This is a genomic window from Pseudoflavonifractor sp. HCP28S3_F10 (assembly GCF_052065415.1).
GTDB lineage: Bacteria > Bacillota > Clostridia > Oscillospirales > Oscillospiraceae > Pseudoflavonifractor_A.
The window spans coordinates 1-57,671 of sequence record NZ_JBQHUB010000009.1; the positions used below are offsets into that span (position 1 = coordinate 1).

The window sequence follows — 57,671 nt, forward strand, 5'->3', positions numbered from 1 at the left end:
TAGTGATTGCCCTCCCTCTGTAGAAGTTGTGTGGTAACTTCATTCTACCACGGGGAGAGAAATCACTATGGATTTTTTACTCAAGTGTCCAACTTGATTTTACAATCAACCATCTTTTAAAAACGATCACAGATTTTATGATAATTATTATAAACTTCCGGAAAGGTTGTGTAAACCCATGGTCGATCACGACATCCATGACTATATGCTGCCCGGCCGCAGGGCCCACCTGGTGGGCATCGGCGGCGTGTCCATGGCCCCGCTGGCGGAGGTGCTCCACGGCATGGGCATGGTCATCACCGGCTCTGACATGCGGGAGGGCCCCACGGTGGAGCATCTCCGCTCCCTGGGCATCCCCATCGCCATCGGCCACCGGGCTGAAAACGTGGGGGAGGCGGAGCTCATCATCCGCACCGCCGCCGTCCATGACTCCAACCCCGAGATCGTCCGGGCCCACGCCAACGGCATCCCGGTCTTTGAGCGGGCCCAGGCCTGGGGCTCCATCATGCGTTCCTACCGCAATGCCCTGTGCATCTCGGGCACTCACGGCAAGACCTCCACCACCTCCATGTGCACCCACATCGCCATGGCCGCTGCCGCCGACCCCACGGTGATGATCGGCGGCACCCTGCCCCTGCTGGGGGCGGGCCACCGGGTGGGCCACGGGGACACCATCATTCTGGAGAGCTGCGAATACTGCAACTCCTTCCTCTCCTTCTTCCCCACCATCGCTGTCATCCTCAACATCGAGGCTGACCATCTGGACTTCTTCAAGGACCTGGACGACGTGGAGCACTCTTTCCGGGCCTTTGCCGACCGGGTGCCGGAAAACGGCCTCATCATCGCCAACCGGGACGACGAGAACACCATGTTCGCCCTCCGGGGGGAGACGCGGCCCATGATGACCTTCGGTCTGGAGGAGGGCGACGTCCACGCCGCCCATCTGGAGTGGCATGACGGGCTGCCCGTCTTTGACGTGGTCTATCAGGGCAAGCCCTTCGCCCACATCGCCCTTCAGGTCCCCGGCATCCACAATGTGAAAAACGCCCTGGCGGCCGCCGCTGCCGCCATCGCCCTTCATTTCCCCGCCGCCGCGGTGGAGAAGGGGCTTTCCGGCTTCCACGGGGCGGGCCGCCGCTTCGAGCACAAGGGCGATTACCACGGCGCCGAAGTCTATGATGACTACGCCCACCACCCCGGAGAGCTCAAGGCCCTCTTCGCCGCCGCCCGCCGTCTGGGCTACCAGCGGATCATCTGTGCCTTCCAGCCCCACACCTACAGCCGCACCCACGCCCTGTTCCACGAGTTTGCCCAGGTGCTGCGGGAGCCCGATATCACCCTGCTGGCCGAGATCTTTGCCGCCCGGGAGACCAACGACATCGGCATCTCCTCCCGGGACCTGTGCCGGGAGATCCCGGGCAGCCGGTACTTCGCCACCCTGCCGGAGGTCACCGCCTGCCTGCGGGAGCTGGCCCGGCCCGGCGATCTCATTCTCACCGTGGGCGCCGGCGACATCTACACTGTAGGCGAGGCTCTGGTGTCTGAGAAAGACTGACTGTTTCCCCATACCTGCTTCCTCGCGGGCCGTCCTCCGGGCGGCCCGCGTTTTCTTTTCTCCCCGCGCTCCCTTCTTCTTGACAAACCGGCAGTTTTCCAGTAGAGTCATCCTGACAGAAGGAGGGATGAGCTTGCGTGAGAAAGAGATATTCGACCTGGTGCTGCTGCTGGGGGAGACCATGCTCTCCAGCGGCGGCGAGATTTTCCGCACCAACGAGCTGATGAGCGGCGCCGCCCGGCGGTTCGGACTGCGCCAGTGCAGCGTGTTCACCATTGCCAACGGCATCTTTCTCTCCGCCGTGGTGGAGGGGGAACACTATTCCTGCCAGGTCAGGCACATCCCCCTCCATTCCATCCATCTGGCTCAAGTGGAGGCCATGAACGACCTGTCCCGCCGCATTGCCGCCGGGGCCCTCACCCCCGAGGAAGCCCACAGGGAAGTCCTGCGGATCCGGGACATCCGGGGCGCCGGGCCGCTGGCCCAGACTCTGGCCTCCGGCGTGGGCGCCGGGTGCTTCTGCTTTCTCTTCGGCGGCTGCCTCAGGGACTGCGCCATGGCCTTTCTGGCCGGGCTGCTGCTCTACGCCTTCCTGCTGGGCGTCTGCAGCCGGTTCTCCGTGCGCAAGGTCATGTCCAACATCCTCAGCAGCGCCCTGGTCACCCTCTTCTGCTGCCTGATGTTCCGCCTGGGGGTGGGGCCCCATCTGGACAAGATGATCATCGGCTCCATCTTCCCCCTGGTCCCCGGGGTGGCCCTGACCATCGCGGTGCGCAATTTTATGGAAAACGACTACATCGCCGGTCTGGTCCGGCTGACCGACGCGGTGCTGGTGGCGGGCTGCATCGCGGTGGGAGTGGGCAGCGTGCTCACTGTGTGGAACCATGTGCTGGGAGGGATCGCCCTGTGAATCCGATGCAGCTCATATGGGAGGTACTGGCCGCGGCGGCGGGCACCGTGGCCTTCTCCGTTTTGTTTCAGGCGCCGCCCCGCCACTTTCCCTACTGCGGCCTGGTGGGGGCCATTGGCTGGCTGGTATACCGGCTGGTGGGCCTGTGGACCGCCTCTCCGGTGCTGGCCACCTTTGTGGCCACGCTGGTCCTCACCGCCTGTTCCCGCTGGTTCTCCACACTGCGGCGGACCCCCACCCTTCTCTTCCTGGTGTGCGGCATCTTCACTCTGGTCCCCGGCGCCGCCATCTACAACACCGCCTATCACATCTTCATGGATCATCCCCTCCAGGCCTCCGAGGCGGCCTCCACCACCCTGAAGCTGGCCGTGGCCATCGCCCTGGGCATCCTGGCGGCCTACTCCCTGCCCGACCGGCTCTTCGGCTGGAAGCGGAACGTGGACACCCGGGACTCTGCCCCCCTGTAATGAACAGGTCCGGAGCGCGAAACGCGCTCCGGACCTTTGTATCTATGGCATCTGTTCATACCGCTTTCGTCCCGCGGTGCTGGGGATGCCCAGCTCCTCCCGGTACTTGGCCACCGTCCTGCGGGAAATGGGGCAGCCCTCCCGCTCCATCCGCTCACACAGCTTCTGGTCAGACAGGGGCCTGGCCTTGTCCTCCCCGTCGATGAGGCGGCGCAGCAGGGCCTTGGCCCGGTCGGGGGTCGCGTCCCCCGACCCGCTCTCTCCCAGCTTGCGGGAGAAAAAGTAGGTCAGCGGATAGGTGCCCCGGTCGCACTGGAGGTATTTATCCCTCAGCGCCCGGCTCACCGTGGACTCATGGACCCCCACCCGACCGGCCACGTCGGCCAGGGTCATGGGCACCAGATGGCCGGGACCCCGGCGGAAGAACTCCTCCTGCAGCTCCAGGATGCACCGGGCGCAGGCGAGCAGGGTGCTCTGCCGCTGTTCGATGCTGTGCATCACCCATTTGGCCTGCCGCACCTTGTCGCTCAGATAGTCCTGCACCTCCTGCTCCCCGCTCTCCTTCAGCATCCGGGTATAGTACCCGCTCAGGCTCAGCGTCGGGATGCCCGTGCGGCAGGGCTGGACCTCAAAGTGGTCATACTGCCATGACACAATCAGATCGGGGGTCACATAAGAAGTCTCCTCCCGGCCGGCGAAACCCGCTCCCGGCCGGGGGTCGAGCCCCCGGATGCGGTCGCAGGCCGCACGCACAGCGGCGGCGTCAGCGCGCAGGGTACGGGCGATCAGGCCGTACTGATTCCGGGCCAGGGGCTCCAGGCACTCCTGCACCACCCGCAGCGCCAGATTGTCCCGGGGATATTTCCGCCGCAGCTGGATGCACAGGCACTCGTTCAGGCCCCGTGCCCCCACCCCCGCCGGGTCCAGGGACTGGAGGACCTCCAGCGCCCGCTCCATCACCGGCAGGGGCAGGCGGGCAGCCTCCGCCAGCGCAGGCAGATCCTCGTCCAGCCATCCGCTGCGGTCCAGGCTCTCGGCCAAAAAGACCGCCCCCTCCCGCACCCCGCTCTCCAGCTTCAGGCCCCGGAGCTGGAACAGGAGATGGCCGTACAGGCTACGCTCCTCATCCTCCACCACTCCCAGGTCAGCCAGGGGGGCGTCCTCGTCGTCCTGCTGATAATAGGCATGGTTCTGCCGGTCGCTGCTCTGGAGCCATTCCAGCTTCCGCCTGAGGTCCGCGAATTCCTCCCGGCTGTGCTCTTTGTGGTCCTCCGCCTCCAGCACCGGGTTCTCCTGGAGGGTCTTTTCCACAAATTCGGCCAGCTCCTGAGCCCCCATCTGCAGGATCTCCATGGACTGGATCATCATGGGAGAGAGGACCTGGGCCTGTTTTTGTACGACCTTCAGTTCCATCCGAATCACCTTACCGAATGCTTCTCCGCCGCCGAGAAGGCGGCTGGCCAAGTGAAGCTATTGTACCGCGGGCACAAGTTTCACTAAGCTCCCCACCGCTGGCGCGGCGGCTCGCTAAGTGAAGCTATTGCACCACAGGCACAAGTTTCACTAAGCTCCCCACCGCTGGCGCGGCGGCTCGCTAAGTGAAGCTATTGTACCACAAGGGCTGTTTTATTTCAATCGCCGCCTGAACTTGGCATATCCCTTGCTCTGTGATGTGATACTAAAACCTGTTAAAAAGCTTGAAAAGCTTTTTACAGCGCGAAGCGCGTCAGGTTTTTATGAGACGCCGCCACAAGGTACGGTATGCGCAGAGCGCAGGGAGGATTGAGAGATGAAGCGTTCACTAAGGGACTGGCGGGACGTGGGGGACGGGGAGTGTGCCGTCCAGCCTGGGTTCCATCCGTTCGGCCTCTGTCCAGTTTATGGGACAGGGTGTGACCGGGAGAAATGCGAACACTGGAAGCATGACATACCGACAGGAGGGAGCCACTACATGACCAGGGAGGAAAGGCGAACAGCCCGCTTTCAGGAGGGAGCCAGGGCCATGACAGCGGACGAGCGGGAGGCCATGAGAGCCGCCCTGGACGCCGCCATGGAGCTGAAAGACCCGCTCGAGAGGTGGAGCATCCTGGACGCCATTGAGGGCGTGGGAGCCGCGGCGGGCCGCTCAGAACAGCGCCGCAGGAGCGATGCCGCCACGGACAGGAAGCGCCGCCAGCTGGTGGGAGCCAGGATACCTTCAGACATGGCCGAGCGTTGCCGGGACTGCGCCGCTCGAACAGGCGTTTCATTGTACCGCTGGGTATACGATGCCCTGGTCAAGGCCATGGAGGAAACACAATAGCTTGTGGTTATCCTGGTGGCCTGGTACAATATGGAGGGCACGTGCGGCGGGCATGACGGCCCGCCCGCCGCAGGGGAAGCGCCCGAGCCCTTAGGGGCCTCCTACCGGTAGCCTGGCAAAGTAAGCCTCGCGCACTCCCATTGTACCGCCCCGTCAAGGGTTTCACGAGCGGGCTTGCGCCCGCCCTTGACTGGGGCGGTGCATGGGAGATGCCCCGAGGCTTCGGGAGCCAGATACAAGGAGGACTTGAACATGATTTCAGCCAACATCCCCAACAGCGTCCGAAAGGCCGTGTACCGCCGCGACGGGTACCGGTGTGCCCTCTGCGACAGCCCCAAGTACATCCAGATTCACCACGCCGTGCCGCGCTCCAGGGGCGGCGGCAACACGCCACACAACCTAATCTGCCTCTGCGCCGATTGTCACGCCGCCTGCCACGGCATAGACCTGCGCAACACAGGAGCGGACGGCACAGACCTGAAGATGGAAATGGAACTGGACGTGGTGAGCTACCTGGCAGACCTCTACGCCGAACAGGGGGAGACCTGGGATCCCTGGGAGAAGCGGTAGAAGGAGCGGGGCCTCCTGCGGGAGGCCCCGATTTCCAATAGATTTCCGGATGAACTACAACAAAACAAGGTATTTTGCTGGGTTTGCTTGCGCAAACCGCATCAAAATATGATGTTTTGTTGAGTTCATGGGGTGGTTTGGGGGGCACTGGCCCTCCCCGGCGGCCGCCCGTTGGGCCGCTCGGGGCCGGGCTTCCTGGCCCTGTAGTGTGTGCCTCGGGGCTTACGCCGTGGCGCACAGCGCCCCGGCCTGCCGGAAAAAGCCGGCTTTTGCTTTTTATAGCGCGAAGCGCGTCAGGTTTTTATGAGACGCCGTGACGCACGTATGTGCGGCACGAGCGTGCACAGCACGCGGGATTTCAAATAAAGCATTTTATTTGAAATCAGTATGAGGACAAAAAAACCGCGCCGCGGGACATCCCGCGGCGCGGTGCTGTGTTTCTCAGGCCCTGCGGCTGTTCCGGCTCAGTTTCACACAGGTCATGATGACGCCGAAGAGGAACCAGTAGATGAACATGTTCCGGGGGTAGAACCAGGTGTACTCGGCCACGCCGATGACCAGGATGCCGCAGAAGGCGCCCAGCGCGGCGGCCAGGATATGCCGCACCTGACGGTCCATGGTCTGATAATAGGCCTTCACGCCGCTCTTGAGTCCATGGAGCAGCACCGCCAGATAGGAGATCAGGCCCAGGATGCCGGTCTCGCCCCACATCTGGAGATAGTTATTGTGGGTGTGAATGGGGAAGCTGCCGTCGAACATGGCGGGGTAAGCCCGGAAGGTCCGCTGCATTACGTCGGTGCCCAGGCCCACGCCCCGGTACCAGTAGTCCTTCATCAGGGTAGCCGAGGCGTCGTAGATGGCGAAGCGGTAGCTGGTGGAGGAATCCTTCATATTGCCGATGGTGAGGATGCGGTTATAGATGGTCTCAGGCAGGAAGGGGATGGCGCACACGCCGGCCACCGCCATCACGGGGATCAGGCGCCAGTTCTCCAGCGCGATGAACACCATCACCGCCAGCGCCAGGCCGATCCAGCCGGAGCGGGAGTAGGTAAAACCGATGGCTGCCACACAGGGGATGAGGGCCGCAGCCGACCACAGCCTGCCGCGCCACCCCTTCGCCCCCAGGAAGAGGGCAAAGTCCAGGGGGATGAGCATCACCAGTAGCTCGGCAAAGTTATTGGGGTTGTCAAAGAAGGAATAGACCCGGCCGGGCATGCCGTAGTTGAGGGTCATATCCTGCTGGGAAGCCACCACCTCCACCCCTACGTAGCTCTGATAACAGCCGTAGAGGGCGGCCACCGTGATGCCGCACACCGCCAGCGCGATGACCAGGCGGAGCTGCTCCACCTTCTGCACCGAGCTCACCACCAGCAGCACCAGCAGGAAGGCCGTGGCGTGGAAGAGGAAGAACCGCAGGGACAGGCGGCTGGACAGGCTGGTGACAAAGGCGCCGCCGATGCACATCAGGTAAAAGACCATGTAGGGGCCCAGCAGTCCGGCCTCCAGCCGGAGCCTGGGCCGTGCGGCGCTGCCCAGGACGAAGAGAATGGTCAGCCCCACCGCGCCCATCAGGCCGTAGAGATTGTTCCACATACTGTGGGGCGCCACCAGCATGACCAGCAGGAAGAGCCCCAGGAACAGGAAGCTGGCTCCGCCCACGGCGGAGACCAGACGGAAGGCGATACTGCCGTCCCAGATCCGTTTTCCCGCCCGGTAGAGCCATCTGGCCAGGGCGCAGGGCAGATTGAGCACCAGCGTGAAGAGGGTGCGGACCAGGCTGTCCGGCCAGCTTTTGACCAGCCGTCCCTCCCGCCAGACGAACTGGCACAGGGCGCTGCCCTGGACCCACCGGACCACGGCCCGGCCCATCCGGTCCAGTGCCCGGCCCAGATTGCTCCCGCTCCAGGCGCCGGCGAGGACGCACCAGAGCCGCAGGAAGAAGCCTGCGAAGATACTGTTTTCCGCGATCGACATGGGCCGCTCCTATCTGTTCATGGCCGCCTGATAGGCGGCGAAGGTCTTGTCCATCCACTTGTGGATCTCAAACTTCTCGTCGATGGTACGCAGAGCCCCCTGACGGCAAGACTCCAGCAGTTCCTTATCCTCCATCAGGCGCTTCATGGCGTCCGACATGGAGACCGGGTCGTCGTACTTCACCAGCAGTCCGCAGCCGGCCTCGTCGTTGACGATGTCCCGGTTGCCGCCCATGTCGGTGGCAATGACGGGCAGACCGGCGGCCATGGCCTCGATGATGAGGTAGGACAGGGCCTCGTGCTCCGAGGAGTTGACGTACAGGTCGGAGCCCTTGTAGAGGTTCTTGATGTCCTTGCGGAAGCCGATGAACTTCACGCAGTCCTCCAGGCCCAGTTCTTTGACCTGGGCCTTGGCCGGCTCCAGCAGGGGGCCGTCCCCCGCCAGCACCAGGGTGAAGGGCACGCCGGTGATGGTGGTCAGCCGCTTCACCGAGTCGATGAGGTACTTGTGTCCCTTGTCCCCGGCAAAGCGGGAGGCGCAGAGCATCACGAAACGGTCATCGCTCAGCCCCAGCTCCTGCCGCAGGGTGGATTCCGACCGGTCCCCCGCCCACACCGCCGGGTCCACCGAGTTGAAGATGACCTGGATGCGCTCGCCCGACCAGCCGTTCCGGATGAGCTGTTCCCTGCCCCGGTTGCACACGGCGATCATCTGGTCCTGCCGCTTGTCCATCCAGCGGTTGGAGAGCCGGGTCACCGCGTCGTTGGCCATGACGAAGTGGTTGGTATAGATTACCCGGATGTGGGGATTGTATTTCTTGGCCAGCAGGGCGGTATAGTGCTCCCGCAGGTAGTGGCAGTGGACCAGGTCGATGTCCCACTCCTTACAGAGGGCGGCCAGCTCCCTGGCAGCCCTGAAGTCGAAGCGGCGGCGCATCTCGATCCGGCGGCAGGGCACGCCCAGCGCCTCCAGCCGCTCCACCAGCAGTCCCCCCTCGTTGTAGGCAAAGTGGGCCTCCACCTTTGTGTGGTTCAGGTAGCGGACCAGCGTCTCCACATACCGCTCGGTGCCGGCTTTCCCGGCGAAATTCAGCAAATAGAGGACCTTCATCATGGGAAGGATGCCTCCCTTTCTCTCTTGTACTCAGGCACAGAGCCTTATTCTTTATTGTACCGTCAAAGCCCCGGTTTGTCCACTGTTTCTTCCTGTCCCGTCTGCCGGAAAAAGCGGGTGGCGCGTCCGCGTCCCCTGTGATACAATGGAGAAAACCGCTCAAATACCATTTAAGGAGGAATCTCTATGCCCACTCCCCACATCGAAGCGCCCGAGGGCGCCTACGCCAAGACCGTCCTCATGCCCGGCGATCCCCTGCGGGCCAAATTCATCGCCGAGACCTTTCTCACCGATCCCGTTCAGGTCAACGGCGTACGCGGCATGCTGGGCTACACCGGCGCATACAAGGGCGTGCCTGTGTCGGTCCAGGGCAGCGGCATGGGCTGCCCCTCCATGGGCATCTACTCCTATGAGCTCTTCCACTTCTACGGCGTGGAGAACATCATCCGGGTGGGCACCACCGGCTCCATCCAGGAGGGGCTGTGCATCGGCGACCTGGTCATCGCCCTAGGGGCCTGCGGCAACTCCCACTTTGCCGGCCAGTACCAGCTCCCCGGCCTCTTCGCCCCCACCGCCTCCTTCCCGCTGGTAAAGACCGCCGAGGCCATCGCCGCTGAGCGGGGGCTGCGCTGCGCGGTGGGCAACGTGTGCAGCAACGACACCTTCTATGACGACATCTCCCCGGTGGAGGCCTGGCGCAAGATGGGTGTACTGGCCTTTGAGATGGAGTCCACCGCCCTGTACTGCAACGCCGCCCGGGCGGGGAAGAACGCCATGACCCTGCTCACCGTGTCTGACGAGCTGCTCACCCACCGCGAGACCTCCTCCCAGGAGCGGCAGACCGCCTTCACCGCCATGATGGAGGTGGCGCTGGAGACCGCGGCCCGTCTGGCGTAAGGAAGTCCGCCCATGATCCAGATTAACAGTCTTTCCCTGCCGGTGGGCGGTACGCCCGAGCAGCTCAAAAAGCGGGCGGCCCGGGTGCTGGGCGTTCCCCCGGGGGACATCGGTGAGCTGCGGCTGATCCGCCAGTCCATCGACGCCCGGAAGAAAAACGACGTCCACCTGGTCTGCTCGGTGCAGGTCAGCGTCCCCCGGGAGGACCGGGTGCTGGCCCGGTGCCGGTCCAGGCAGGTGTCAAAGGTGGAGCGGAAGCCCTACCGCTTCCCCCCGGTGCGCCGGGCCTCCTCCCTCCGCCCGGTGGTGGTGGGCATGGGCCCCGCCGGGCTCTTCGCCGCCCTCACGCTGGCCCGGAACGGCATCCCCGTCACCGTGCTGGAGCGGGGCCGGGATGTGGACGAGCGGGCGCAGGACGTGGAGCATTTCTGGCGCACCGGCGCCCTCTCCCGCACCTCCAATGTGCAGTTCGGCGAGGGGGGCGCAGGCACCTTCTCCGACGGGAAGCTCACCACCGGCACCCATGACAGCCGCATCCCCGCCGTGCTGGACGCGCTGGTGGAGTTCGGCGCCCCCGCCGACGTGGCCTGGAGCCACAAGCCCCACATCGGCACCGACATCCTCCGCCAGGTGGTGAAAAACCTCCGGCTGGAGCTCATCCGCCTGGGGTGCGACGTGCGCTTTGAGAACAGGCTCACCGCCATCCACACCCGAAAGGGCAGGGTCTGCGGTATTACCGTCATGACCGAGACCGGCCCCTATGAGCTGCCCTGCGACACGGTGATCCTGGCCCCCGGCCACTCGGCCCGGGACACCTTCGCCATGCTCCGCGAGATGGGCCTGCCCATGGAACGGAAAAATTTTGCCATCGGCGTGCGTATTGAACACAAACAGGCCGACATCAGCGCCGCCCAGTTCGGCGATGTGTGGGACAAGCTGCCCCCGGCGGACTACAAGCTCTCCTGCCATCTGCCCTCGGGCCGCTCGGCCTACACCTTCTGCGTCTGTCCCGGCGGGCAGGTGGTGGCCGCCGCCTCGGACTACGGCCAGGTGGTCACCAACGGCATGAGCTGCCGCGCCCGGGACGGGGAGAACATCAACGGCGGCTTCCTGGTGGGCGTAGGGCCGGAGGATTTCCCGGGAGATGACCCGCTGGCCGGCGTGCGCTTTCAGGAGCAGTGGGAGCGGGCCGCCTGGGACTTGGGCACCGGCGGTCTTGCTCCGCTCTTTCAGGAGGAGACCCCCATCTTTCACGCCCCCTCCCAGACCGTGGGGGACTTTCTGGCGGGGCAGCCCTCCCAGGGGCCGGGGAAGGTGCTCCCCACCTACCGGCCCGGCGTCACCTGGACCGACCTCTCCCGCTGCCTGCCCGATTATGTGGCCGGCGCCCTGCGGGAGGCTCTCCCCCTCTTCGACCGCAAGGTAAGGGGCTTCGCCAGCCCCGACGCCGTCCTCACCGGCGTGGAGACCCGCTCCTCCTCCCCCGTGCGCATCCTGCGGGGGGAGGATCTGCAATCCACCGGCCTCCGGGGCCTCTACCCCTGCGGCGAGGGGGCGGGCTACGCCGGCGGCATCGTGTCTGCCGCCGTGGACGGGGTCCGGGTGGCCGAGGCGGTGGCCACGGCGGAGTAAGTTCCTTCCCCTCTTTCTCAACCAAAAACGTCCGGAGCGCCAGTGGCGCTCCGGACGTTCTTATTCTGTTCCGGCTCCGGCTCAGATCCGGGCCACGCCGCTCTCCCGGGCGGCCTGGGCCACCGCGGCGGCCACCGCGTCCTTCACTCTGGGGTCGAAGGCGGCGGGCAGGATGTACTCGGCGCTGAGCTCCTCATCAGACACCAATCCGGCCAGGGCCCTGGCGGCGGCCACCTTCATGGCGTCGTTGATATCGCTGGCCCGCACGTCCAGCGCCCCCCGGAAGATGCCGGGGAAGGCCAGCACGTTGTTGACCTGGTTGGGATAGTCGCTGCGGCCGGTGGCCACCACGGCGGCGCCGCCGGCTCTGGCCTCGTCGGGGAATATCTCGGGGGTGGGGTTGGCGCAGGCGAAGATGATGGCGTCCTTTGCCATGGTCTGCACCATCTCCTTCGTCAGGGTGCCGGGGGCGGACACGCCGATGAACACATCGGCCCCACGGATGACCTCCGCCAGGGTCCCCTTCTCCCGGTGGGCGTTGGTGATCTTCGCCATCTCGGCCTTGATGGGGTTCAGGCCCTCCCGGCCCTCGTAGATGGCGCCAGCGCGGTCGGTCATGACCACGTTCTTCAGGCCCATGCTGATGAGCAGCCTGATGATGGCGATGCCGGCGGCCCCCGCGCCGGAGGTGACGATCTTCACGTCCTCGATCTTCTTGCCCACCAGCTTCAGGGCGTTGAGCAGTCCGGCCAGGGTGATGACGGCGGTGCCGTGCTGGTCGTCGTGGAAGATGGGGATGTCGCACTTCTCCTTCAGCTTCCGCTCGATCTCAAAGCAGCGGGGGGCGGAGATATCCTCCAGATTCACGCCGCCGAAGGAACCGGCCATCAGGGCCACCGCGTTCACGATCTCGTCCACGTCGTGGCTGCGCACGCACAGGGGGATGGCATCCACGCCGCCGAAGGCCTTGAAGAGCACGCACTTGCCCTCCATCACCGGCATGCCGGCCTCGGGGCCGATGTCGCCCAGGCCCAGCACGGCGGTACCGTCGGTGACCACGGCCACCGTGTTCCACCGGCGGGTCAGTTCATAGCTCTTGTTCACATCCTTCTGGATCTCCAGGCAGGGCTGGGCCACGCCGGGGGTATAGGCCAGAGAGAGGGCCTCCTTGCTGTCCACCGCCGCCCGGGGGGTGACCTCCAGCTTGCCCTTCCACTCATAGTGAAGACGAAGCGATTCCTTTGCGTAATCCATGTTGATAGCCTCCTTGCTGTATGACGGGCTCTGATCGCCGCCGCGCCTGCTCCGCCGCAGCGCAGCGGGTGGTGCGGATATATTATAGCGGAGCTTTTCCTCTTTTTCCACTCTTTCCGCGCATCTGAAAAACAATTTGACATTGGGGCTGTTTCGTGCTACTCTGATATCGATTTTATTCGATATGAGGTGATCCCATGCCCTCCCCCTACCGGGAACAGGTCAGGGTCTTCCGGGCCTTCTGTGATGAGAACCGCCTGCAGATCCTCCAGCTCCTTCGCAGCGGCGAAAAATGCGCCTGCGTCCTGCTGGAGGACCTGCACATCAGCCAGTCCACCCTCTCCCACCACATGCAGATCCTCTGCGACTCCGGCATGGTGGAAGCCCGCCGGGAGGGCAAATGGACCCACTACTCCATCAGCGAGGCGGGCAGCCGCCGGGCGGCCCAGCTGCTGGTGGAACTGCTCAGTCCCACCGGCGGCCTCTCCTGCGCCTGCGGGACAGGCTGCGAAAATGACGAAAAGGAGCGTGTCTGAATGGACTCCAAACGCATCAAGCTCTATGTACTCACCGGCTTTCTGGGCGCGGGCAAGACCTCATTGCTGCTTCACCTGCTGGACGCCATGGAGGGCCGGAAGATCGGCATTATCCAGAACGAATTCGGCAAGCTGGGCATCGACGGGGACATTCTCCGCCGGGACGGCATCGCCATGACCGAGATCGGCCGGGGCTCTATCTTCTGCTCCTGCCTGAAGCTCACCTTTGTCCAGGCTTTGGCCGAGCTGAGTAAGCAGGATCTGGAATACGTGTTCGTGGAGAGCTCCGGCCTGGCCGATCCCTCCAATATCGAGGAGATCCTCGGCGCCGTGGCCGTTCTGGCCGGGGAGGTGTATGAGCTTCGCGGGGTGATCTGCCTGGTGGACGCCCTCCACTTCCCGGAGCAGCTCTCCGACGTGGAGACGGTGGACCGCCAGCTGGCCCACTGCCACCTGGCCGCGGTGAACAAGACCGACCTGGTAAGCCCCGATCAGCTCCGGCAGGTACTGGAGGCCGTGGAGAAGGTCAATCCCGTCTGCGCGGTGGCGACCTGTGTGGACGGCGATATCGGCACCGCCTTTCTGGACCAGGACCTGATGGCCCGCCAATGGGCACCCTGTGAGGACTCCCTCAACCGGCCGGACAACAAGCCCAAGAGCATCTCCCTGTGGTTCCAGGGGGAGCTGCCCCGGCCCCGGCTGGACGCCTTCCTCGCTGCCGTGCTTCCCTCCTGCTACCGCATCAAGGGCTTCTTCCATCTGGAAGAGGGCTGGCGGCAGGTGGACGTGGTGGAGGAGCTGGTGGACTACCGGCCCTGTCCGCCCCATGAGGAGTCCCAGCTGGTCTTTCTCTCCAAGATCGGCCCCCAGGTCATCCGGGTGGTCGACCAGGCTTGGCGGGACACGGTGGGCCTTCCCATGAAACTGAAGAATTGAGGTGCATCCATGGATATCAAAGTCATCGGCAGCGGCTGCCCGGATTGCAGCCGCCTTTATGAGAACACCTGCCGGGCCGTGGAGCGGCTGGGTCTGGAGGCCCGCGTGGAGAAGGTACAGGATCTGATGGATATCGTCCGCCTGGGCGTGATGAGCGCCCCCTCCCTGATGGTGGACGGCGTGCTGGTCCTCAGCGGCCGGGTGGCGGGCGTGGACCAGATCGCCGCCCTGCTCTCCGCCGCCCGGGACTGAAGGTGACCGCCATGTCCGATATCATTGAGATCCGGGACCTGAACGCTCCCGGGCTGGAGGTCTTTACCCATCTGACCGAGGCCCAGCTCCGCAACCGTCTGGAGCCGGAGAAGGGCGTGTTCATCGCCGAGAGCCCCAAGGTCATCCAGCGTGCCCTGGACGCCGGATGCGTCCCCATTTCCCTGCTGATGGAGCGCCGGCACATCGAAGGCCAGGCCCGGGAGATCATCGCCCGCTGCGGCGGCGTGCCCGTCTACACCGGGGACCGGGAGCTGCTCTCCACGCTCACCGGCTACCAGCTGACCCGGGGCGTGCTGTGCGCCATGCGCCGTCCCCCGCAGCCCGGCATGGCGGAGCTGTGCGCCGGGGCCCGCCGGGTGGCCGTGCTGGAGGGCATCGTGGACTCCACCAATCTGGGTGCCATCTTCCGCTCGGCGGCAGCTCTGGGAATGGACGCCGTACTGCTCACCCCCACCTGCTGCGACCCTCTGTGCCGCCGGGCGGTACGGGTGAGTATGGGCACGGTCTTCCAGGTGCCCTGGACCCGCATCGGCAGAGAGAGCGGCGACTGGCCCCACCCCGGTCTGGAGCAGCTGCAGGCCCTGGGCTTCCAGACCGCCGCCATGGCCCTGAACGACACCTCCGTCAGCATTGAGGACCCCCGCCTGGCCGGGACGGACAAGCTGGCCATCGTGCTGGGCACCGAGGGGGACGGCCTCTCCCCCCACACCATTGCCGCCTGCGACTACACGGTGCGCATCCCCATGTCCCACCAGGTGGACTCCCTCAATGTGGCCGCCGCCAGCGCGGTTGCCTTCTGGCAGCTCCGGGTACGGTAGCACCCGGCTTTTCCAGACATATCAAGACCTCCCGTCCCTATGGGACGGGAGGTCTTTTTTCTCGTTACAGGGCCTTTCTCAGGTATTCCGCCGGGATGGCCTCCCACCGTCTTTCATGACGCTTCCTACCAGACCAGCGGGATCATCCGGTATTTGACCTTTTCCTTGTAAGCCCGGTATCCGGGCAGGCCGTTCTCCAGCACCTGCTCTTCATTTCTGATCCGCCTGGCCAGTATGGCCGGGACAAACAGGAAAGGGATCACGGCGACTCCGGACCCCAGTACCAGAGGCATGGAGAGAAACAGAAGCGCCACAGCGGCGTACATGGGGTGCCGCACGACACCGTACAGTCCGGTGTCGATGACTTTCTGGTCCTTCTGGATCTCCACCGTACGGGAGAGGTAGGCATTTTCCCGCATGACTTCAAGATACAGCCCATAGGCGGCGCAGAACAGCACCACGCCAACCGCCACGGCGGGAAGAGGCAGCGCCGTCCAGCCAAAGCGGAAGTCCAGCCCCGCCAGCACAAATCCGGCGATAAACACAAGCGCGGACAGTCCGATCACCTTTTTCTGCTCCGGCTCACTCTCTCTGCTGTTCAGCCGCTTCCGCAGCAGATCGGGGGCCTTCACATACAGCACCGTCCCCACGACAGGCATGGGGATAAAGAGCAGCGCCAGCAGCCGCCACGCCCCCGGATAGTGCCAGGTGCCTGCCGGCAGGAAGAGCAGCAGCCCCATGGCCGCCAGACCCGACAGCAGCTTGAGCCCCGCCTGCGTCATCAGTTTCATACGACTATCCTTTCCATCTCTCCCCATGTCGGGGCGTCAAACGCTTTATGTTCCAATTTTCCCCCTGCTCTGCGCAGCCGCCATCACGGCCCTGTATATCCATTCCTCCCGATCGGCTGTTTTTCGCTTTTACAGACAGCTCTTATTCACTTAACACACTTTCGGCGATCTCCCGAAAGGCCTTCCCCTTTTCCCCGGGCGTACTGCACAGGGCCTCCGCCCGGGCCATGATCTCCCGCAGGGTCTCCAGATCCTGCTGAAGGAACAGCTCGCAGAGATACCGTTTCATCCTGCCGTTGTTGTATTGCTCCAGGGCCACGGTAAGCAAGTCGGCCCTGGCCTCGTATTCCCGCAGCCAGAGGTCAAATCCCCTCTCCGCCACCGCCCGGCAGGTACGCTCCTTGGCATGGCCCGTGTTCAGATCGCTGAAGTCCCCCATCCTGCCCAGCTTCACACAGGGAAATTCCCCGCACAGGCCGCAGTGATCCAGTCCCTTTTCCCGGATACAGCGGTGGACCTTGCAGGGCTCGGTGTAGTAACCGTCGTGAGAACAGCCGGGACACCGGCTCTTTCCCCCGGTCCGGTACCGGCTGCACAGGGCGCAGGGCATCCCACAGTATCCATAGGCGTATTCGCTCATGGTCCCTCCTTCAGCGCTTGCGCTCGGAAAAGGCCCATGCCTCCCGCAGCCAGCCCATCAGTTCACCGTCGATCTGCCCCGTCTCGGATATCAGCACATGGTGGGTCCAGCGGTTGGGATAAGGCTCCACTGCCACGGCCACCCGGGGCGAATCCAGCCGGCAGGGCAGCCCGATGGTTACCACGATACAGTGCTCCGGCCAATTTTTCTTCCTCCGCACCGGCAGGGATGCGGCGGCAAAGAGATGCCTGCCGTAAAAGCTGATCTGGCTCTTCTGCACCTTGACGGTCCCGTCCGGAAATTCTGCCTCCATCCGCCGGAACAGCGCCTCGTACAGCGACAGTTCCAAAGGCTTGCCTTCAAAATAAAACAGCATGTCGGCATAATAGTGCTCCGAAGTATTCACGGCCGGTCCTCCCTTCAATGGATATCTTCATTATACCATACCGGCCGAAAGTGAGAAAGCCGGTATCGCTGTTTTCCCGGCTCCCTCACTTGCCATTTCTTATTAGAACATCCGCCGGCGCAAATAGAATGAGGTCAAAGCGCGCCTGGGCGGATCGAACTTTTTTACACAGTCTTTTTCTGATATGGAAAGTGCCTGATCCTATTCCCATTGAAAAAACCGGATGGCCAACCCCGTACACAGGATCATCACGCCGGTCATGACCGCCGCAGGCAGCAGCACATTTCCCGCGGAGATACCCAGGAAGGCGTTTTTCATCAGAGTGATGCCCTGAGTCAGGGGGAACAGGCTGACGGCCTTCTGCATCATCCGGGGCATCACCTCCACCGGCAGTGTGGTTCCGGAGAAGATCAGCATCGGAAAATAAAGAATAGAGGCGATGACTCCGGCCTGTCTGGAATTTTTTGCAAGGCCGCCCACCAGCATGCCGATGCTGAGGGTGGACAGCATGGTGATGAGCCAGCTTCCGAGAAAGGCCCAGACAGAGCCGTGGATCCTGACCTTCCAGAACAGGGCAGCCGTGATCCCGAGCGTCGCAAGGGATGCCGCACAGTACAGGATGTAGACCGTCAGCTCCGCGCCCAGCAGCAGCGCGGGGCTGACAGGCGTGACGCGGAACCGTTTGAGGATCTTGCGCTCCCGGTAGTCGGAGACCACCAGCGGCAGCCCCATCAGGCCGCCGGCGCACATGGAAACGGCGCAGGCCGCGCCGAAGGACTGCTCTATAAACGTGTAAGGCGCGCCGTCATAGGCCGGTTTGGCACCGTAAATGATACCAAGGATGACCAGAATGGCCAGCGGCATCAGCAGTGCGAAAATGATCATGTTCATATCCCGGATGCTCAGCTTCATTTCGTTCTTCAGAAGTATGAAAAACCGCCTCATGCTTGCTCTCCCTCCTCGTCCGACAGCATCAGATAGGCGTCCTCAAATTTTTCACAGCCGCATTTGCGCTTGGCTTCCTCCACCGTGCCGCAAAAGACTGCGCTGCCTTTTTTCAGAATGCATATCTCATCGCAGAGGGCCTCCACCTCATCCATGAAATGGGAGGTGAGGAAAATGGTCAGCCCCTGTTTTTTCAGCTCCGTGAGGGTCTTCCAGACACTGCGCCGGGCTCTGGCGTCCAGGCCGGTGGTCAGCTCGTCCAGAAAGACCAGCTCCGGGTCTGGGATCAGCGCCAGAACGATAAAAAGCCTCTGGCGCTCCCCGCCGGAGAGGCTTTTTACAGTATTTTTCAGCTTGTCTCCAATGCCGAAGCGGCTACAGAGTTCTTTCCAGTCCGCCGGATCCCGATACAGGCAGGCTGTCTCCTCACACAGCTCGAACACCTTGATCTCCTGCTGATAATCTCCCTTCTGAAACTGCACGCCGATCTTCTCAAACAGTTCCCGGCGCTGCCGCTTTGGGTCCTGCCCCAGCAGGCGGACCGCTCCGCTGTCCGCGGTTTTTGTGCCAAGCATACATTCGATGGCGGTGCTCTTCCCTGCTCCGTTGGCCCCCAGCAGGCCAAACACTGTCCCCGCCTTTACGGACAGGTCCAGACGATTCAAAACCGTTCTGCCGCTGTAGGACTTGGTAAGCCCTCTGACACAGATTGCATCGCTCATTTTTCGATCCTCCTTACCGCCCGCAGTTCGATGTAGCCGCGCTGGCCCCGGGGCTCCAGCTGGATGCGGGGATTCCCGTCATCCCACCGGTACCCGATCACCGTGGGGTCATAACCGTCCATGGCGTGCTGCACCGCCTGAATGGCCTGGCAGTAATCCTCCTCCCGGAAGGGCTGCCCCTGGAACATCAGATACTCCGCCTCCGGCAGCCGGATGACGTCAAAGCCCTCCGGAACGGCGCCCAGGTAATCCGTTTCCACCTCCACCCCCTGTACATAGGTGGAGGTACCCGGCTTCTTGTACCGCTGGGGCAGCCACATGCACACCGGCTCGCCGCAGAGAGAGTGCATACTCATGAGAATGCCCCACACATCGCAGCTCACTTCCTCGCAATACGGAAAATAATTCTCCGCATGGACGGCCCGTTTGATGATGCACAGGCGCTCCGGCTTGCGGATGACCTGGACAAAGACTGTCTGCAGATCCGGCATATCCATCCGCTCTTTTCTGAGTTCTCTGTATTTCGCGCCGTATGGGATGAAAAGCGGGATGGGGACCGGGTCTTTCGCATAATCGCCGGGATTGCGTCCGAACTCCCGGAAAAACGCTCTGGTAAAGGTATCCACATTGGAAAAGCCCAGGTCAAGGGCTGCGTCGATCACGCGGCTTTTCCCCTCCCGCAGCCGCATTGCCGCCCGGGAGAGCCGCAGCTTGCGGATATATTCCGTGGGCGTCAGATCCAGATAGGCCCGGAACAGGCGGTAGGAATACCAGGGGGAAAACAGCGATACCTGCGCAAGGTCAGATAAATTGATGTCCCCGGCCAGATTCCGCTCGATATAGTCCTGCATCCGCTGGACGGCCAGTGTCTGCTCTTTCATGCCTTTCACCCCCATTGCAGAATATATTTTACTGCGTTTCCGCACGTTCCTCTCGACTTTTCTTGCCAAATGAGATAAATCAGGACACGCCGCTTTCTTTGGCGGCGTGTCCTCGCTCCTACCTTGCCCGATCCTGAAAAGGCCTTGCATCCAGCCGTTCCCGGCAGCCCATCTTTTTGGCCATGCGCCCCCTTGCCAGTTCTCGATTTCTTTCCTTTTTAGCCTGGCAAGATCTCTGCCCGGTTCCGCCGTAAACCATCCGACCGTTTTGGAACTTGATATCCAACTTCGGATCCAACCGCTCATCATGATCCCCAGGATCTTTAAAGGGTGTTTATTATGCCGGCAACAGCGCTGAAACATTGAGCGCTGTCCGGTTTTTGGGACACGCAGAGTGTTAAACTGACTAAAAACAGAGGATCCTGACCCTTTCAACGCAGCGCAGGACAAGTTTGCTGCGCGGACCACATTGCGATTGATTCGCGCGGAATATGCCCATTATGCGAGGTGCGATAACCAGGCGGCGTTCCATGATGCCTTTGACAAACATAAGATCTATTACGTCCGCCATTAAAAAAGTTGTATATATTGCTAAATTGTGTTATGATTATAAAAAAGATATTTGTTCAATTTCTCCTGACAGATACGAACAGCTCATCCGATATAACAGATTTAAATCCAGTGATTGTACTCCGGCAAACTGCAGGGCGAACGACGACCGTAAGACAGATAACAAGATACGAGTGGAGATGAGGCTGTATGATGAGATTTCCGGCACATATACGCATTCAAAAAGATGGTACGCAGGACATCCAAACCGTTGGGGAACACTGCCGCGGTACCGCGCGCTGTGCTGCGGAATGCCTGTCTGATATCGGCTTGTCCCATGCGGCTTATCTGGCCGGGCTGCTGCACGATCTGGGCAAAGCCACGCCGCAGTTCCGGGCATACATTGAACGTGCTGCCAATGGTGAATCCGTCCGGCGCGGGGCAGTAGTACATACCTTTGCGGGGGCGCGGCTGCTGCTGGAGCAGCACCACGGACCGGAGCCGGTTTCTTACGATGACATCACATGCGAACTTCTGGCGTTTGCAATCGGCGCCCACCATGGATTATTTGACTGCGTGGGAGAGGCCCGCACTTCCGGCTTCCAGCACAGGCTTTTATCCCATGACAGCGAATATCATGAATCCGTGCAAAACTTTCTGAACAGCTGCGCCGGCCAGGATGAAATCGATTCGTTATTCCGGGCGGCCTGCCTGGAGCTGACAGCAGTTTTTGAAAAGATCCAGGACCGGCTGTGTTCAGACGCCGCGCTCGCCCGGCAGGAGCTCCCCTTCTATGTGGGGCTTATGGCACGGCTGCTGCTGTCAGCGGTGATCCAGGGCGACCGCCGGGATACCGCAGAATTTATGACCGGAGTTGCCCGGCCCCCGTTCCCGGAAGACAGACGCCCGATGTGGAAAGCTTGCCTGCAGCGTATGGAGCGAAAACTGGAACGTTTCCCATCCGAGACGGGCATCCAAAAAGCCCGGAGGCAGATCTCAGACCAGTGCCGGCTTTTTGCGGAGCAGCCCGGCGGCATCTACCGTCTGAATGTGCCCACCGGCGCGGGCAAGACGTTGAGTTCTCTGCGCTATGCCCTGGCCCATGCCGCACAGTGGAACAAATCCCGTATTATCTTCACCGCGCCGCTGCTGACGATTCTGGAACAGAACGCCCAGGTCATCCGGGACTATGTGGGTGACGGCAGTATGATTCTGGAACACCACTCCAACCTGGTCCGCACACAGGAAGATCCAGAGGAGTTGGATCTTCAGGAGCTTCTGGCCGAGGACTGGAGCGCACCGATCATCATTACCACGCTGGTTCAGCTGCTGAACACCCTGTTCAGCGGAAAGACCACCTCCATCCGCCGGTTTCAGTCCCTGGCAGACAGCGTCATCATCCTGGACGAAGTCCAGACCGTGCCCACGAAAATGCTGACACTTTTCAATCTGGCGGTGAACTTCCTGACGGAGATCTGCGGAGCGACCGTGGTACTTTGCTCCGCCACACAGCCCTGTCTGGAAAAAGCTGCACATCCGCTGGCATCCGTTCCAAAGGATATCGTCCCCTATGACCGCGAACTGTGGAGCGCATTCTGCAGAACGCAGATCCGGAACGCCGGAAATCTGCGGCTGGAGGATCTCCCGGCCTTTGCGCTGGAAACTCTGGAAAAAGCAAACAGCCTGTTAATTGTATGCAATAAGAAGGATGAGGCGGCGTATCTCTATCAGAAGTTGTCCGGATGCGGCTTCCGCTGCTGCCATCTGTCCGCCGCCATGTGTACAGCCCACCGCCGGGCTGCCCTTGCCGGACTTCAGGCCGCACTGGCCGCGGGTGAAAAGACGGTCTGCGTGTCCACACAAGTGATCGAGGCGGGCGTGGATATCTCCTTTGAGCGGGTAATCCGGCTTTCCGCAGGAATGGACAGTGTGGTACAGGCTGCCGGGCGCTGCAACCGCAACGGCGAGCAGACCGGACCTGCGCCGGTCTGCCTGGTGCAGTGCCAAAATGAGAACCTGGCAAGGCTTCCGGACATTCAGCGCGGAAAGGACGCCACGGGTGAACTGCTGGCGCAGTACCGCCAGCGGCCGGAGCGGTTCCGGAACGATCTGTCCTCCGACGAGGCCATCGGCTACTACTATCGCCGGCTTTACCAGGAGATGCCGGAAGGATTTCAGGATTACAGGATCCAGGACAAGCACTATACGATTTTTTCCCTTCTGGCCGATAATACCTATTTCTCGGATGACCGGGCGGAGGCCCATGGGACCTATTTTTTGAATCAGGCCTTTCAACTGGCCGGCAAATTGTTTCAGGTGTATGACGAAGACAGCATCGACGTCATCGTTCCATATGGAGAAGGCCGGACGGTGATCGCCGATCTGGGTTCCGACCGGGCCGCGCGGGACCTGGCATACCGGAAGAGCTGCCTGGACCGGGCCAAGCCGTACACCGTTTCCCTGTATCAATACCAGCGGCAGCAGTTGGAGCGGGATCACGGCCTGCTGCCCACCCGGGACGGCGATGACAGCGTCCGGGTCCTGGCGGAAGGGTTTTATGACGAGAAGACCGGTCTCTCACTCAACGGGACTGCGGCACAATTTTGGGAGGTGTAAGCGTGAAGAATACGAGATATCCAAACATCGTGGAATTTCAAGTGACTGGGGACTATGCCCTGTTTTCCGATCCCATTCTGCGTCTCGGCGGAGAAAAGTGCACCTATCAGGCGCCGACCTATGAGGCTCTGAAGGGCATCCTATCTTCCATATATTGGAAGCCTACTATCATATGGTACATCGATAAAGTCCGGGTGATGAACCCCATCCAAACAGAGGTCAAGGGCATCCGGCCCGTCAAGTACCACGGGGGCAACGACCTGGCGTATTATACCTATCTCAAGGACTGCCGCTACCAGGTGTGGGCCCATTTTGAGTGGAACGAAAACCGCCCGGAGCTGGCCGGGGACCGCAATGAGAACAAACACCATGAGATTGCCAAAAAGATGATCCGCAAAGGCGGCCGCCGGGATGTTTTCCTGGGGACCCGGGAGTGCCAGGGCTATGTGGAGCCCTGTGCGTTCGGCGAGGGTCCGGGCCACTACGACTCCATTCCGGAACTGAGCTTCGGCCTGATGTATCACGGCATCACCTATGCAGATGAGGCGTACTCCGCAGAAACGGCAGGCAAAATGACGGCGAATTTCTGGAACCCGGTCATGCGGAAAGGGATCATCACATTCCCAAGCCCGGAGGAATGTCCGCTGCACAAGACGCTGGGCGAGATGGCGATCAAGCCCTTTGGAGAGCAGCTGGACAACTTCAACGGCCTGCGGGAATTCGGGGAGGTGAACTGAATGGGGCTGCTGCAGAAGGCCTGCGAGACCTACGACTGCCATGCCCGCTATGCAGGGCTGCTGCGGGAGGGTCATGAGACCCTGGCGCCCATCTCCCACATCCTCACCTCCGCGCAGATCGAGATCACACTGGATCAGGACGGGCACTTCGTGAGTGCCCGGGCGGTGGATAAAACGGAGCCAAAAATCGTGATCCCGGTTACGGAGGAGTCCGGCGGGCGCACCTCTGCCCCCTGTGCCCACCCATTGTGTGAGCAGCTTGGATATCTGGCGGACTATGACGAAAAAAAGCACCCCCTGTATGTGGAGCAACTGGCGGATTGGGCGGACTCGCCTTACGGACACCCCAAGCTCCGCCCCATCCTGACCTATGTCAAGGGAGGGACGATTCTGATGGATCTGGCCCGAAGCGGCGTGATCCAACCGGATGAAAAAGGACGCCCGAAAGACGAAAAAGCGCTGGTACGGTGGCGTGTCGTCGGTCTGAACGAGGAGGACAGCCGCTGCTGGACGGACCAAAGCCTGTTCAGCGCATTTATCGACTATTACAGGGCAAAAACAGAGCAGCAGGCGCAGGCGCTGTGCATGATCGACGGAAAACCAGCCAGGCCCGCCAGCCAGCACCCCAAGGGGATTATCCCCCTGTGCGGCGGCAACGCCAAGCTGATCTCCTCCAATGACAGCAGCGGTTTTACCTACCGGGGCCGTTTTTCAGAGGACTGGCAGGGAGCCACCGTCAGCTATGAGGCATCCCAGAAAGCCCACAACGCGCTGCGCTGGCTGGCGGCGGAGCAGGGTACACAGGTGGTGTACGGCGGCAGGGCCTTTTTGTGCTGGAATCCTCAGGGGAAAAAGGTGTGCGGCGTGACCGGGCCTTTCCGGATCACCGCAGAGCCTGTTACAGAGCCCACGGAATATCAGGAGGACCTGCGAAAGACGCTGCTGGGCTACAAGGCGGAACTCCCGGACTCTGCGGGCGTGGTGATTTCTGCCTTTGACGCCGCCACCACGGGGCGCCTGTCCCTGACCTATTACAATGAGTTGATGGGTTCCGATTTCCTGCAAAGGCTGTATGGCTGGGACGCATCCTGCTGCTGGCCGAACCGAAGGGGCGAGATCTGGTCGCCCTCGCTCCTGCAGATTGTCAACTGCGCCTTTGGCACCCAACAGGGGCAATTTCTGAAAACAGATGACCGGGTGCTGAAACAGCAGATGCAGCGGCTGGTATCGTGCCGGGTGGACCGGGCCAAACTGCCCGCCGATCTCAAGCAGGCGCTGGTGCAGAGAGCCTCCAGCCCGCTGGCCTATGAGCCGGCTGTGCGGGAAAAGATCCTGTTCACCGCGTGTGCCGTCTTAAGAAAGTATTATTTTGACCGAAACAAGGAGGAATGGAATATGGAACTGGATCCCGGCAGGCATGACCGCAGCTATCAGTTCGGACGGCTGCTGGCTGTTCTGGAAAAGGTGGAGCGGGACACCTACGACAGCGACGAGGGGCGGGAACCCAATGCCATCCGGCAGCAGTCGGTGTTCTGCCAGCGGCCCATGTACGCGGCGGCCAACATCGAAAAGCAGCTGGAACGGGCCTATTTCCCCCGCCTGCGGCCGGGCACGCGGGCGTTTTACAAAAACGCCATCAGTCAGATCATGGAAGAGATCCACAAATTCCCGGACAGCCAGTGGAACCAGCCCCTGGCAGATACGTATCTGATGGGTTACTATCTCCAGCGCGGCGCGCTGTATGCACCCAAGGAAAAACATACCGAGGAGGACAATGAATATGAGCACATTGCAGAATAAGATCGATTTTGTGGCGCTGGTCTCGGTCAGCATGGCCAATGCCAACGGCGACCCCCTCAACGGGAATCGTCCCCGGACGGATTATAACGGTTTCGGCGAGATCTCCGATGTGTGTATCAAGCGGAAAATCCGCAATCGGATGCAGGATCTGGGCCATAAGGTCTTTGTCCAGTCTGAGGACCGGTGTGACGACGGCTGCGGCAGCCTGAGTGAACGGGCCGCCGCTGTCCTGAAAGGCGTCAAGAACCGGGAGGAATATGCCCAAAAAGCCTGTGAGACATGGATGGATGTGCGCACCTTCGGACAGGTGTTCGCCTTCAAGGGCAAGGATGCCGGCGGCGTCTCCGTAGGTGTGCGCGGTCCGGTGTCCATCCATCAGGCGGTCAGCGTTTCGCCCATTGAAGTGCAGTCCCTTCAGATTACCAAAAGCGTCAACGGTGAGCCGGGCGAAAAACGTTCCTCCGACACCATGGGCATGAAGCATTTTGTCCAGTTTGGCCTGTATGAGCTCAAGGGCTCTATCAATGTGCAGCTGGCAGAAAAGACGGGCTTTACAGAGGAGGACGCGCAGGTCGTCAAGGAGTGCCTGCGGACCCTGTTCGTCAACGACGCCTCCGCTGCCCGCCCGGATGGCTCCATGGAGGTGGTCACGCTCTACTGGTGGCGCCACAATTGCAAGGAAGGGCAGTACTCCTCGGCCAGGGTACACCGCTCGGTAAAGATCGCTCTGAAAGATCCGGAGCTGATCCCATCTTCCGTCGGCGACTATGTCATCACACTGGATGAACTGCCCGGTCTGGAGCCGGAAGTGATCGATGGATTATAAGGAGGAGGACTACCTCCAGCTTTCCGGGCTTCAGCATTTCAAGTTCTGCCGCCGGCAGTGGGCGCTGATCCATATCGAAAACCAGTGGGCAGAAAACGGGAGAACCGCAGACGGCGCGATCATGCATGAAAAAGCCCATGACGCGGAGTGGAAGGAGCGGCGGGGCGATCTGCTGATCACCCGGGACATGCACGTCTTTTCTCCCGCGCTGGGCATTTCCGGCGCCTGTGATGTGGTGGAATTCCGCAGGTCGGAAACCGGAGTGTCCCTCCATGGGCAGGAGGGCCTGTACCAGCCCTTCCCCGTGGAGTACAAGCGCGGTTCGCCCCGCGGCGACACTGTCAATGCTCTGCAGCTCTGTGCCCAGGCCATGTGTCTGGAGGAGATGCTGTGCTGTGACATCCCGGAGGGGGCTCTGTATTACGGGGAGACTCGCCGCCGGGAAACGGTAAAGCTGACCCGGGAACTCCGACAGGAGGTTCGGGATTGCCTCCTGGAAATGCATGCGCTGTACGAAAGGGGCCATACCCCCAGGGTCAAGCCCACAAAAGCCTGCAGTGCCTGTTCTCTGAAAGAACTTTGCCTGCCCAGGCTCCTGCGCTGCGGTTCTGCCCGCGACTATGTGAAGGCGAGATTGGAGGAATTATGAGGCATTTGCTGAACACCCTTTTTGTGACCTCAGAGGATGCCTATTTGACTCTGGACGGCGAAAACGTGGTGGTCAACCGGGACAAACAGGAGATAGGACGTTTTCCTCTGCACAACCTCTCCGGTATCATCTCTTTCTCTTATGCCGGCGCATCTCCGGCTCTGATGGGCGCCTGTGCCACGCGGGGCATAGGTCTGGCCTTCTGTACGCCGCGAGGACGTTTCCTGGCGCGCACTGCTGGCCCCAGCAGCGGGAATGTGCTCCTGCGGCGGATGCAGTACCGTGCGGCGGACGATCCCATCCAGAGCTGTCAAATCGCAAAATATATGATATTGGGGAAATTGTATAACACCCGTTGGAGTATCGAGCGCACCCGCAGAGACCACGCCCCCCGGATCGACGTGGAAAAGTTCCGGGCTTCATCAGAGACCATCAGGGGGCTGTTCTCTCAAGTTGCAGAGGTGTCCTCCCTGGAATCTCTGAGGGGCCTGGAGGGCGTCGGCGCGGCGGCATATTTTGAGGTGTTCGACGATATGATCCTCCGGGAAAAGGCGTCCTTTTACTTTCATGGCAGAAATCGAAGACCGCCGCTGGACAATGTCAATGCCATGCTGTCCTTCGCCTATAGCCTTCTGGCCAATGACTGTGCCTCGGCGCTGGAGAGCGTGGGACTGGATGCTTATGTGGGATTTCTCCATCGGGATCGTCCCGGGAGGACCTCTCTGGCTTTGGACCTGATGGAGGAACTGCGCCCCTGCATGGCGGACCGTTTTGTTCTGACGCTGATCAACAATCGTGTTTTAGTGCCCGAAGATTTTGACACAGCGGAAAGCGGTGCGGTCCGTATGTCAGATGATGCGAGGAGAAAATTCCTGAAGAGCTGGCAGGAGCGCAAACAGGAGGTCATCACCCACCCTTACTTGGGAGAAAAGCTGCCGTGGGGACTGGTGCCGTATATGCAGGCATTGCTGTTGGCACGGTATCTCCGGGGAGACCTGGACGCATATCCGCCCTTTTTGTGGAAATGAGGTACACAAGGTGCTGGTACTGATTACCTATGATGTAAACACGGAAGATGCCGCAGGGCGCAAACGACTGCGGCAGATTGCAAAACAGTGCGTTAATTATGGCCAGCGTGTCCAAAATTCTGTGTTTGAATGTGTTGTCGATGAGGCACAGGCTAAAATGCTGCAGCATAAGCTCTGCGCGATCATGGATGAAAAACGGGACAGTCTGCGGTTCTATTATTTGGGAAATCACTATCAAACAAAAGTGGAGCACTTTGGAGCGAAAGCGGCCTACGAGGCAGAAGGCGTACTGATCATTTAAAGGTGCGAAGAGGAAGTGAACAGGAATTCCCCGGTCTGTTCGCACTGTGTTTCCGCCTTGGAAATTTATGCTTTTTAAAGACACATCCCTTTTTTGTAAGAGCTGAATGCTATTCATCGTTTCTTTTGTCATTTTTGTCTAATATAAAACGTGCTATTTTGTATATGTTTGCTGTCCCACCCCGCACGGGGTGGGTGGATTGAAATTCATATCCGTCCAAAACGGCCTGGATTTCCTCGTCGTCCCACCCCGCACGGGGTGGGTGGATTGAAATCAGAGGTGTCCCACAGGTCGACCGCCGCACGCTTGGTCCCACCCCGCACGGGGTGGGTGGATTGAAATAATGATCTGGGGGAGCACCGCCACGATGGCGGCAGTCCCACCCCGCACGGGGTGGGTGGATTGAAATACCAGGCCAACAAACTCCCGGAAAGCCTCCAGGCACGTCCCACCCCGCACGGGGTGGGTGGATTGAAATCTTCTTTGTCGTGATTGTAGATACGCCCCTTTGCCGTCCCACCCCGCACGGGGTGGGTGGATTGAAATACATGCTCCAAAGGGCCGCAACGGAACACGCCGACGTCCCACCCCGCACGGGGTGGGTGGATTGAAATACGGTCAAAACTGTCTGTAACAAGCTGATAGGTGTCCCACCCCGCACGGGGTGGGTGGATTGAAATACCGATTCCTGCAAAGACGGTTGACGGGGAATGAAGTCCCACCCCGCACGGGGTGGGTGGATTGAAATCGTGTAACAAGCAAGGATGACAAGGCAACTCCAAGTCCCACCCCGCACGGGGTGGGTGGATTGAAATGTTGGAGGCCTCAATGCCCAGCGCCGCCATGGCAGTCCCACCCCGCACGGGGTGGGTGGATTGAAATACTTTCATTGGCCCACCACCGCCACATGGGGCAGGGTCCCACCCCGCACGGGGTGGGTGGATTGAAATGCAGATGTTTGGTGGGTAGGAGACTACTCCGACGTCCCACCCCGCACGGGGTGGGTGGATTGAAATATTCTCGACCATACTTGATAAAGAGGTGTATGAGTCCCACCCCGCACGGGGTGGGTGGATTGAAATATCGAAGGTGTAGGAGTAATCAAACCCACCGGCAGTCCCACCCCGCACGGGGTGGGTGGATTGAAATTCGGCAACGGCAGCGTCCGGCACCTGATAGGCTATGTCCCACCCCGCACGGGGTGGGTGGATTGAAATTCCCGCGCCGCCCGCGCCGATATGGGCCGCGAAGGGTCCCACCCCGCACGGGGTGGGTGGATTGAAATCTCGGCGTTGAGGAGGTTGACCAGCTTGCAGGCGGTCCCACCCCGCACGGGGTGGGTGGATTGAAATTCCCCCAAACGGTGTTGCAATCACCGCGCCCCCGTCGTCCCACCCCGCACGGGGTGGGTGGATTGAAATCCCTTGTCACAGGTAGACCGCTTGGAAGGAAAACAGTCCCACCCCGCACGGGGTGGGTGGATTGAAATCTCATAGTCTCCACGGCATACAGGGCAACCGCTCCGTCCCACCCCGCACGGGGTGGGTGGATTGAAATTCTTTGTATGTGTAACTCATTTTTGCACCTTTTTGTCCCACCCCGCACGGGGTGGGTGGATTGAAATAATGCAAGCCCGCGCCGCAGAAAAACAGGGCGTGTCCCACCCCGCACGGGGTGGGTGGATTGAAATCTGTATTGCTCTTCGGTTAGCAGCCCGGACGTGAGTCCCACCCCGCACGGGGTGGGTGGATTGAAATATTTTTGCCACGGCGCTTGATGGACTCCAGGTAGGTCCCACCCCGCACGGGGTGGGTGGATTGAAATACAAACGCGCTGCCTCAGTTTGTAAGCACGGCTGGTCCCACCCCGCACGGGGTGGGTGGATTGAAATGTATCAGCTCCCCCGGTGTCTGGATTGTCATAGGGTCCCACCCCGCACGGGGTGGGTGGATTGAAATTGTAAAATCGAGAATACGCATAGACGGAACGCCCTGTCCCACCCCGCACGGGGTGGGTGGATTGAAATTTGCATTTGGAGTAGAATCCGAAAATAGCACAGGCGTCCCACCCCGCACGGGGTGGGTGGATTGAAATTTTTACCTGGAGACCATCAAGCGCAAGGGCAAAAACGTCCCACCCCGCACGGGGTGGGTGGATTGAAATGACCCGGACGTGGAGACCGGGCAGACCGCCAGAGGCGGTCCCACCCCGCACGGGGTGGGTGGATTGAAATATGGTGGCGGTATGGGATGCGCCTTCATAAAAACGTCCCACCCCGCACGGGGTGGGTGGATTGAAATACGGCTGTAACCGTCACGCATACTACGGTGCATAGTCCCACCCCGCACGGGGTGGGTGGATTGAAATTTGATGTCCGTATGGCCGATGTATGTCAATGCCGCGTCCCACCCCGCACGGGGTGGGTGGATTGAAATTTTTGTGAAGCGTAGAATATCCGATGCCGAGATAGTCCCACCCCGCACGGGGTGGGTGGATTGAAATTCCTCCTCCGCGATGAGGGCGGTGCCGTCCAGCGTCCCACCCCGCACGGGGTGGGTGGATTGAAATTCGCCCCGCCCCGCCGGGCTGGGGGTGGGGCGTTGCGTCCCACCCCGCACGGGGTGGGTGGATTGAAATTTTTTCAAACTCATACCGCTCCTTTCATACGCAGGTCCCACCCCGCACGGGGTGGGTGGATTGAAATCTCGGGTGCCACCTTGGTGCGGAGGAACTCACCGGGTCCCACCCCGCACGGGGTGGGTGGATTGAAATCGCTCCGCCGTGACCAACATGCTGGACCAGGCCCCCGTCCCACCCCGCACGGGGTGGGTGGATTGAAATGACCTGGACTGGAGACGCAAATACTCCTCCGCCGGTCCCACCCCGCACGGGGTGGGTGGATTGAAATGCCAATGTGCAGGCCCTTATCAGGGCCATGGAAAGTCCCACCCCGCACGGGGTGGGTGGATTGAAATGTTCCGCTGGACGCCATGCGGGCAAAAGAGCTGGGTCCCACCCCGCACGGGGTGGGTGGATTGAAATTCTCCGTCACGCATAGCACACAGATGCTCGACCTCGAGTCCCACCCCGCACGGGGTGGGTGGATTGAAATACCCCGCATGCTGGCAGACCGCCGTTACCGGAATGGTCCCACCCCGCACGGGGTGGGTGGATTGAAATCACATGCCGCCGTTGATGATATGGACATTACACTGTCCCACCCCGCACGGGGTGGGTGGATTGAAATTGCCCCAATAGGATGATGTCCACACTTTCAGTCAAGGTCCCACCCCGCACGGGGTGGGTGGATTGAAATCGGATCAGCGAGTTTCTGGAGCTGACGCCGGCATCGTCCCACCCCGCACGGGGTGGGTGGATTGAAATAATCAGAAAGTGCTTGCGACTCCGCCAACCAACGTCCCACCCCGCACGGGGTGGGTGGATTGAAATCTGGTGGCATCCACCGCAACAGACAGCCTTAAGATCGTCCCACCCCGCACGGGGTGGGTGGATTGAAATAACAAGCATCATCCCGCTGCGCTGTATTGTGATGTCCCACCCCGCACGGGGTGGGTGGATTGAAATTGCAGCTCGATATTGGAGTAGAAATTTGCCTCGGTCCCACCCCGCACGGGGTGGGTGGATTGAAATCCCCTTGCCTTATTTGACTGATCCCGTGTACCGAACGTCCCACCCCGCACGGGGTGGGTGGATTGAAATCAAGATGCGGTTTTCAGGCCGCCAACTGTGCCCGTCCCACCCCGCACGGGGTGGGTGGATTGAAATATCCTGGATGTCTTTTTTACCAGTTAACGGAAGTGTCCCACCCCGCACGGGGTGGGTGGATTGAAATTTTTGCCTTTTTGCCATGCGCCTACCCTCCATGGGCGTCCCACCCCGCACGGGGTGGGTGGATTGAAATCTCCACCTCCATTGACTCCGGCTCTGCTGGCTCAGGTCCCACCCCGCACGGGGTGGGTGGATTGAAATGCGTTGCAGCGTGGTTTACGGCCCGGCGCGTGAGTCCCACCCCGCACGGGGTGGGTGGATTGAAATGTTAGTGTATCTCAACTATATCCGTGCAGACGGGGTCCCACCCCGCACGGGGTGGGTGGATTGAAATAAATCTATCGGTGGGCTGCGGCCCTCGCGGGCGGTCCCACCCCGCACGGGGTGGGTGGATTGAAATCTCCGGCTGAGCTACCAGCCGGGGGAATTGTTGTAGTCCCACCCCGCACGGGGTGGGTGGATTGAAATGTGAGGGGGTTGGCGCGCGCTGGCCCTCCCCGGCGTCCCACCCCGCACGGGGTGGGTGGATTGAAATCTTTTTGTACCCTCATCTGCTGGGTGTGTATCGCTGTCCCACCCCGCACGGGGTGGGTGGATTGAAATCCTCCTGGACGCCAATGTATGGACGCCGGACGCAGTCCCACCCCGCACGGGGTGGGTGGATTGAAATACCGACCGGGTGGAGCACACGGGGGAGGCCGCCCGTCCCACCCCGCACGGGGTGGGTGGATTGAAATATACCGTAGCTGGAGGTACTGCCGGATGCCTTGGGTCCCACCCCGCACGGGGTGGGTGGATTGAAATCCGATGACGGATGAGCAGCGGTCTATGGTGGAGGGTCCCACCCCGCACGGGGTGGGTGGATTGAAATCGCATGGGTACCGGCGTAGAGCAGCGTACCGCAGTGTCCCACCCCGCACGGGGTGGGTGGATTGAAATTATCTGGAGGACGTGGAGCGGGTTGGCAAGTCGCGTCCCACCCCGCACGGGGTGGGTGGATTGAAATCTATGGCGTGGAGCGCGGCTCCATCCGCAGCAGCGTCCCACCCCGCACCGGGTGGGTGGATTGAAATGTCGTGACCACGATGACAGTATCCGGATGGCGCAGCCCCACCCCGCACGGGTGGGGCCGGGGCGGTCTCTCTCCTGTCCTCTGTAAAGAATATGTTTCTTTGGTATCTTTTCGGTAAGCAAAACTACGTTTCACTGGATGTATATTTAGACCAGCAAACGGAATTTTCGGATTGTTGGCGGTTGCACCACCAGCAATCAAGATATCCCATTTGTCAAATACGCCACTTTCGTCCCCTTGTAATATATCGACCAACTTGTGGATATCGAATTCTTACTTGCCGCGCAATAAAAAACTCAGGTCCTTTTTCATTTCACTGAATTCTTCGATGATACGGGACAAATTGTTTTCGATTCCCTGTACTTGTACTTCTGATATGGTTCCGTGATTGTATGCGATCAAGCGCTCTGCAATGATATTGTATGACCAGCTGTCAGTGTAACGGTCCTGATGATGGACGGCAAAACCGATCGGAAGTTTTTCTTGCTGCATTCCAATGCTTACTGCCATTGGTGCAATACCAAGATAGTCGGCCGCAATTTTACATGTAATTTTCTTCATGGCGCGGATCTCATCGTCAGTGGACTTACCCAAGGTAGTTCACCTTCTTTCTCCAAAATATCATTTTCATTATATCAGCTTCTTTGTTATGTTACAGATGTTTTATTTTTAAAATGGAAACCCGCAGTGCCAGCACTGACACCGCGGGTTTTGTTCGGCAATTTGCCGATTTTAAGTATTATTTTCGGTTTTATATCTAAAAATCTTCGAGATATGTTTGCACCGAGATGGATGCACACAGGTCCGACGCCGTCTATACAAAAGAGGAGACGCTGGAGATGATCCGCCGGGCCGTGGAATCGGTGACATGGTGTTTTGTCTCAATACAGAATCAGGAGTCACAAGTTTATTTCACACGACGTTTCTTCAAGGTTCAGGTGTTGCTGCAAGAACAGTTTAGCAAAAAAATGTGCTCTTTCCCGTATATCCAAGAGGTAGGAAAAGAACGCAAAACAGCGTGGATTTCCACGCTTAGAGACAGAAGAAGGAGGGATACGCCATGCAGGTGAAACTCACCATACAGGAACGGTTGAAGGATTTACGAGTGGAACGGGGCCTGACGCTGGAACAGCTTGCGGAGCAGACCGTGCTTTCCAAGTCCGCCCTCGGCAAATATGAGGCAGACGATTTCAAGGACATCAGCCCGTTCAGCATCGTCACACTGGCGAAGTTCTACGGCGTGTCCACGGACTATCTGCTGGGCATGACGGAAATAAAAAATCACCCGGACACAGAGCTGGACGCTCTGTATCTGAGTGATGATGCCATAGAAGTATTACAGGCGGGAAAACTCAATCACCGTCTGCTTTCTGAAATGCTTTGCCACAAAGCTTTCCAGCGTATGATGCTGGACGCTGAGATTTATGTGGATAGGATCGCGGATATGCGGATCAACGATATGAACGCCATGCTGGAAGCGGTGCGGAAGATGGCCTTGATGAAGCAGGACGGGCAGGACGATCTTTCCACCCGGACATTGGAGCTGGCCCAGGTACGGGAGGATGATTATTTCGGTCATGTGCTTGCCGATGATCTGAAAGCGATCCTCCGTGACATTCGTGAGGAGCACAGCACCGATACCACAACGGCAGATACGCCCTCCATTGCGGAGGAAGTGCAGGCCCAGTTGAAGGATGCCATGAATTTTGAGGGCAGCGACGCCGAGAAACAGGCAAGGATCTACCTTGCGACATTCGGCATTGACTACGATGCCATTACCAAGGAGCAGTTTGTCAATATCATTGATGCTTTGAAGCTGTCCAAGTACATGAAAAGCCCAACCAACCAGCGAGGCAAGGCGAAGCCATACCAGCCGCATGGAAAAGGGAAACGGAAACGCAAATAAGCAGAAAAGCACGCCATACCCAGCCTTTGAAGCTGAATATGGCGTGTATTTTCGTTGACCAACCCTGTCTGACAGATGCTCATTTCGTGTTGTTGGGCTAACACTGTTTTACGAACACCCGGCTATGAGCGCGCTCTGACTTTTGTAAAAAAGTCGGAGCAAGCGATATAAAGCTTGCTCCGACGTGTCAGGCGGCCTCATTCCGGATATTTTCGTTTTTTACCCGAACCGGAATCCAGCGAAGCGAATCCGGTTCGGAAGCGAGGAGCAGCAGAATGAGCGCACGATGAGTTTTTGATGCGGAGCATAAAAAACTCGTCGCAAGCGATATGGCGCTTGCGACGAGCTGGCGGAGGCGGTGGGATTCGAACCCACGGACGGTTGCCCGTCACTTGATTTCGAGTCAAGCTCGTTATGACCACTTCGATACACCTCCGTGTATCACTATTCAATTTTCACAGGCGTATCACATGATTTCAAATCAGGGCATACCACTGCCAGTACAGCACCTGCGGAAAAACCGGATAGACGCTCTCCCCCGGAGATACTATAATAGCATACCTTATTTTTGGTACCTTGTCAATATTGCAGGCTGGATGGAAATGCGTTATAATGAAAACAATTGAAGATGGAAACCCGATTTTGACATACGGCAGCACAGATGCCGATCACAAGAGAGGTTCAAAATGAAGGAACTGAGACAGCGTATTCTGGACGAGGCCCAGGTGGGAGAAGGCGATATCATCCATGTGGACATGTTTCTCAACCACTGTATGGATGTGGAGCTGCTGGAGCATGTGGGACGGGAGCTGGCCCGCCGCTTCAAGGGTGAGAAGATCACAAAGGTCCTGACCGTGGAGAGCTCCGGCATCGCCATCGCCTGTTTTGTAGGCCTTGCCCTCCATGTGCCGGTCATCTACGCCAAGAAGTTCCAGACCGGATACATCGACCCGCAGGTCTACTCCGCCGAGACCCACTCTTTTTCCATGGACAAATCCTACACCATCCGCGTGTCGAAAAAGTACCTTGACGAGGATGACTCAGTACTGATCATTGATGATATCCTGGCCAACGGCCAGTCGGTCCTGGCCCTGCTGGAGCTGGTCTCCAAGGCGGGCAGCGAGGTGGCCGGCGTGGGCGTGGCCATTGAGAAGGCCATGCGGGACGGCGGCAAGGTCCTGCGCCGCATGGGCGTCCGGGTGGAGGCACTGGAAACGGTGGAGCGGGTGGAAAACGGCCGTATCATCCTGGCTGACTGATCCTTTCGGCCGTCCCCTTTTTCAAGCAGAATGGAACAGCTCCTCCGGCCTATGGCCGGAGGAGCTTATATTTTTTCGTTATCTGACCTTCAGCTGGCCGAACAGCTCCCCAATAGAGGCCGAAATGACCAGGTCGGCCTGGCGGTCGTAAGGCGTCTGGGTCTTATTCACCAGGACCAGCTTTTTTCCCTGGTAATAGTTGATGAGCCCAGCCGCCGGATACACTGCCAGCGAGGTGCCGCCGATGATGAGCATGTCCGCCCGGGCGATGGCCTTCACCGCCCCCTCCAGCACCGTGCTGTCCAGGCTCTCCTCATAGAGCACTACATCCGGCTTCACGGTGCCGCCGCACACCCGGCAGCGGGGCACGCCGTCGCTGTGGAGCATAAAATCCAGATCATAGGCCCGGTGGCATTTCATACAGTAGTTGCGGTGAACCGAACCATGGAGCTCAAATACCTTCCTGCTCCCCGCCGCCTGGTGGAGCCCGTCAATGTTCTGGGTCACCACCGCCTTCAGCTTGCCTGAACGCTCCAGCTCGGCCAGCTTCCGGTGGGCCGCGTTGGGCTTCGCGTCAGGGAACAGCATCTTGTCCCGGTAAAACCGGAAAAACTCCTCCGGCTCCGTCTCAAAAAAACTGTGGCTGAGGATGGTCTCCGGCGGATACCGGTAATGCTGGTTGTAAAGCCCGTCCACACTTCGGAAATCCGGGATTCCGCTCTCAGTACTCACACCGGCGCCGCCAAAAAAGACGATGTTGGGACTTCCATCCACCAATGCCTGAAGCTCTTCCAATCCGCCGTCTGCCGCCATCTTGCACGCGCTCCTTCCATCCGTTGTGTCCGCCGTTTTCATACCGGGCCCCATGGGGCCGACACTAAAATTCTAGCATAGTGTTCCGGGTTTCGCAAGTGCCTGTCCCGGCGGGCTTCTGCCCGGGCAAAAAAATCCCTCCTGCCCCGTGGGGCAGGAGGGATTTTCATACATGGGAAGCGGAATTTTACTTGCCCACGATCTCGGCGGTATCCCGGGCGATCATGAGCTCCTCGTTGGTGGGGATGAGCAGGACCTTCACCTTGGAATCGGCGGCGGAGATGACGGCCTCCTTGCCGCGGATGTTGTTGGCGTCGGCGTCCATCTTCACGCCCATGAACTCCAGGCCGGAGGCGATGGCAAGGCGCTGGTCGGCAGAATTCTCGCCCACGCCGGCAGTGAAGACGATGGCATCCACCCCGCCCATGGCGGCGGCATAGGCGCCGATGAGCTTCTTCACGCCGTAGTTGAAGGCGTCCACAGCCAGGCCGGCCCGGTCGTTGCCCTTTGCGGCGGCCTCGCTCAGGTCACGGAAGTCGGAGGACACGCCGGAAATACCCAGCACGCCGGACTTTTTGTTCAGAACGTTCAGCATTTCCTTGATGTCCATGCCGTACTTGTTCATCAGGTACTCCATGATACCGGCGTCCAGGTCGCCGGAGCGGGTGCCCATGGGCAGGCCGGCCAGGGGGGTGAAGCCCATGGAGGTGTCCACGCTCTTGCCGCCGTCCACAGCGGTGACGGAGGAGCCATTGCCCAGGTGACAGGTGATGATCTTCAGGTTCTCGATGGGCTTGCCCAGCATGTCGGCGGCGCGACCGGAGACATACTTGTGAGAAGTGCCGTGGAAGCCGTAGCGGCGGACCTTGTCGTTCTCATAGTACTCGTAGGGCAGGGCATAGATGTAGCTCTTGGCGGGCATGCTCTGATGGAAGGCGGTGTCGAACACAGCCACCATGGGCACGCCGGGCATCACGTTCTGGCAGGCCTTGATGCCGGTGAGGTTGGCGGGGTTGTGCAGGGGGGCCAGGGGGATGCAGTCCTCGATGGCCTTCATCACGTCGTCGGTGATGAGGACGGACTTGTTGAACGCCTCGCCGCCATGGACCACGCGGTGGCCCACCGCGTCGATCTCGCTCATGCTCTTGATGACGCCGTGCTCGGCGCTGGTCAGGGCGTCCAGAACGGCCTGGATGGCCTCGGCGTGGGTGGGCATGGGGATCTCAAAGACGTGCTTGGCGCCGGTGGCGGGGATCTTGTGGGTCAGACGGCCGTCGATGCCGATACGCTCACACAGACCCTGGGCCAGGACCTCCTCCGTGGCGGGGTCCAGCAGCTGATACTTGAGGGAGGAGCTTCCGGCGTTGATAACAAGAACCTTCATGACACATAACTCTCCTTTATTTTGGTTTGCCCGGCTTGTGAGCCGGCCGAAGGTATAGTAAAATAGGGGGAACATACCCGTTCAACTTATTGTAGCTTATTTTGGGCGAAAGGACAACCCGCTTTCCGCCCCTTCGGGTGATTTTTTTCCTGTCTGGAGGTCTGATCCATGTCCACCGTCGGCGTCATCGCGGAATACGATCCCTTCCACACCGGCCATGCCTGGCACCTGGCCGAGACCCGCCGCCTGCTGGGGGCGGATACCGCCGTGGTGTGCGTCATGAGCGGCAACTGGACGCAGCGGGGGACCTGCGCCCTCACCGACAAATGGACCCGGGCCTCCCTGGCCCTCTCCGGAGGAGCCGACCTGGTGCTGGAACTGCCCACGGTGTGGGCGGTCTCCTCGGCCGAGTCCTTCGCCCGGGGGGCCGCAGGCCTGCTGGAGGCCGCCGGCGTGGTAGATGTACTCTCTTTCGGCAGCGAATGCGGCGACGCGGACAAGCTCCGGCGCCTGGCCGCCTGTCTGGACAGCCCCGCCTGTCAAGCGGAGCTGTCCCGCTTCCCGGACCGGGGGATGCCCTTTGCCGCCTGCCGCCAGGAGGTGGTGCGCAGGCTTCTGGGAGAGGAACTGGCCGCTCTCCTCTCCTCCCCCAACAACAACCTGGGGGTGGAGTACATCCGGGCCCTCAGCGCCCTGAAGAGCCCCATCCGGCCCATGACCATCCCCCGCCGGGGTGCGGGACACAACGCCCCCGGGGCCCGGGACGGCTTTGCCTCGGCCACCCACATCCGGGCCCTGCTGCGCGCAGGGGACTGGGCAACGGCGGAAGGTCTGCTGCCCCCGGGCTCGGCAGAGGTATTGCGTCAAGCTCCGCTGGCTGACCTGGGCCGCTGTGAGCGGGCGGTGCTGGCCCGCCTGCGCACTATGACCGCCGGCGACTGGGCTGCCCTGCCCGATGCGGGGGCGGCGGAGGGCCTGCCCGACCGGCTGGTGCGGGCAGCCCGGCAGGCCGGGAGCCTGAACGAATTTTACGAGGCCGCCAAAACCAGGCGCTACGCCCATGCCCGGCTGCGGCGGCTGGTGCTGTGGGCCTTTCTGGGGCTGACCGGGGCTGACCGTCCCGCGTACCCCCCCTATCTGCGGGTGCTGGGTTTTAATGGCCGGGGCCGGGAGGTACTGCGGGAGATGAAGGAAAAGTCCGTCCTCCCCATCCTCACCAAGCCCGCCCACGCCAGAAGCCTGCCCGAAGAAGGACGGCGGTTATTCGAACTGGAGGCACAGTGCACCGACCTGTACGCCCTCACCCTTCCCCACCCGGAGCGCTGCGGCCGGGAATGGCGCGAGAGCCCCGTGTTTCGCCCCTGATCCGATGCAAGCCAAAAGGTCCGCCCCGGAAGGAGCGGACCTTTTGCTTGATGCAGGCAGGAAGCCGGGCGGCGTGTGTTACGCCTCGGCGGCCACGGTGGGGGCCATGGCCAGCTCCACGGCCTCGTCCTCAGACTCGTCAACGCCCTTGCGGAAGCGCTTGAACACGATCGAACCCACAAAGCCGGCTGCCGCACCGCCCAGGGCACCCAACACCAGGGCCAGGATAACGGTCATCGGAGGGTTGAAGGCGAAGGGGGCCAGCAGGCCGGGGATAGGAGACGCGGTGCCGGGGGCGTTGTTCACGATGCCCAGCGCCGCCGCCGCGATACCGGCCAAGCCGCCGCCGAAAAAGTTAGAGCCATAGATGGGGATGGGATTGCGGGTGATGATGTGGGCCTGGGTCAGGGGCTCCAGCATAACCGCAATGACATTGCTGCGCTCACCCAGACGGAGCCGGGCAAAGATGATACCGTTGGTAAAGGAGCCGCCGAAGCATGCGATGGCGGCAATGCCCATGGGCAGGCCGGTGAGGCCCAGCATGGCGGTAAGGGCCATGGAGCTCAGGGGCGACGTGCAGATCATCTTGATGATGCCGCCCAGCAGGAAGCCCATCAGCAGCGGGGACTGGTTGGTGGCGGCGGTGATGGTGTTGCCGATATAGCCCATAGCAGCGGTAACAGCGGGGTCCACCGCGAAAGCGATGGCCCGGGCCACAGGGGCCAGCAGCAGGGCACCCAGGATGGTGTCCAGTCCGTCGGGAAGATACTTCTCCACCAGGGGAGCAAGGAAGCCCACCAGATAGCCGGCCACAAAGCCGGGCAGGATACCGTAGCCGCCCACGGCCACGCCGGCCACCACAGCGAACACCGGGTTGGCTCCCATGCCGATGGGCACCAGGATGGCGGCGGCTACGCCGCCCATGCTTCCGGCCACCGAGCCGGCCTCGCCCAGAAACGCAAAGCCCATCAGGTCACCGGAAATATATTTGTGGACCGCCTCCACCAGGAAGGTGGCTACTGCCGCATTGGCCAGGCCGGACATGGCCAGAGAGCCCTTGGGTGCTTTCATGCTGAAGAGAGAGAAGCCGGCCAGCGTCAGCAGGAGCAGGCCCATCCCCAGAAGGATCGTCGTCATAATCTCTTGCACCTCCATGAATCCGTTGGTCTATTGATGATATCGATCTGTTGTACTTAGTTTATAGACAGGTTTCACAAAACTACAGGAAGTAACAGAAAGGAACTCGTAAAAATTGCCTCGAATCACAATTTTGTATGATTTGTAGTATAACCAATCAGTTTGTTTTGTACACTTTACCATGCGTATTTTCAATATGTACTCTTTATGGGATATTTTGTCTCTTTTAATTGCAGCAAAAAAGTACCTCCGCTCCGGCGGAGGTACTTTTTTGCTCTTGTTCTCTTTGGTCCTTTTTCGTCACCGTCCGCCGCACAGGGCGGCCAGGGCATAAAGGAACCGCTTGACCGAGACACGGCCATGTACGTCGCTCCTGCCCCGGATGCAGTCCATCTCCCGCCGGACCTGCTCAAAATTGTAGAGGGTCCCGGCGTACTCGGTAAAGGTATCGTTGGCATAGTCCTCGATGCCCAGGCTGGCCAGGTTGGCCATGCCCGCCATGGCCGCCCGGCGGATGCGCTGCTCCATGGCCTTGGGAGAATCGCTGAACCGGTCACAGAGCTGGGCCACCGTGTACTGCTCCCCCTGGTCCCCCTGGGAGATGAGGTACTCCACCACCTGGATGATGTCCCGGCAGGCCGGGTCACCGCTGATCCCCAGCCGGTGGAGCACACCGCTCAGGGCGCTGGACGATCCGCCCCCTGTGCTCCCCGGGGCGGGGGGCTCTCCGGCGGGCCGGTCTTCCGTCTGCCGCCCGCTGCCCCCCTGGATGAGGGAGCGCATCTGGTCCATCGTGCGGTCCATGGTGAGCAGCCTTCCTACCTTGGTGATGACGCTGCCCACTTCCACGCTGTTAATGGGCTTGCTGATAAAGAAGTCCACCCCGGCGGCGTAGGCCTCGGCCACCATGTCCTTGGAGGTCACCTGGGAGAGCATCACAAAGCGCAGCTCGGGATAACGCTCCCTGGCCCGGCGCACAAATTCGATGCCGTCCATCCCCGGCATCAGCAGGTCCACCAGTACGATGTCGGGGCGCATATAGCGCAGGTCCTCCAGCGCATCCAGCCCGCTGGCCGCGCTGCCTGAAATACTGCCGTAGCCGCCGTCCTCGATGATCATGCTCAGCACATTGAGGACCGCCGGGTCATCATCGATCAGATAAAACTGCATCCTGAGTTCCCTCCAGTTCCCGGGCCGGGATACGGACAGTGAATACCGTCCCGCCTGCCTGTGAATCCACTTCCACTGAGCCGCCCAGCTTCTCCTCTGTCAGGCCCTTTACGATGGTCAGCCCCAGGCCGCGGTTGATCTCACCGGTCTCGTAATTGATCTTGCTGGAAAAGCCGGGGGTAAATATCTTTTCGATCCGGGAGGCGGGAATGCCGCCGCAGTCATCCTCCACCCGGAATACGAAACAGTCCCCTTCCCGCTGCCCGGTCAGGGAGATATGGGCCGTGCTCCCGGTCCCTGCCGCCTCCACCGCGTTGTTGAGCAGGTTGCGGAAGATGGACATGAGGTAATGGTGCTGCCCGGTGACAATGGAGTCAGCGCACTTCCCGGTAAAGACCACCTTCTTCCCCGCCTCCCGGGCAGAGCGCAGGGTGCTCCGCTCCAGGATATGAAACAGCTCCCGCAATTCCATGCCGTCCCGGGCCTGGTCGCTGTCCAGCGCCTCGGAGATGCCCCGCATGATGAGGAAATACTCCTTCTTCACCTCGTGGATGTCCTTGGCGATGGTGAGGGCCGTACCGGTCACCTCCGGGTCTGCCCCGGACCCCCGGAGCTGGCTGTAGAGGTGATAGGCGGCGTTCATGGTCTGCTCGATGAGGGCGGTGCCCTTGTCCATCCAGGCCACCTCGCTCTTCAGGGCCGCGGTCATCAGCAGCAGGCGCTGGTAGCGCTCGCTGTCCTCCCGCCGCAGGACCTGGAACCCATAATAGTCCAGCACCCGGATGGCGCCCCAGGCCAGCAGGGTCCGGCCCAGGCCCACCGCCGCCAGCTGGAGCAGGATGCCGGGGGCGAACACCCCCGTCCCCATGCGCAGCAGCAGCTCGCAGAAATTTGCCGCAGCGTCGATGAGGATCAGGGGCAGGAAATTTGCCGCCCGGATGGGCCTGCGCCCCGCCCCCCGGCCAAACCGGGCAAAAAGCAGCCCATAGACCAGGTAGAACAGCATCTCGGGACCATGGGCCCGCCAGCAGCCCGCCGCGGTGCCCTCGCTCACCCACTGTACCGCCGTACGAAGCACGAATACGCCGGGCGCCGCCAGCAGAGCGGTGGGCAGCACGGGAAATTCCGGCCACAGGAAGGTCAGCACCGGCAGCAGCACCACCGCCACCGAGATCTTGAAGTCCGCTGTCAGCAGGCTGATGGAGATCTGGGAGGCCAGCGCCACCAGCAGCGCGCCCAACAGGGCCGGGTGTCTGCGCCATCTCTGCCAGGTCCCGCTTCCCATTCCGCTCCCTCCCCTCCGGTTCTCTGTTCTTCCATCATACTCTATTTTAGTCCTTTTGTACACGCTTCTTTTGAAAACTTTCGATGTTTTTGGGCCTTTTTATCGAAAACCCGCCGCAGAGCAAGTCCGCGGCGGGTTTTCAGGTTCATTTCTGCAACAGCTCCGGCCCGTCACTGAATATGCACATGGTCGTTGATGTGGTCCTTGCAGTAGCAGTAGTAGCCGTTGCACTTGGAGCAATAGCGGAACTCCATGTCGGGATAGTCGGTGTCGGTCTTGCCGCACACGGCGCACTTGTGGATATATCCCTTGCGCTGCTGGGCCTCCCGGGTGGCCTTTTTGAAGTTGACGGTCTGCTGGGACCTCTGGTATTTGGCCTGCCGCTGGGCCCGTCCCACATGGGAGCGGATGTCAGACCAGAAGAAGAGCACATAGTTGAGGATGGCCACCACAGGCAGCAGCACGCCGGGGAGGTACAGGCTCAGCAGGCTGGACAGCACCCCCCACGCGAAGAGGGCCGCGTCCACCCAGGCCAGCCACTTGGCCTTCACCGGGATGAGGAAGAAGAGCAGGAACTGGGCGTCCGGGAAGAGGGTGGCGTAGGCGAAGAAGAGGGACAGGTTCACATAGTCCATGCTTGCGGTGGACAGATAGGCCTGGGTACCGGCAGGCATGGCCGCCGACAAAAGCAAATAGCTGACCAGGCCAACGATGATATTCAGCGCCACGCCCATGCCGTAGAACACCGTGAACTTTACAGAACCCCAATACCGCTCCAGCGTGGTGCCGATGGCCCAGTAGAAATACAATGCCAGCAGCAGGGCCACCGGCCTGGTGTACATGGGCACGAACACGAAGGTGACCAGCCGCCAGATCTGTCCGTGGAAGATATAATAGGGGTTAAAGCTGAGCAGGCCGCTCAGCGACATCCCGCCGCCGCTGAACATGTCCAGCAGATAGACCAGGGCGTTGCCCGCCACGATGATGGTCATCAGATTGGGTATGCCCAGTTTGGGGTGCCGATAGCAAAAGCGGTCCAGCCAGGAATCAATGGAACGCAAATCATTCCCTCCCAACATCAGTTTGTCCAAAGATACGGCTTGTGCCGGCAGAGCCTATCCTATCAGGGCAGGGCAAAAAAATCCAGAACATTTTGTAAATTTTCGCCCCGAACTATTTGAGTACTTTCCGAATGGCCTGTTTCATCTCCGGGGTCAGGACTTTGGCCGCCGCCCGGTAGGGCAGCGGGGGCAGAGCCATGAACCGCTCCTCCGCCGCGGCGAAGGACCGGGCGCGGAAGGTGGAGAAAAACGCCTCACGCTTCGGATTTGCCTTCAGGGGAGATTCCAGGCGCGGATTCCCCTTTACCGCCTCAGCCAGGGGACGCTCTATCTCTCCCATCTCTCCCGACAGGCTCTCAAAGATCTCCTGTCCCCGGGGGCTGTTGACCATGACCATGGATAGCCCCTTCTCCCGAGGGGTGGGCAGCTCCAGCTTGGGATCCAGGCCCCAGAAGTCGGCCAGAGTGAAGTCGGCAGGGCGGCAGGTATTGGTGTAGGCACACCGGGCGCAGGAGGGCCGCAGGAAGAGCTGCATGCCGAAGCCCCGGCCGTAGGTGGTGCGGTTGAACTCCTCCGACCACACGGAGCCGTCCTCAAAGGTAACGGTGAAGCAGGGCTTCTGCCAGCCGTGGGACTTGTCCTTGAAGCGCACACCGGTCACCCCCTTGCCGTGCTTTTGCTCCAGGGACTCCACATAAGCCCGGAACACTGCCGGCGAGGGCACTCCGTGGCACACCAGGTCACAGGTGGTCAGGTTGTCATAGGGCCTGCCCAAAAAGCGGTACAGGCCGTCGATCTGGCAGGGCACGCCGGAGAAGAGCACCGGCACCCCCCGGTCCAGCAGCTCCTTGGCCTGCTTCAGAGTATCCCCCAGGTCGCTCTGGACGTATTTGGAGCCCCGCATGGGGGCAAGCTCCTCTTCGGTCCGTGCGCAGACATGCCGGGCGCTCCGCCCGTCCTCCAGCACCGCGCCGAACACCGCGCCTCCCTGCTCCAGGGTGCGCCGGGCCAGCAGGGTAAAGAAACCGCCGGAGGAGCTCTTCTCCCGCACGCCGTCATCCAGGCACCACACGGCGTGGACCCTGTCCGGGCTATGGTCCCGCCGGGGGGAGAGGGTCACATGGGGGCACACCCGCTCGCATTTGCGGCAGAGGATACACTGATCCGAGATCATCGGACGCAGGAATCCCTCGTGGTCGCGCTCCATGGCGATGGCCCCGGTGGGGCAGGCGGCCGCGCAGGCGGCGCAGCCGGTACAGTCGGCCCGGCCGCACAGGACGGGACGGGCCGCGTCCTCCTTCTCCTCCTCCGGTGCGGCGGGGAGGGGCGTTCCCTCAATGGCGGCGCGCAGATAGGCCAGAGAATCGGCCCTGGCCTCCGCCAGCCGGGCATGGACAGCCTCATAGTCCATGGGGGCCTCCACATCCGCGGTGGTATCCAGCCCGATGACCCGGTCGGCACAGCCCAGCCGGGAGAGCAGGCTGTAGATCCGGGAGAAGGTGGGCTCGGAACGCTCCCTGGGGGACATGGAGGTAAAGAAGGGCCGGTCGAACTGGAGGGAGAACACCGCGCCGTGGAAGGAGTTGGTCACCACGCAGGCGGCGTGCCGGAACAGGCCCAAAAACTCCCGAGGGCCCGCGTCGAAAATCAGGTCCCGGGCGCCGGGGATCTTCCGCCGTGCCCCGGCCAGCTGCACGATGGGCCAGCCCGTCCGCTCCGAGAGGGCCTGGGCGTAGGGTGCTGCCTCCCCCGGGTCGGAGACGAAGTAGCACAGGATGTAGGGCTCCTTATACTTGGGGGCCGCGGCCAGCTCCCCCCACTGCGCCCCGGTGAGGAGGAGGGTGGGGTCCAGCACCACCCGGGCGTCCCGGCCGGTGGTCTCCTTCACCAGCACCTGGCCCCGTTTCTCCCGCACGGAGAGGGCGTCGAACCCGGCCAGATAGTCCCGGAACTGCTTGTCATAGGGGGCGGGCAGAGTGGGCGTGCCCAGGCTGGGGCCGTAGGCTATCTTTCGGCCCTCCCGGACAAAGTCCAGCAGGAAGGCGGGCTCGAACTGCCGGTCGGCAAAGATGAAGGGATTCCAGATCTGATCGCTGCCCGCCACATACACATCGTAGGCCGGCGGGTCCCGCCGCAGCTCTTCAAAAGAGGTGTAGCGCCGGGGGCTGAGCTTCATCTCCTCCTCCACGAAGGAATTGAACCGGTCATACCGGGTCTTGAAAGCCCGGTAGTGGAGGGCGGTATGGGTGTCCGACGCCAGCGCCCGCACCGAGGCCGATTTTTTGAACAGCTCGTTGGTCCGGGTGGTGTGGGGCAGGCGGAAGTCGATGATCTCGCACTCTGTCCCCAGCCCCTGGATGGCCTGCATGGTGGCATAGGCCTGGAGCTGTGCCCCGTAGTGGTGGGCGAAATGGAAGGTGATAAGGCCGGCTTTTGTCATAGAAAGGGTCACTCCCCTGTTAAATCTGCATATACGTGGTTATGTTACCATGGAGCAAAGCGAAATGGTATCATATGTCATCCCTTGGCGGTTCCGGCGCAAGCCGGGAGCCAATGGGGACATAAAGCAGGTATGATAGCCGCTTTGCGGCTATTATATCATAGCCCCCCGGGCCGTTCAAGGCGGGAGGGCCTTCCATTCCGGGGTTGACAAAATGAGACCCGCTTCGTATAATAGGTAGAAAGTGATGAAGGGAAAAAAGGTACGGCTGTCCTGCTCAGAGAACCGGTGGTTGGTGCGAACCGGCGCGAGGGCCCCGTGCGGATACTGGTCCCGGAGCTGTCCGCCTGAAGCACAGTAGGGCGGACCGTCTGGCCCCGTTAGCGGCTGTGGCCTTGTTGGAGGCCGTGAGCGTCCCCCGGCGACGGCGGACGGAACCAGGGTGGTACCGCGTATCAGTATTTACGCCCCTGACCTAACGCAAGTGGGTCAGGGGGTTTCTTTTTCCCTGACCGATCAAAACAGGAGGAAGCAGCAATGAGCAAAGGTTTTGAAAAGTACATTCCCTTCGTCCCCCTCAAAATGGAGCGCCGCCAGTGGCCCGACCGGGAGATCAAAAAGGCCCCCATCTGGTGCTCCGTGGACCTGCGGGACGGCAACCAGGCCCTGGTGGACCCCATGAACCTCCAGGAGAAGCTGGAATATTTCCACACCCTGGTGGACATCGGCGTCAAGGAGATCGAGATTGGATTCCCCTCCGCCTCCGAGACCGAGTATGAGATCTGCCGGGAGCTCATCGACGGCGGCCACATCCCCGATGACGTGACTATCCAGGTGCTGGTCCAGGCCCGGCCCCACCTGATCCAGAAGACCTTCGAGGCCATCAAGGGCGCCAAGCACGTGATCCTCCACTTCTACAATTCCACCTCCACCCTCCAGCGCAAGGTGGTGTTCCACTCCGACATGGCGGGCATCACCAAGATCGCCACCGACGCCGCCAAGCTCATCCGTGAGCTCTCCCAGCCCATGATCGAGGCGGGCATGGACCTGCGGTACGAGTACTCCCCCGAGTCCTTCATGGGCACCGAGATGGACTACGCCGTGGAGATCTGCCAGGCCGTCATCGAGGCCATCCACGCCACGCCGGAGAAGAAGATCATCCTCAATCTCCCCACCACGGTGGAAAACTGCATGCCCAACTACTTTGCCGACGAGATTGAGTACTTCATCTCCAAGCTCCCCAGCCGGGACTGTGCCATCATCTCCCTCCACCCCCACAACGACCGGGGCTGCGGCGTGGCCACCGCCGAGATGGGCCTGCTGGCCGGCGCCGAGCGCATCGAGGCCACTCTCTTCGGCAACGGCGAGCGCACCGGCAACGTGGACATTGTCACCCTGGCGCTGAACATGCACACCCAGGGCGTGGACCCAGAGCTGGACTTCTCCAACATCAACAGGATCAAGGACATGTTTGAGCGCTGCACCAAGATGAAAGTGGGCGAGCGGCAGCCCTATGCCGGCGAGCTGGTGTTCACCGCCTTCTCCGGCTCCCATCAGGACGCCATCAACAAGGGCACCCAGTACATGGAGGAGAGCGGCACCGACAAGTGGGAGATCCCCTACCTGCCCATCGACCCCGCCGACGTGGGCCGTCAGTACGAGCCCATCATCCGCATCAACTCCCAGTCGGGCAAGGGCGGCGCCGCCTACGTGATGCAGCACTCCTTCGGCTTCGAGCTGCCCAAGGCCATGCACCCTGAGTTTGGCCACATCGTCCAGGTGGAGACCGACCGGGTGGGCACCGAGCTCAAGCCCCAGCGGGTGTACGAGCTCTTCAAGGAGAACTATATCGACGCCACCCAGCCCTATCAGATGCTGCGCCACTCCTTCGCCGAGTTCACCGACGAGGAGGGCCACTCCCACGTCACCTTTGCCGGCACCCTGCGCCACACCGACACCGTTTTCCAGGTCCAGGGCAGCGGCAACGGCCCCATCGACGCTTTCTTCAACGCCATCCACGGCCAGAAGATGGACCGTTTCACCTTTGTGGACTACAAGGAGCACGCCATCAAGCAGGGCTCCGACTCCCAGGCTGTGGCCTACATCCATCTCAAGGATGAGGAGGGCCGGGACTGGTTCGGCGTGGGCATGAGCCACAACATCAACCTGGCCCCCCTGAAGGGCATCCTCTCCGCCATCAACCGCAACGTGGCCTTCCGCCACGGCAAAAAAATCTAAACAGCAAATCTTACGGCCGGACAGCGGGATTTTTCTCCCTGTCCGGCCTTGTATTTCATGCCGCCATCGGGTATGATTTTAGAGATAACACCAATGAGAACGAGGCGAACACCATGAATTACCTGCTGGACAGTCACACCCACACCGTGGCCAGCGGCCACGCCTACGCCACCCTGCTGGAGATGGCCCGCGCCGCCGCCGACCAGAGACTGGAGCTGCTCTGCGTCACCGACCATGCCCCGGCCATGGAACACACCACCTGCCGGGATTACTTCGCCAACACCCACATCATCGACCGGGAGCTCTTCGGCGTACAGATGATGATCGGTACGGAGCTCAACCTGCTGGACTGCGAGGGGACCGTGGACCTGGATGACGGCCTTCTGCGCAAGCTGGACATGGCCATTGTCAGCCTGCACACCAAATGCATCCCGCCCCACGGCAGCGCAGAGGGCTATACCAACGGCCTCATCACCGCCATGAAGAACCCCTTCGTCAACATCATCGGCCACCCGGACGACGGCCGCTATCCCCTGGATTACCCCGCTCTGGTCCGCGCCGCCGGGGAGAACGGCGTGCTGCTGGAGGTCAACAACAGCTCCCTGGCCCCCGGCTCCTTCCGGGTGAACGCCCCCGTCCACTGCGCCGAGATGCTCCGCCAGTGCAAGTCCCAGGGCGTGGCCGTGGTGGTGGGCAGCGACGCACACTTTGTCTCCTCCGTGGGCCGCCACCAGTACGCCGAGGCCCTGCTCAAGGAGCTGGACTTCCCCGAGGAGCTCATCATGAACCGGGATCCCGCCGCCTTCCGGGCCTTTATAAACCGCCGTCGTGACCGCCGGTAAACCGTAAAAATTACAAATTGCAACAAAATGGGAAGAGGGATTGTCCCCCTTCCTTTTTTGTTGTAAAATAGCGTTAACATAATGAAGGAGGCTCCCTTTCATGCATCTGCGCCGCCTTGCCCGCATTTTATCGGGTACTCTCGCTGTTTTGCTGCTGCTCCTCCTCCCCGCTCAGGCCCTCTCGGTCCAGGAGGCCCGGGAGCTGCTGGAGGAATACTACATTGATCCCGTTCCCCAGGATGTGCTGGACCAGGGTACCGTCCAGGCCATGCTGGACAAGCTGGGCGATCCCTATACCCAGTATTTTACCCCGGAGCAGTATGCGGAATTTCTCGCCTCCATGGAGGATACCGACATCGTAGGCATCGGCGTGGTCTCCCTGCAGGGAAGCGGCGGCCTTACCATTACCTCGGTGCTGCCCGGTTCCCCGGCGGAGTACGCCGGACTGCAGGCAGGGGACGTCATCACGGCGGTGGACGGCCGTTCTGCCGCGGGGGTGGACTCCAGCCTGGTCTCCTCCTGGATCCAGGGCGAGGAGGGCACCTCCGTCCAGGTGACCTACCTGCGGGACGGAGACAGGCGCACCATCACGCTGGAGCGGGCCGCCATCACCATTCCGTCCACCTCTTTCCAGATGTTGGACGGCCATATCGGTTATCTGGAATGCACTACCTTTGGTCCCGACACCCTGGGCCATTTTCAGGACGCGGTCAGCGGCTATGACAGTGCCGCCGACCACTGGATCGTGGACCTCCGCGGCAACGGCGGCGGTCTGACTCAGGCCGCCGTCCAGTCGGTGGGAGTCTTCGCAGGTAAGGGCGTCATGGGCTATCTGCGCAGCGGCAGCGGAAGCTGCAGCGCTTTTGGCCAGGACGAGGAAGCGCTCTCCATCAATCCGGTCATCGTCCTCTCCGACGGCTATACCGCCAGCTCATCCGAGCTCTTCTCCGCCTGCGTCCGGGACCTGGACGCAGGGATCGTCATCGGCGGGCGCACTTTCGGCAAGGGCGTGGCCCAGACCCTGCTGGACCAGGAGACACTGCCCGACTATTTTCCTGACGGCGACGCCATAAAGATCACCTCTTTCCGTTATTTCGCTCCCGGCGGAGCCACCACCAACACCGTGGGCATAATTCCTCATCTCCTGGTGCCCTCAGATTTGGCCCGGCAGGTAGCGGAGCTTCTCTCAGCCACCGCTCCCGGCGGGGACACCTCGGGCTATTACCGTCTGGATCTGGTGTGGCGCTGGTACATCGACAAGGATACGGTCCGGCAGCCGGAGTACCGGGAAGCCTTTGAAGCGCTTCTCTCCGCCATTCCGTCCACTGCCAGGCTGTGGACCGGCACCGGCGGTCCCACCGGCTGGCGGAGCACAGACGCCGCCTCTGTGGCCGCCGAGAACGGCGTATCCTGGCTGGACCGCTCCTTTACTGACACGGAAGACAGCCCGTACGCCCAGGCCATCGACCTGCTGGGCACCTACGGCGTCCTCTCCGGCACCGGCGATGGCCGTTTTGACCCGGAGGGCTCTCTGACCCGGGCCCAGCTCTGCGCGCTGCTGGCCCAGGCCCTCAACTGCAATGTGCCTGACGGTCCCAGCGCCTTTACCGACGTGTCCATGGACGCCTGGTATGGCCCCGCTGTCAACGCCCTGGCCGGTATGGGGCTGGTCTCCGGCCTGGGGGATGGCCGCTTCGCACCCGACGCTCCGGTGACTCATGAGCAATATATCTCCATCATGGGCCGCCTGGCCCGATACCTCAGCCTGAATTTCCACGAGGCATACGCCCAGATGCCCGACGGCGCTTCTGATACCGAAGCGCTGGCCCCCTGGGCCTCCTGGGCCAGGGGGGATACGTGGCTGCTGGCCCTGAGCCAGCGGGGTTATCTGGGCAACACCCTCAGCCTGCTGTGGGATGATCTGGGCGAGATCGCCCCCCAGTCAGTCACCACCCGGGAGGAGGCCGCCGCCCTGCTCTATCAGGTGCTCTCCTATACCGGTATATTTCCCATCTGACTGTGCTCCGTGCAAAAAATGTCCTCCGCGGTATGATCGCGGAGGACATTTTCCTTTTGATCAAAGCGGGATCACTCCGCCGTCACCAGGCGGACCAGCACCTCCACCATCTTCTCCAACGCGAAGGTGGGGATATATTCATGGACGCCGTGGAAATTCACGCCGCCGGTGCACAGGTTGGGACAGGGCAGGCCCATGTAAGACAGCCGGGCGCCATCGGTACCGCCCCGGATAGGCACCTCCAGCGCCGTGACGCCGCAGGCCTCCATGGCCGCCCGGGCCTTGTGGACCAGATACATATGGGGCTCGATCTTCTCCCGCATGTTGTAGTACTGGTCCCGCAGCTCCAGCTCCACCGTACCGGCGCCGTACACCCGGTTCAGGTAATCCGCCGTCCGCTCCATAAATGCCTTGCGCGCCTCGAACTTCTCCCGGTCATGGTCCCGGATGATGTAGCTCAACTCGGCAAGGGTCTCGTCGCCGGACATGTGCGCCAGGTGATAAAAACCCTCGTACCCCTCGGTATGGGCCGGGGTCTCGGCGGGAGGCAGCATGGAGACGAACTCATGGGCGATGAGCAGGGCGTTTTTCATCTTGTTCTTGGCCGAACCGGGATGGATGTTGACGCCGTGAATGCGGACCTTCGCCCCGGCGGCGTTGAAATTTTCATACTCCAGCTCACCCAGCTCCCCGCCGTCCACCGTGTAGGCCACCGCCGCGCCGAAGCCCTCCACGTCGAAATGGTCCGCCCCGGCGCCCACCTCCTCGTCAGGGGTGATCGCCACGGCAATGCGGCCGTGAGGGATCTCGGGATGGGCGGTCAGATACTCCACCGCCGTAAAGATTTCGGCCACGCCTGCCTTGTCGTCGGCCCCCAGCAGGGTGGTGCCGTCGGTAACGATCAGGTCCCGGCCCACATACCGCTCCAGGCTTTCAAAGTCGGCGGCCTTCATGACGATATTCTTCTCCCGGTTGAGCACAATGTCCCCGCCCTGGTAATGGACGACCTGCGGCTTTATATTGGCGCCCGGCGCGTCCGGAGAGGTATCCATGTGGGCCACCAGCCCCATGCAGGGGACGCCCTCGCATCCCGGTGTGGCGGGCAGCCAGCCGTAGACATATCCGTTCTCATCCATATGGGCATTCTGCAGTCCCATCTGGGACAGCTCGGCGGCCAGAGCCGCACCCAATACCTTCTGCTTTTCCGTGGTGGGGACGGTGGTCCCGTTTTCATCCGATTGGGTATCATAGGATACGTAGTTCAGGAAACGATCCACAACGTTCATCGCTCCGCACTTCCTTTCCGGGCCGATTCACAACAGATGTACACCCGCTTGTCTATTGACGGGACCGTTTCTTCCCGTTAAACTAAACTTAAGCACATCTGCACGGCTTTTGATATGCCCTATTGTAACACAATGGAAGTGATATTGCTATGACAACCTTGCGGGAGTTCACGTTTCCCTCCAGCGACGGGGTCCATCAGGTCCACGCCGCGGAGTGGATGCCGGAGAAAGCGCCCAGGGCGGTAGTCCAGCTGGTCCACGGTATTTCGGAATACAGCGGCCGGTACGACGCCTTCGCCCGCTTTCTCAATTATCATGGTTTCGCCGTCTGCGGCCACGACCACCTGGGCCATGGCCGCACCGTTTCCGGGCCCGGGGAATTCGGCTTTCTGGGCCAGCGGGACGGATGGGATCATCTGACCCTGGATGTCCGGGCCCTGCGGGAATTGGAGGGTGCGCGTTTTCCCGGCATTCCCTATTTTATTCTGGGCCATTCCATGGGCTCCTTCGTCACCCGCACGTATCTCATCCGCTGGCCCGGCACGGTGGATGGCGCCATCCTCTCCGGCACCGGGCAGGAACCGCCCCTGCTGGTGGGCTTCGCCAAGCTGGCCTGCTCGGTGCTCTGCGCTCTGCGGGGACCCAACTCCCGCAGCCGCTTCATCACCTCCCTCTCTCTGGGGGCCTACAACCGTCAGTTCCGGCCCAACCGGACGCCCAACGACTGGATCAGCCGCGACCAGGCCATAGTGGATGCCTACAACGCCGATCCCCTGTGTCAATTTGTCCCCACTGTGGGCATGTTCCGGGACATGATGCAGGGTCTCCGGTTCATCTCCGACCGGGCTAACCTGTCCCGGATGGATCCCAACACCCCTGTCTACCTGTTCTCCGGCGACCGGGACCCGGTGGGAAGCTGCGGCCGCGGAGTGGAAAAGGTGGCCGGCTTTTTCCGGGAGGCCGGCACCACAGACCTCACTGTGAAGCTCTACCCCGGCGGGCGGCATGAGATGCTCAACGAGGTGGAGCGGGAGCAGGTCTTTGCCGATGTGCTCTCCTGGCTGGAGGGACACATGCCCCGCTGAGCGCAGACTACCCATAAAACAGGATCTTGTTGTATATTGTTCGGGGAAGTTGGCTATGCTATCCTCAGAATCCGATTTTGAGGAGGTCTCCTGATATGATCATCGACAAGATCGCCCTGGTTCTGGCCATCATCGGCGGCATCAACTGGGGCAGTATCGGCGTATTCGGCTTCGACTTCGTGGCCTTCCTGTTCGGCGGCCCCACCGCAGCCTTCAGCCGGATCGTCTACGCCCTGGTGGGCATCTCCGCCCTGTGGTGCATTTCCCTTCTGTTTCGGGACACCGCAGCCGCGGGGGAACACACCTGAAGCCCATTTTCTGTGGATATCTGTAAAAAGGCGGGGACCGGCGTCCCCGTCTTTTGCTGTCTCCGGAGCAAAAAAGCGCTCTCTTGACACTCCGGCCACGCCGGGGTATACTTTTACTGCAGAAATAAACCCCCCGGGGGTATTTTCTCAAAGAAAAGAATTGATAAGGAGCGTCTGTTATGACGAAAAAACTGATCATCGAGGGCATGATGTGCTCTCACTGCACCGGCCGGGTACAGAAGGCCCTTTCCGCCCTTGATGGCGTCTCCGCCGTGGAGATGGATCTGGAAGAAAAGTCCGCCGACGTCACCCTCTCCGCCGACGTGTCCGACGACGTGCTCACCGCCGCCGTCACCAGGGCCGGGTACAAGGTCCTGTCCTGCGCCGGCGCCGGTGTACCCCCCAACCCGCGGCCGCCCGCGGGCGCCCCCGCTTTTTGCGCCCCTGGTGGTATCATTCTCCCCTTTCTGATTGACTTTTTTCCCGGATGATACTATACTATTTTTAAGGATATCAAAAAATTTTTTTGAAAGAGGTGCGCATCATGTCCTCTCTGCTCATCCGGAACGCCCGCTATGTTGTCTCCTGCGACGACAATGATACCCTCTACGAGCGCTGCAACATTCTCATCCGCGACAATGTCATCGCCTGCATCGGACCCGACCTGTTTCCGGCTGACGAGGTCATCGACGCCTCCTCCATGGTGGTCTATCCCGGCCTCATCAACACCCACCACCATCTTTATCAGATCTTCTCCCGCAACCTGCCTGAAGTACAGAAAATGGAGCTCTTCCCCTGGCTCACCGCCCTCTATGAGGTGTGGAAGGGGCTGGACGAGGAGGCGGTAGAGTGCTCCTCCCTCACCGGCCTGGGAGAGATGCTCAAGACCGGCACCACCACCTGCTTTGACCATCACTACGTATTCCCCCGGGACGGCGGCGACCTGATCTCCGCCCAGTTCCGTGCGGCGGAGCAGGTGGGAATGCGTTTTGTGGCCTCCCGGGGCTCCATGGACCTGTCCAAAAAGGACGGCGGCCTGCCTCCCGACAGCGTGGTGCAGACCATCGACGCCATTCTGGCCGACTCGGAGCGGCTGGTCCGTACCTGGCACGACCCCTCTCCCCTGTCCATGCGCCAGGTGGTCCTTGCCCCCTGCTCCCCCTTCTCGGTCACCGGCGACCTGATGCGGGAGAGCGCCAGGCTGGCCCGCAGCCTGGGGGTCCGGCTCCACACCCACGTGGCCGAAACCCGGGACGAGGAGCGCTTCACCGTGGAGAAGTTCGGCATGCGGCCGGTAGCCTACATGCAGTCCCTGGGCTGGACGGGCGAGGACGTGTGGTACGCCCACGGCATCCACTTCAACGACGACGAGCTGCGCATTCTGGCCGAGACGGCCACCGGCGTGGCCCACTGTCCGGCCTCCAATATGAAGCTCGCCTCCGGCGTGTGCCGGGTACCTGACATGCTGCGTCTGGGGGTCCTCGTGGGCCTGGCGGTGGACGGTTCGGCCTCCAACGACGGCTCCAGCCTGCTGGAGGAGATGCGGGTGTGCTACCTGCTCCACCGGCTCACCTCCAGCGCCGCCGCCCCCACCGGCTACGACGTGCTCAAGCTGGCCACCCGGGGCTCCGCCCGGCTGCTGGGCCGGGACGATATCGGCCAGCTGGCTCCCGGCAAGGCCGCCGACCTCTTCCTCATTGATCTCAACCGGCTCTCCCTGGTGGGCGCCCAGTTCGATCCCCGCTCCATGCTGGCCACCGTGGGCTTCAAGGGGGATGTGGACTACACCATCGTCAACGGCGTCCCCGTGGTCCGGCAGGGCCGGCTGACCGCCGTGGACGAGGACGAGATCGTCTCCCGCTCCAACGCCGTGGTCCGCCGTTACCTGAACCGCTAGATCCTTCCCGCACCGCCCGTTTTTCTTGGAAAACGGGCGGTGTTTTTGTCTAAATTGTATCTTGTATTGTAAGGGTACTGTGCTAGAATAATGATCTATTGACAGCTCTGGAGGAATATTCATGGAGGAGACCGCACAGCTCAAGCCCCTTTTTACCCGTGAAGCCCTGGTCCGGCTCATCATTCCCCTGGTGGTGGAACAGTTTCTGCTGATGAGCGTGGGCATGATGGACACCGTCATGGTCACTTCCGCCGGACAGGCCGCCGTTTCCGGCGTCTCCCTGGTGGATAACATGAATCTGCTCATCATCATGATTTTTTCCGCCCTGTCCACCGGCGGCGCCGTGGTCTGCTCCCAGTATCTGGGCCGGCAGGAGGTGGAAAACGCCCGCACCGCCGCCAAGCAGCTGCTCTATGTGGTATTCTCCCTGGCCACTGTGCTGATGGTGCTGGCGCTGGTGTTCCGGCGGCACCTTCTCTCCCTGCTCTTCGGCCAGATCGAGCCCGACGTGATGGACAGCGCCCTGATGTATTTTCTGGCCACCTCCCTGGCCTACCCCTTCATCTCCCTTTACAACGCCGGTGCGGCTCTCTTCCGTTCCATGGGCAACAGCAAAGTGTCCATGTTCAATTCCCTGATCGTGAACATCGTCAACGTAGTGGTCAACGCCGTGCTTATCTACGGCTTCGGGATGGGAGCCTTGGGCGCGGGCATCGGCACCTTGGTCTCCCGCATCGTCGCCGCCGTTATCATCCTCTGTCTCCTTCAGCACCACAACAACGTGCTCCGCGTGGAGGGACTCCTTCAGCTCCGGTTCCGGCGGGACATGGTCAGGCGTATCCTCACCATCGGCATCCCCAACGGGCTGGAAAACGGCCTTTTTCAGGCAGGCAAGCTGGTGGTGCTCAGCCTTATTACCCTGTTCGGCACTGACGCCGTAGCCGCCAACGCCATCGCCAACAGCATCGCCAGCGTTGTCAATGTGCCGGGCCAGGCCATCGGCCTGGCCATGATCACAGTGGTGGGGCAGTGCATGGGCGCCCGGCGGCCCGACCAGGCGGTGCACTACGCCAAGCGGCTGGTGGGGCTGGTCTACCTCTCGCTGGGCAGCCTGTCCCTGCTCATGTTTTTCTTTGCCGCCCCCCTGTGTTCCATCTTCCAGCTCACTCCCAGGGCTGCCGCCATGGCT

Annotated in this window: 48 protein-coding genes, 1 tRNA gene, 1 CRISPR repeat array and 1 other annotated feature (1 of these 51 running past the window's edge); of the genes, 29 read left to right on the plus strand and 20 right to left on the minus strand. The window is 61.2% G+C overall.

Features of this window, described 5'->3' with window-relative positions:
• The first annotated feature begins 178 nt into the window (after positions 1-178).
• The 3 genes from murC (at position 179) to ACTNBZ_RS05700 (ending at position 2,932) form a co-directional block, all read left to right on the plus strand.
• Entirely contained in the window at positions 179-1,555 is a 1,377-nt protein-coding gene (gene murC / locus ACTNBZ_RS05690) for a UDP-N-acetylmuramate--L-alanine ligase (protein WP_441208709.1), read from the plus strand.
• 133 nt (positions 1,556-1,688) lie between these two features.
• A complete protein-coding gene (locus ACTNBZ_RS05695; protein ID WP_441208710.1) occupies positions 1,689-2,465 on the plus strand; it encodes a threonine/serine exporter family protein in 777 nt (258 codons plus the stop codon).
• Between the two features lie 5 nt (positions 2,466-2,470).
• On the plus strand, positions 2,471-2,932 hold the full coding sequence (locus ACTNBZ_RS05700) for a threonine/serine exporter family protein (protein WP_441208772.1): 462 nt from the start codon (positions 2,471-2,473) through the stop codon (positions 2,930-2,932).
• A 42-nt stretch (positions 2,933-2,974) separates the two neighbouring features.
• On the opposite strand, the gene rpoN is transcribed toward ACTNBZ_RS05700, so the two are convergent.
• Positions 2,975-4,345, minus strand: a complete 1,371-nt coding sequence (gene rpoN, locus ACTNBZ_RS05705) for an RNA polymerase factor sigma-54 (protein WP_441208711.1) — start codon at positions 4,343-4,345, stop codon at positions 2,975-2,977.
• A 538-nt stretch (positions 4,346-4,883) separates the two neighbouring features.
• Between rpoN and ACTNBZ_RS05710 the strand changes: the two genes are divergently transcribed.
• Positions 4,884-5,234: a hypothetical protein gene (locus tag ACTNBZ_RS05710; RefSeq protein WP_441208712.1), complete on the plus strand. Its 351-nt coding sequence runs from the start codon at positions 4,884-4,886 to the stop codon at positions 5,232-5,234.
• A gap of 252 nt (positions 5,235-5,486) precedes the next feature.
• Positions 5,487-5,804: an HNH endonuclease gene (locus ACTNBZ_RS05715; protein ID WP_441208713.1), complete on the plus strand. Its 318-nt coding sequence runs from the start codon at positions 5,487-5,489 to the stop codon at positions 5,802-5,804.
• A gap of 441 nt (positions 5,805-6,245) precedes the next feature.
• Here ACTNBZ_RS05715 and ACTNBZ_RS05720 read toward each other — a convergent pair whose 3' ends face one another.
• Complete coding sequence (locus tag ACTNBZ_RS05720; RefSeq protein ID WP_441208714.1) at positions 6,246-7,778, minus strand: O-antigen ligase family protein; 1,533 nt, start codon at positions 7,776-7,778, stop codon at positions 6,246-6,248.
• A gap of 9 nt (positions 7,779-7,787) precedes the next feature.
• Positions 7,788-8,891 (minus strand): glycosyltransferase family 4 protein, encoded by a 1,104-nt coding sequence (locus ACTNBZ_RS05725; RefSeq protein WP_441208715.1) that lies wholly within the window; start codon positions 8,889-8,891, stop codon positions 7,788-7,790.
• A gap of 186 nt (positions 8,892-9,077) precedes the next feature.
• On the opposite strand from ACTNBZ_RS05725, the gene deoD reads away from it, so the two are divergent.
• A complete protein-coding gene (gene deoD, locus ACTNBZ_RS05730; RefSeq protein WP_441208716.1) occupies positions 9,078-9,788 on the plus strand; it encodes a purine-nucleoside phosphorylase in 711 nt (236 codons plus the stop codon).
• 12 nt (positions 9,789-9,800) lie between these two features.
• Positions 9,801-11,420: an NAD(P)/FAD-dependent oxidoreductase gene (locus tag ACTNBZ_RS05735; protein ID WP_441208717.1), complete on the plus strand. Its 1,620-nt coding sequence runs from the start codon at positions 9,801-9,803 to the stop codon at positions 11,418-11,420.
• A gap of 81 nt (positions 11,421-11,501) precedes the next feature.
• Here ACTNBZ_RS05735 and ACTNBZ_RS05740 read toward each other — a convergent pair whose 3' ends face one another.
• Positions 11,502-12,674 carry an NAD(P)-dependent malic enzyme gene (locus ACTNBZ_RS05740; protein WP_441208718.1) on the minus strand — a complete coding sequence of 391 codons (1,173 nt, stop codon included), beginning with the start codon at positions 12,672-12,674 and terminating at the stop codon, positions 11,502-11,504.
• Between the two features lie 197 nt (positions 12,675-12,871).
• Between ACTNBZ_RS05740 and ACTNBZ_RS05745 the strand changes: the two genes are divergently transcribed.
• From ACTNBZ_RS05745 to ACTNBZ_RS05760, 4 genes are read left to right on the plus strand one after another with little or no spacing between them, the layout of a single operon-like run.
• A complete protein-coding gene (locus ACTNBZ_RS05745) occupies positions 12,872-13,210 on the plus strand; it encodes an ArsR/SmtB family transcription factor (RefSeq protein WP_441208719.1) in 339 nt (112 codons plus the stop codon).
• Positions 13,211-14,146 carry a CobW family GTP-binding protein gene (locus ACTNBZ_RS05750; RefSeq protein WP_441208720.1) on the plus strand — a complete coding sequence of 312 codons (936 nt, stop codon included), beginning with the start codon at positions 13,211-13,213 and terminating at the stop codon, positions 14,144-14,146. It begins immediately after the preceding gene.
• A 9-nt stretch (positions 14,147-14,155) separates the two neighbouring features.
• Positions 14,156-14,398 (plus strand): thioredoxin family protein, encoded by a 243-nt coding sequence (locus ACTNBZ_RS05755; RefSeq protein ID WP_441208721.1) that lies wholly within the window; start codon positions 14,156-14,158, stop codon positions 14,396-14,398.
• Between the two features lie 11 nt (positions 14,399-14,409).
• Positions 14,410-15,237, plus strand: coding sequence for a TrmH family RNA methyltransferase (locus ACTNBZ_RS05760; RefSeq protein ID WP_441208722.1), 828 nt, complete (start codon positions 14,410-14,412; stop codon positions 15,235-15,237).
• A 125-nt stretch (positions 15,238-15,362) separates the two neighbouring features.
• Here ACTNBZ_RS05760 and ACTNBZ_RS05765 read toward each other — a convergent pair whose 3' ends face one another.
• From ACTNBZ_RS05765 to ACTNBZ_RS05790, 6 genes are all read right to left on the minus strand, one after another.
• A complete protein-coding gene (locus ACTNBZ_RS05765) occupies positions 15,363-16,028 on the minus strand; it encodes a methyltransferase family protein (protein WP_441208723.1) in 666 nt (221 codons plus the stop codon).
• Positions 16,029-16,170: 142 nt separating this feature from the next.
• Entirely contained in the window at positions 16,171-16,668 is a 498-nt protein-coding gene (locus ACTNBZ_RS05770; protein ID WP_441208724.1) for a DUF3795 domain-containing protein, read from the minus strand.
• Positions 16,669-16,678: 10 nt separating this feature from the next.
• On the minus strand, positions 16,679-17,074 hold the full coding sequence (locus ACTNBZ_RS05775) for a DUF5655 domain-containing protein (RefSeq protein WP_441208725.1): 396 nt from the start codon (positions 17,072-17,074) through the stop codon (positions 16,679-16,681).
• A gap of 201 nt (positions 17,075-17,275) precedes the next feature.
• Positions 17,276-18,019 (minus strand): ABC transporter permease, encoded by a 744-nt coding sequence (locus ACTNBZ_RS05780; protein WP_441208726.1) that lies wholly within the window; start codon positions 18,017-18,019, stop codon positions 17,276-17,278.
• Entirely contained in the window at positions 18,016-18,741 is a 726-nt protein-coding gene (locus tag ACTNBZ_RS05785) for an ABC transporter ATP-binding protein (RefSeq protein WP_441208727.1), read from the minus strand. Before ACTNBZ_RS05785 ends, ACTNBZ_RS05780 begins: the two co-directional genes overlap by 4 nt.
• Positions 18,738-19,622, minus strand: coding sequence for a helix-turn-helix domain-containing protein (locus ACTNBZ_RS05790; protein WP_441208728.1), 885 nt, complete (start codon positions 19,620-19,622; stop codon positions 18,738-18,740). Before ACTNBZ_RS05790 ends, ACTNBZ_RS05785 begins: the two co-directional genes overlap by 4 nt.
• A 762-nt stretch (positions 19,623-20,384) precedes the next feature.
• On the opposite strand from ACTNBZ_RS05790, the gene cas3 reads away from it, so the two are divergent.
• Genes cas3 through cas2 form a run of 7 tightly spaced genes read left to right on the plus strand, consistent with a single transcriptional unit; the run spans position 20,385 to position 28,128 of the window.
• Entirely contained in the window at positions 20,385-22,787 is a 2,403-nt protein-coding gene (cas3, locus tag ACTNBZ_RS05795; protein WP_441208729.1) for a CRISPR-associated helicase Cas3', read from the plus strand.
• A gap of 2 nt (positions 22,788-22,789) precedes the next feature.
• Entirely contained in the window at positions 22,790-23,524 is a 735-nt protein-coding gene (cas5c, locus tag ACTNBZ_RS05800) for a type I-C CRISPR-associated protein Cas5c (protein ID WP_441208730.1), read from the plus strand.
• The gene (gene cas8c, locus ACTNBZ_RS05805) at positions 23,525-25,324 is read left to right on the plus strand and encodes a type I-C CRISPR-associated protein Cas8c/Csd1 (protein ID WP_441208731.1); all 1,800 of its coding nucleotides are present in this window, start codon (positions 23,525-23,527) and stop codon (positions 25,322-25,324) included.
• Positions 25,305-26,150, plus strand: a complete 846-nt coding sequence (cas7c, locus tag ACTNBZ_RS05810; RefSeq protein WP_441208732.1) for a type I-C CRISPR-associated protein Cas7/Csd2 — start codon at positions 25,305-25,307, stop codon at positions 26,148-26,150. Before cas8c ends, cas7c begins: the two co-directional genes overlap by 20 nt.
• On the plus strand, positions 26,140-26,799 hold the full coding sequence (cas4, locus tag ACTNBZ_RS05815; protein WP_441208733.1) for a CRISPR-associated protein Cas4: 660 nt from the start codon (positions 26,140-26,142) through the stop codon (positions 26,797-26,799). The genes cas7c and cas4 overlap by 11 nt, the downstream gene beginning before the upstream one ends.
• Entirely contained in the window at positions 26,796-27,827 is a 1,032-nt protein-coding gene (gene cas1c, locus ACTNBZ_RS05820) for a type I-C CRISPR-associated endonuclease Cas1c (protein ID WP_441208734.1), read from the plus strand. The genes cas4 and cas1c overlap by 4 nt, the downstream gene beginning before the upstream one ends.
• Before the next feature lie 10 nt (positions 27,828-27,837).
• Complete coding sequence (gene cas2, locus ACTNBZ_RS05825; RefSeq protein WP_441208735.1) at positions 27,838-28,128, plus strand: CRISPR-associated endonuclease Cas2; 291 nt, start codon at positions 27,838-27,840, stop codon at positions 28,126-28,128.
• 173 nt (positions 28,129-28,301) lie between these two features.
• Positions 28,302-32,990: a CRISPR direct-repeat array (repeat unit 33 nt; unit sequence GTCCCACCCCGCACGGGGTGGGTGGATTGAAAT).
• A 272-nt stretch (positions 32,991-33,262) separates the two neighbouring features.
• Here cas2 and ACTNBZ_RS05830 read toward each other — a convergent pair.
• Positions 33,263-33,583: a hypothetical protein gene (locus tag ACTNBZ_RS05830; protein ID WP_441208736.1), complete on the minus strand. Its 321-nt coding sequence runs from the start codon at positions 33,581-33,583 to the stop codon at positions 33,263-33,265.
• 466 nt (positions 33,584-34,049) lie between these two features.
• On the opposite strand from ACTNBZ_RS05830, the gene ACTNBZ_RS05835 reads away from it, so the two are divergent.
• On the plus strand, positions 34,050-34,895 hold the full coding sequence (locus tag ACTNBZ_RS05835) for a helix-turn-helix domain-containing protein (RefSeq protein WP_441208737.1): 846 nt from the start codon (positions 34,050-34,052) through the stop codon (positions 34,893-34,895).
• Positions 34,896-35,242: 347 nt separating this feature from the next.
• On the opposite strand, the gene ACTNBZ_RS05840 is transcribed toward ACTNBZ_RS05835, so the two are convergent.
• A tRNA-Ser gene (locus ACTNBZ_RS05840) sits at positions 35,243-35,331 on the minus strand.
• Positions 35,332-35,581: 250 nt separating this feature from the next.
• Between ACTNBZ_RS05840 and ACTNBZ_RS05845 the strand changes: the two genes are divergently transcribed.
• Complete coding sequence (locus ACTNBZ_RS05845; RefSeq protein ID WP_441208738.1) at positions 35,582-36,154, plus strand: xanthine phosphoribosyltransferase; 573 nt, start codon at positions 35,582-35,584, stop codon at positions 36,152-36,154.
• Positions 36,155-36,232: 78 nt separating this feature from the next.
• Here ACTNBZ_RS05845 and ACTNBZ_RS05850 read toward each other — a convergent pair whose 3' ends face one another.
• Together ACTNBZ_RS05850 and ACTNBZ_RS05855 are read right to left on the minus strand one after the other, a co-directional pair.
• Positions 36,233-36,967 (minus strand): NAD-dependent protein deacylase, encoded by a 735-nt coding sequence (locus ACTNBZ_RS05850; protein ID WP_441208773.1) that lies wholly within the window; start codon positions 36,965-36,967, stop codon positions 36,233-36,235.
• A 187-nt stretch (positions 36,968-37,154) separates the two neighbouring features.
• Positions 37,155-38,351, minus strand: a complete 1,197-nt coding sequence (locus tag ACTNBZ_RS05855) for an acetate/propionate family kinase (RefSeq protein WP_441208739.1) — start codon at positions 38,349-38,351, stop codon at positions 37,155-37,157.
• 168 nt (positions 38,352-38,519) lie between these two features.
• Here ACTNBZ_RS05855 and ACTNBZ_RS05860 point away from each other — a divergent pair, with 168 nt between their 5' ends.
• Positions 38,520-39,716, plus strand: coding sequence for a tRNA(Met) cytidine acetate ligase (locus ACTNBZ_RS05860; RefSeq protein ID WP_441208740.1), 1,197 nt, complete (start codon positions 38,520-38,522; stop codon positions 39,714-39,716).
• A gap of 78 nt (positions 39,717-39,794) precedes the next feature.
• On the opposite strand, the gene ACTNBZ_RS05865 is transcribed toward ACTNBZ_RS05860, so the two are convergent.
• The 5 genes from ACTNBZ_RS05865 to ACTNBZ_RS05885 all read right to left on the minus strand — a co-directional run bounded on the left by ACTNBZ_RS05865 (position 39,795) and on the right by ACTNBZ_RS05885 (position 46,809).
• Positions 39,795-40,853 carry a PTS sugar transporter subunit IIC gene (locus tag ACTNBZ_RS05865; protein WP_441208741.1) on the minus strand — a complete coding sequence of 353 codons (1,059 nt, stop codon included), beginning with the start codon at positions 40,851-40,853 and terminating at the stop codon, positions 39,795-39,797.
• 300 nt (positions 40,854-41,153) lie between these two features.
• Positions 41,154-42,023, minus strand: a complete 870-nt coding sequence (locus tag ACTNBZ_RS05870; RefSeq protein WP_441208742.1) for a response regulator — start codon at positions 42,021-42,023, stop codon at positions 41,154-41,156.
• On the minus strand, positions 42,001-43,308 hold the full coding sequence (locus ACTNBZ_RS05875) for a sensor histidine kinase (RefSeq protein ID WP_441208743.1): 1,308 nt from the start codon (positions 43,306-43,308) through the stop codon (positions 42,001-42,003). The genes ACTNBZ_RS05870 and ACTNBZ_RS05875 overlap by 23 nt, the downstream gene beginning before the upstream one ends.
• A gap of 170 nt (positions 43,309-43,478) precedes the next feature.
• Positions 43,479-44,369 (minus strand): rhomboid family intramembrane serine protease, encoded by an 891-nt coding sequence (locus ACTNBZ_RS05880; protein ID WP_441208744.1) that lies wholly within the window; start codon positions 44,367-44,369, stop codon positions 43,479-43,481.
• A 112-nt stretch (positions 44,370-44,481) separates the two neighbouring features.
• A complete protein-coding gene (locus ACTNBZ_RS05885; RefSeq protein WP_441208745.1) occupies positions 44,482-46,809 on the minus strand; it encodes a polysaccharide pyruvyl transferase family protein in 2,328 nt (775 codons plus the stop codon).
• A gap of 238 nt (positions 46,810-47,047) precedes the next feature.
• Positions 47,048-47,284 (plus strand) — a binding site (T-box leader).
• Positions 47,285-47,346: 62 nt separating this feature from the next.
• Here ACTNBZ_RS05885 and leuA point away from each other — a divergent pair.
• From leuA to ACTNBZ_RS05900, 3 genes are all read left to right on the plus strand, one after another.
• Positions 47,347-49,047 carry a 2-isopropylmalate synthase gene (leuA, locus tag ACTNBZ_RS05890; protein ID WP_441208746.1) on the plus strand — a complete coding sequence of 567 codons (1,701 nt, stop codon included), beginning with the start codon at positions 47,347-47,349 and terminating at the stop codon, positions 49,045-49,047.
• 113 nt (positions 49,048-49,160) lie between these two features.
• Positions 49,161-49,889, plus strand: a complete 729-nt coding sequence (locus ACTNBZ_RS05895) for a phosphatase (protein WP_441208747.1) — start codon at positions 49,161-49,163, stop codon at positions 49,887-49,889.
• Between the two features lie 100 nt (positions 49,890-49,989).
• A complete protein-coding gene (locus ACTNBZ_RS05900) occupies positions 49,990-51,906 on the plus strand; it encodes a S41 family peptidase (RefSeq protein WP_441208748.1) in 1,917 nt (638 codons plus the stop codon).
• Between the two features lie 71 nt (positions 51,907-51,977).
• On the opposite strand, the gene pepT is transcribed toward ACTNBZ_RS05900, so the two are convergent.
• Positions 51,978-53,192, minus strand: a complete 1,215-nt coding sequence (gene pepT / locus ACTNBZ_RS05905) for a peptidase T (RefSeq protein WP_441208749.1) — start codon at positions 53,190-53,192, stop codon at positions 51,978-51,980.
• Between the two features lie 149 nt (positions 53,193-53,341).
• Here pepT and ACTNBZ_RS05910 point away from each other — a divergent pair, with 149 nt between their 5' ends.
• The 5 genes from ACTNBZ_RS05910 to ACTNBZ_RS05930 all read left to right on the plus strand — a co-directional run.
• Positions 53,342-54,277, plus strand: coding sequence for a lysophospholipase (locus tag ACTNBZ_RS05910; protein WP_441208750.1), 936 nt, complete (start codon positions 53,342-53,344; stop codon positions 54,275-54,277).
• Positions 54,278-54,372: 95 nt separating this feature from the next.
• The gene (locus ACTNBZ_RS05915; protein ID WP_441208751.1) at positions 54,373-54,585 is read left to right on the plus strand and encodes a DUF378 domain-containing protein; all 213 of its coding nucleotides are present in this window, start codon (positions 54,373-54,375) and stop codon (positions 54,583-54,585) included.
• 179 nt (positions 54,586-54,764) lie between these two features.
• Positions 54,765-55,076, plus strand: coding sequence for a heavy-metal-associated domain-containing protein (locus ACTNBZ_RS05920; protein WP_441208752.1), 312 nt, complete (start codon positions 54,765-54,767; stop codon positions 55,074-55,076).
• A 53-nt stretch (positions 55,077-55,129) separates the two neighbouring features.
• A complete protein-coding gene (locus ACTNBZ_RS05925; RefSeq protein WP_441208753.1) occupies positions 55,130-56,482 on the plus strand; it encodes an 8-oxoguanine deaminase in 1,353 nt (450 codons plus the stop codon).
• A gap of 121 nt (positions 56,483-56,603) precedes the next feature.
• Positions 56,604-57,671, plus strand: partial view of an MATE family efflux transporter gene (locus ACTNBZ_RS05930; RefSeq protein WP_441208754.1) — the 5' portion only. It continues 291 nt past the right edge of the window; the window shows 1,068 of its 1,359 coding nt (coding positions 1-1,068); the start codon lies at positions 56,604-56,606; the stop codon falls past the right edge of the window.

Bases quoted from the DNA above. Each gene is read 5' to 3' on its own strand.
- ACTNBZ_RS05835 (WP_441208737.1), top strand. From the start codon at position 34,050: ATGCAGGTGAAACTCACCATACAGGAACGGTTGAAGGATTTACGAGTG.
- ACTNBZ_RS05740 (WP_441208718.1), bottom strand. From the start codon at position 12,674: ATGGATTACGCAAAGGAATCGCTTCGTCTTCACTATGAGTGGAAGGGC.
- ACTNBZ_RS05850 (WP_441208773.1), bottom strand. From the start codon at position 36,967: ATGGCGGCAGACGGCGGATTGGAAGAGCTTCAGGCATTGGTGGATGGA.
- cas4 (WP_441208733.1), top strand. From the start codon at position 26,140: ATGGATTATAAGGAGGAGGACTACCTCCAGCTTTCCGGGCTTCAGCAT.
- ACTNBZ_RS05735 (WP_441208717.1), top strand. From the start codon at position 9,801: ATGATCCAGATTAACAGTCTTTCCCTGCCGGTGGGCGGTACGCCCGAG.
- ACTNBZ_RS05900 (WP_441208748.1), top strand. From the start codon at position 49,990: ATGCATCTGCGCCGCCTTGCCCGCATTTTATCGGGTACTCTCGCTGTT.
- ACTNBZ_RS05855 (WP_441208739.1), bottom strand. From the start codon at position 38,351: ATGAAGGTTCTTGTTATCAACGCCGGAAGCTCCTCCCTCAAGTATCAG.
- ACTNBZ_RS05915 (WP_441208751.1), top strand. From the start codon at position 54,373: ATGATCATCGACAAGATCGCCCTGGTTCTGGCCATCATCGGCGGCATC.
- ACTNBZ_RS05725 (WP_441208715.1), bottom strand. From the start codon at position 8,891: ATGATGAAGGTCCTCTATTTGCTGAATTTCGCCGGGAAAGCCGGCACC.
- ACTNBZ_RS05780 (WP_441208726.1), bottom strand. From the start codon at position 18,019: ATGAGGCGGTTTTTCATACTTCTGAAGAACGAAATGAAGCTGAGCATC.
- ACTNBZ_RS05875 (WP_441208743.1), bottom strand. From the start codon at position 43,308: ATGGGAAGCGGGACCTGGCAGAGATGGCGCAGACACCCGGCCCTGTTG.
- ACTNBZ_RS05755 (WP_441208721.1), top strand. From the start codon at position 14,156: ATGGATATCAAAGTCATCGGCAGCGGCTGCCCGGATTGCAGCCGCCTT.
- ACTNBZ_RS05785 (WP_441208727.1), bottom strand. From the start codon at position 18,741: ATGAGCGATGCAATCTGTGTCAGAGGGCTTACCAAGTCCTACAGCGGC.
- ACTNBZ_RS05765 (WP_441208723.1), bottom strand. From the start codon at position 16,028: ATGAAACTGATGACGCAGGCGGGGCTCAAGCTGCTGTCGGGTCTGGCG.
- ACTNBZ_RS05845 (WP_441208738.1), top strand. From the start codon at position 35,582: ATGAAGGAACTGAGACAGCGTATTCTGGACGAGGCCCAGGTGGGAGAA.
- ACTNBZ_RS05745 (WP_441208719.1), top strand. From the start codon at position 12,872: ATGCCCTCCCCCTACCGGGAACAGGTCAGGGTCTTCCGGGCCTTCTGT.
- murC (WP_441208709.1), top strand. From the start codon at position 179: ATGGTCGATCACGACATCCATGACTATATGCTGCCCGGCCGCAGGGCC.
- ACTNBZ_RS05925 (WP_441208753.1), top strand. From the start codon at position 55,130: ATGTCCTCTCTGCTCATCCGGAACGCCCGCTATGTTGTCTCCTGCGAC.
- ACTNBZ_RS05770 (WP_441208724.1), bottom strand. From the start codon at position 16,668: ATGAGCGAATACGCCTATGGATACTGTGGGATGCCCTGCGCCCTGTGC.
- ACTNBZ_RS05870 (WP_441208742.1), bottom strand. From the start codon at position 42,023: ATGCAGTTTTATCTGATCGATGATGACCCGGCGGTCCTCAATGTGCTG.
- ACTNBZ_RS05720 (WP_441208714.1), bottom strand. From the start codon at position 7,778: ATGTCGATCGCGGAAAACAGTATCTTCGCAGGCTTCTTCCTGCGGCTC.
- rpoN (WP_441208711.1), bottom strand. From the start codon at position 4,345: ATGGAACTGAAGGTCGTACAAAAACAGGCCCAGGTCCTCTCTCCCATG.
- deoD (WP_441208716.1), top strand. From the start codon at position 9,078: ATGCCCACTCCCCACATCGAAGCGCCCGAGGGCGCCTACGCCAAGACC.
- pepT (WP_441208749.1), bottom strand. From the start codon at position 53,192: ATGAACGTTGTGGATCGTTTCCTGAACTACGTATCCTATGATACCCAA.
- ACTNBZ_RS05715 (WP_441208713.1), top strand. From the start codon at position 5,487: ATGATTTCAGCCAACATCCCCAACAGCGTCCGAAAGGCCGTGTACCGC.
- cas3 (WP_441208729.1), top strand. From the start codon at position 20,385: ATGAGATTTCCGGCACATATACGCATTCAAAAAGATGGTACGCAGGAC.
- cas8c (WP_441208731.1), top strand. From the start codon at position 23,525: ATGGGGCTGCTGCAGAAGGCCTGCGAGACCTACGACTGCCATGCCCGC.
- ACTNBZ_RS05910 (WP_441208750.1), top strand. From the start codon at position 53,342: ATGACAACCTTGCGGGAGTTCACGTTTCCCTCCAGCGACGGGGTCCAT.
- ACTNBZ_RS05895 (WP_441208747.1), top strand. From the start codon at position 49,161: ATGAATTACCTGCTGGACAGTCACACCCACACCGTGGCCAGCGGCCAC.
- ACTNBZ_RS05865 (WP_441208741.1), bottom strand. From the start codon at position 40,853: ATGACGACGATCCTTCTGGGGATGGGCCTGCTCCTGCTGACGCTGGCC.
- leuA (WP_441208746.1), top strand. From the start codon at position 47,347: ATGAGCAAAGGTTTTGAAAAGTACATTCCCTTCGTCCCCCTCAAAATG.
- cas1c (WP_441208734.1), top strand. From the start codon at position 26,796: ATGAGGCATTTGCTGAACACCCTTTTTGTGACCTCAGAGGATGCCTAT.
- cas7c (WP_441208732.1), top strand. From the start codon at position 25,305: ATGAGCACATTGCAGAATAAGATCGATTTTGTGGCGCTGGTCTCGGTC.
- ACTNBZ_RS05760 (WP_441208722.1), top strand. From the start codon at position 14,410: ATGTCCGATATCATTGAGATCCGGGACCTGAACGCTCCCGGGCTGGAG.
- ACTNBZ_RS05920 (WP_441208752.1), top strand. From the start codon at position 54,765: ATGACGAAAAAACTGATCATCGAGGGCATGATGTGCTCTCACTGCACC.
- ACTNBZ_RS05700 (WP_441208772.1), top strand. From the start codon at position 2,471: ATGCAGCTCATATGGGAGGTACTGGCCGCGGCGGCGGGCACCGTGGCC.
- ACTNBZ_RS05710 (WP_441208712.1), top strand. From the start codon at position 4,884: ATGACCAGGGAGGAAAGGCGAACAGCCCGCTTTCAGGAGGGAGCCAGG.
- ACTNBZ_RS05885 (WP_441208745.1), bottom strand. From the start codon at position 46,809: ATGACAAAAGCCGGCCTTATCACCTTCCATTTCGCCCACCACTACGGG.
- ACTNBZ_RS05860 (WP_441208740.1), top strand. From the start codon at position 38,520: ATGTCCACCGTCGGCGTCATCGCGGAATACGATCCCTTCCACACCGGC.
- ACTNBZ_RS05750 (WP_441208720.1), top strand. From the start codon at position 13,211: ATGGACTCCAAACGCATCAAGCTCTATGTACTCACCGGCTTTCTGGGC.
- ACTNBZ_RS05790 (WP_441208728.1), bottom strand. From the start codon at position 19,622: ATGAAAGAGCAGACACTGGCCGTCCAGCGGATGCAGGACTATATCGAG.